General features: G+C 63.3%; 44 protein-coding genes and 3 pseudogenes. 26 read left to right on the top strand and 21 right to left on the bottom strand.

Annotated elements, in window-relative coordinates:
- The 3 genes from AC1PPL_RS16770 to AC1PPL_RS16760 all read right to left on the bottom strand — a co-directional run.
- Positions 1 to 2,155 (bottom strand): heavy metal translocating P-type ATPase (locus AC1PPL_RS16770; protein WP_479973724.1); only part of this gene is annotated, 2,155 nt, incomplete at its 3' end.
- A 724-nt stretch (positions 2,156 to 2,879) separates the two neighbouring features.
- The gene (fliQ, locus tag AC1PPL_RS16765; protein WP_312844647.1) at positions 2,880 to 3,149 is read right to left on the bottom strand and encodes a flagellar biosynthesis protein FliQ; all 270 of its coding nucleotides are present in this window, start codon (positions 3,147 to 3,149) and stop codon (positions 2,880 to 2,882) included.
- 230 nt (positions 3,150 to 3,379) lie between these two features.
- Positions 3,380 to 3,724: a hypothetical protein gene (locus AC1PPL_RS16760; RefSeq protein WP_312844646.1), complete on the bottom strand. Its 345-nt coding sequence runs from the start codon at positions 3,722 to 3,724 to the stop codon at positions 3,380 to 3,382.
- Positions 3,725 to 3,907: 183 nt separating this feature from the next.
- On the opposite strand from AC1PPL_RS16760, the gene AC1PPL_RS16755 reads away from it, so the two are divergent.
- The gene (locus AC1PPL_RS16755; protein ID WP_312844645.1) at positions 3,908 to 4,279 is read left to right on the top strand and encodes a hypothetical protein; all 372 of its coding nucleotides are present in this window, start codon (positions 3,908 to 3,910) and stop codon (positions 4,277 to 4,279) included.
- A 154-nt stretch (positions 4,280 to 4,433) separates the two neighbouring features.
- On the opposite strand, the gene AC1PPL_RS16750 is transcribed toward AC1PPL_RS16755, so the two are convergent.
- Positions 4,434 to 5,408, bottom strand: a complete 975-nt coding sequence (locus AC1PPL_RS16750) for an IS5 family transposase (RefSeq protein ID WP_055392831.1) — start codon at positions 5,406 to 5,408, stop codon at positions 4,434 to 4,436.
- Between the two features lie 71 nt (positions 5,409 to 5,479).
- Between AC1PPL_RS16750 and AC1PPL_RS16745 the strand changes: the two genes are divergently transcribed.
- Positions 5,480 to 6,010: a DUF4148 domain-containing protein gene (locus tag AC1PPL_RS16745; RefSeq protein ID WP_312844644.1), complete on the top strand. Its 531-nt coding sequence runs from the start codon at positions 5,480 to 5,482 to the stop codon at positions 6,008 to 6,010.
- Between the two features lie 61 nt (positions 6,011 to 6,071).
- On the opposite strand, the gene AC1PPL_RS16740 is transcribed toward AC1PPL_RS16745, so the two are convergent.
- Positions 6,072 to 7,754 (bottom strand): phosphoethanolamine transferase, encoded by a 1,683-nt coding sequence (locus AC1PPL_RS16740; RefSeq protein ID WP_312844643.1) that lies wholly within the window; start codon positions 7,752 to 7,754, stop codon positions 6,072 to 6,074.
- 152 nt (positions 7,755 to 7,906) lie between these two features.
- Here AC1PPL_RS16740 and tnpA point away from each other — a divergent pair, with 152 nt between their 5' ends.
- The 3 genes from tnpA (at position 7,907) to tnpC (ending at position 10,373) form a co-directional block, all read left to right on the top strand.
- Positions 7,907 to 8,350, top strand: coding sequence for an IS66-like element accessory protein TnpA (tnpA, locus tag AC1PPL_RS16735; RefSeq protein WP_008903080.1), 444 nt, complete (start codon positions 7,907 to 7,909; stop codon positions 8,348 to 8,350).
- A complete protein-coding gene (gene tnpB / locus AC1PPL_RS16730) occupies positions 8,326 to 8,676 on the top strand; it encodes an IS66 family insertion sequence element accessory protein TnpB (protein WP_008903079.1) in 351 nt (116 codons plus the stop codon). Before tnpA ends, tnpB begins: the two co-directional genes overlap by 25 nt.
- A 101-nt stretch (positions 8,677 to 8,777) precedes the next feature.
- The gene (gene tnpC / locus AC1PPL_RS16725) at positions 8,778 to 10,373 is read left to right on the top strand and encodes an IS66 family transposase (RefSeq protein WP_082437602.1); all 1,596 of its coding nucleotides are present in this window, start codon (positions 8,778 to 8,780) and stop codon (positions 10,371 to 10,373) included.
- A gap of 33 nt (positions 10,374 to 10,406) precedes the next feature.
- On the opposite strand, the gene AC1PPL_RS16720 is transcribed toward tnpC, so the two are convergent.
- Both AC1PPL_RS16720 and AC1PPL_RS16715 read right to left on the bottom strand, forming a co-directional pair.
- Positions 10,407 to 10,499 carry an SEC-C metal-binding domain-containing protein gene (locus AC1PPL_RS16720; RefSeq protein WP_479973725.1) on the bottom strand — a complete coding sequence of 31 codons (93 nt, stop codon included), beginning with the start codon at positions 10,497 to 10,499 and terminating at the stop codon, positions 10,407 to 10,409.
- A 459-nt stretch (positions 10,500 to 10,958) separates the two neighbouring features.
- Positions 10,959 to 11,261: pseudogene (locus AC1PPL_RS16715) on the bottom strand (response regulator); the annotation flags it as partial.
- Between the two features lie 156 nt (positions 11,262 to 11,417).
- On the opposite strand from AC1PPL_RS16715, the gene AC1PPL_RS16710 reads away from it, so the two are divergent.
- The 7 genes from AC1PPL_RS16710 (at position 11,418) to AC1PPL_RS16680 (ending at position 20,288) form a co-directional block, all read left to right on the top strand.
- A complete protein-coding gene (locus AC1PPL_RS16710) occupies positions 11,418 to 11,756 on the top strand; it encodes a DUF4148 domain-containing protein (protein ID WP_312844640.1) in 339 nt (112 codons plus the stop codon).
- Between the two features lie 42 nt (positions 11,757 to 11,798).
- Positions 11,799 to 12,158 carry a cation efflux protein, CzcI family gene (czcI, locus tag AC1PPL_RS16705; protein WP_312844639.1) on the top strand — a complete coding sequence of 120 codons (360 nt, stop codon included), beginning with the start codon at positions 11,799 to 11,801 and terminating at the stop codon, positions 12,156 to 12,158.
- Positions 12,159 to 12,315: 157 nt separating this feature from the next.
- On the top strand, positions 12,316 to 13,671 hold the full coding sequence (locus AC1PPL_RS16700; RefSeq protein ID WP_056419702.1) for a TolC family protein: 1,356 nt from the start codon (positions 12,316 to 12,318) through the stop codon (positions 13,669 to 13,671).
- A 2-nt stretch (positions 13,672 to 13,673) separates the two neighbouring features.
- Complete coding sequence (locus tag AC1PPL_RS16695) at positions 13,674 to 15,284, top strand: efflux RND transporter periplasmic adaptor subunit (RefSeq protein ID WP_312844638.1); 1,611 nt, start codon at positions 13,674 to 13,676, stop codon at positions 15,282 to 15,284.
- A gap of 15 nt (positions 15,285 to 15,299) precedes the next feature.
- A complete protein-coding gene (locus AC1PPL_RS16690) occupies positions 15,300 to 18,485 on the top strand; it encodes a CusA/CzcA family heavy metal efflux RND transporter (protein ID WP_312844637.1) in 3,186 nt (1,061 codons plus the stop codon).
- A 60-nt stretch (positions 18,486 to 18,545) separates the two neighbouring features.
- Positions 18,546 to 18,926 (top strand): hypothetical protein, encoded by a 381-nt coding sequence (locus AC1PPL_RS16685; RefSeq protein WP_056419692.1) that lies wholly within the window; start codon positions 18,546 to 18,548, stop codon positions 18,924 to 18,926.
- 429 nt (positions 18,927 to 19,355) lie between these two features.
- Entirely contained in the window at positions 19,356 to 20,288 is a 933-nt protein-coding gene (locus AC1PPL_RS16680; RefSeq protein ID WP_056419686.1) for a cation diffusion facilitator family transporter, read from the top strand.
- A gap of 534 nt (positions 20,289 to 20,822) precedes the next feature.
- Here AC1PPL_RS16680 and AC1PPL_RS16675 read toward each other — a convergent pair.
- The 8 genes and pseudogenes from AC1PPL_RS16675 to AC1PPL_RS16640 all read right to left on the bottom strand — a co-directional run bounded on the left by AC1PPL_RS16675 (position 20,823) and on the right by AC1PPL_RS16640 (position 28,464).
- Positions 20,823 to 21,350: a DUF4148 domain-containing protein gene (locus tag AC1PPL_RS16675; RefSeq protein ID WP_056419680.1), complete on the bottom strand. Its 528-nt coding sequence runs from the start codon at positions 21,348 to 21,350 to the stop codon at positions 20,823 to 20,825.
- A gap of 413 nt (positions 21,351 to 21,763) precedes the next feature.
- Positions 21,764 to 24,169, bottom strand: a pseudogene (locus AC1PPL_RS16670) (AAA family ATPase); the annotation flags it as partial.
- A gap of 9 nt (positions 24,170 to 24,178) precedes the next feature.
- Positions 24,179 to 24,904 (bottom strand): CBASS effector endonuclease NucC, encoded by a 726-nt coding sequence (gene nucC / locus AC1PPL_RS16665; RefSeq protein ID WP_003050273.1) that lies wholly within the window; start codon positions 24,902 to 24,904, stop codon positions 24,179 to 24,181.
- Between the two features lie 36 nt (positions 24,905 to 24,940).
- Positions 24,941 to 25,843 carry a CBASS oligonucleotide cyclase gene (locus AC1PPL_RS16660; protein ID WP_003050264.1) on the bottom strand — a complete coding sequence of 301 codons (903 nt, stop codon included), beginning with the start codon at positions 25,841 to 25,843 and terminating at the stop codon, positions 24,941 to 24,943.
- A complete protein-coding gene (locus AC1PPL_RS16655; RefSeq protein ID WP_479973723.1) occupies positions 25,843 to 26,493 on the bottom strand; it encodes a hypothetical protein in 651 nt (216 codons plus the stop codon). The genes AC1PPL_RS16660 and AC1PPL_RS16655 overlap by 1 nt, the downstream gene beginning before the upstream one ends.
- The gene (gene cap6 / locus AC1PPL_RS16650; RefSeq protein WP_003050256.1) at positions 26,490 to 27,404 is read right to left on the bottom strand and encodes a CBASS system CD-NTase-associated protein Cap6; all 915 of its coding nucleotides are present in this window, start codon (positions 27,402 to 27,404) and stop codon (positions 26,490 to 26,492) included. The genes AC1PPL_RS16655 and cap6 overlap by 4 nt, the downstream gene beginning before the upstream one ends.
- Before the next feature lie 17 nt (positions 27,405 to 27,421).
- The gene (locus AC1PPL_RS16645; RefSeq protein ID WP_003050248.1) at positions 27,422 to 27,997 is read right to left on the bottom strand and encodes a PIN domain-containing protein; all 576 of its coding nucleotides are present in this window, start codon (positions 27,995 to 27,997) and stop codon (positions 27,422 to 27,424) included.
- Positions 27,994 to 28,464 carry a helix-turn-helix domain-containing protein gene (locus AC1PPL_RS16640; RefSeq protein ID WP_003050245.1) on the bottom strand — a complete coding sequence of 157 codons (471 nt, stop codon included), beginning with the start codon at positions 28,462 to 28,464 and terminating at the stop codon, positions 27,994 to 27,996. Before AC1PPL_RS16640 ends, AC1PPL_RS16645 begins: the two co-directional genes overlap by 4 nt.
- Before the next feature lie 203 nt (positions 28,465 to 28,667).
- Between AC1PPL_RS16640 and AC1PPL_RS16635 the strand changes: the two genes are divergently transcribed.
- The 13 genes and pseudogenes from AC1PPL_RS16635 (at position 28,668) to AC1PPL_RS16575 (ending at position 40,814) form a co-directional block, all read left to right on the top strand.
- Complete coding sequence (locus tag AC1PPL_RS16635; protein ID WP_003050229.1) at positions 28,668 to 29,051, top strand: integrative conjugative element protein, RAQPRD family; 384 nt, start codon at positions 28,668 to 28,670, stop codon at positions 29,049 to 29,051.
- Entirely contained in the window at positions 29,048 to 29,281 is a 234-nt protein-coding gene (locus AC1PPL_RS16630; RefSeq protein ID WP_003050225.1) for a TIGR03758 family integrating conjugative element protein, read from the top strand. Before AC1PPL_RS16635 ends, AC1PPL_RS16630 begins: the two co-directional genes overlap by 4 nt.
- A gap of 16 nt (positions 29,282 to 29,297) precedes the next feature.
- Entirely contained in the window at positions 29,298 to 29,657 is a 360-nt protein-coding gene (locus tag AC1PPL_RS16625; RefSeq protein WP_020307818.1) for a TIGR03745 family integrating conjugative element membrane protein, read from the top strand.
- Between the two features lie 49 nt (positions 29,658 to 29,706).
- A pseudogene (locus AC1PPL_RS16620) lies at positions 29,707 to 30,174 on the top strand (PFL_4703 family integrating conjugative element protein); the annotation flags it as partial.
- Complete coding sequence (locus AC1PPL_RS16615) at positions 30,171 to 31,082, top strand: TIGR03749 family integrating conjugative element protein (RefSeq protein WP_003050114.1); 912 nt, start codon at positions 30,171 to 30,173, stop codon at positions 31,080 to 31,082. The pseudogene AC1PPL_RS16620 and the gene AC1PPL_RS16615, both read left to right, overlap by 4 nt.
- Complete coding sequence (locus AC1PPL_RS16610; RefSeq protein WP_003050111.1) at positions 31,072 to 32,490, top strand: TIGR03752 family integrating conjugative element protein; 1,419 nt, start codon at positions 31,072 to 31,074, stop codon at positions 32,488 to 32,490. Before AC1PPL_RS16615 ends, AC1PPL_RS16610 begins: the two co-directional genes overlap by 11 nt.
- Entirely contained in the window at positions 32,471 to 32,920 is a 450-nt protein-coding gene (locus AC1PPL_RS16605) for a TIGR03751 family conjugal transfer lipoprotein (protein WP_003050109.1), read from the top strand. Before AC1PPL_RS16610 ends, AC1PPL_RS16605 begins: the two co-directional genes overlap by 20 nt.
- A complete protein-coding gene (locus tag AC1PPL_RS16600) occupies positions 32,920 to 35,802 on the top strand; it encodes a conjugative transfer ATPase (protein ID WP_003050106.1) in 2,883 nt (960 codons plus the stop codon). The genes AC1PPL_RS16605 and AC1PPL_RS16600 overlap by 1 nt, the downstream gene beginning before the upstream one ends.
- 333 nt (positions 35,803 to 36,135) lie before the next feature.
- A complete protein-coding gene (locus AC1PPL_RS16595) occupies positions 36,136 to 36,582 on the top strand; it encodes a TIGR03757 family integrating conjugative element protein (protein WP_003050101.1) in 447 nt (148 codons plus the stop codon).
- Complete coding sequence (locus AC1PPL_RS16590) at positions 36,579 to 37,526, top strand: TIGR03756 family integrating conjugative element protein (protein ID WP_003050097.1); 948 nt, start codon at positions 36,579 to 36,581, stop codon at positions 37,524 to 37,526. Before AC1PPL_RS16595 ends, AC1PPL_RS16590 begins: the two co-directional genes overlap by 4 nt.
- A gap of 10 nt (positions 37,527 to 37,536) precedes the next feature.
- Positions 37,537 to 38,931 (top strand): integrating conjugative element protein, encoded by a 1,395-nt coding sequence (locus AC1PPL_RS16585; protein WP_003050095.1) that lies wholly within the window; start codon positions 37,537 to 37,539, stop codon positions 38,929 to 38,931.
- Positions 38,928 to 39,275: a hypothetical protein gene (locus tag AC1PPL_RS16580; RefSeq protein WP_003050094.1), complete on the top strand. Its 348-nt coding sequence runs from the start codon at positions 38,928 to 38,930 to the stop codon at positions 39,273 to 39,275. The genes AC1PPL_RS16585 and AC1PPL_RS16580 overlap by 4 nt, the downstream gene beginning before the upstream one ends.
- A gap of 15 nt (positions 39,276 to 39,290) precedes the next feature.
- Positions 39,291 to 40,814, top strand: a complete 1,524-nt coding sequence (locus tag AC1PPL_RS16575; RefSeq protein WP_003050092.1) for a conjugal transfer protein TraG N-terminal domain-containing protein — start codon at positions 39,291 to 39,293, stop codon at positions 40,812 to 40,814.
- Positions 40,815 to 40,820: 6 nt separating this feature from the next.
- Here AC1PPL_RS16575 and AC1PPL_RS16570 read toward each other — a convergent pair whose 3' ends face one another.
- From AC1PPL_RS16570 to AC1PPL_RS16560, 3 genes are all read right to left on the bottom strand, one after another.
- Positions 40,821 to 41,180 (bottom strand): DUF3742 family protein, encoded by a 360-nt coding sequence (locus AC1PPL_RS16570; RefSeq protein ID WP_003050090.1) that lies wholly within the window; start codon positions 41,178 to 41,180, stop codon positions 40,821 to 40,823.
- Between the two features lie 84 nt (positions 41,181 to 41,264).
- Complete coding sequence (locus AC1PPL_RS16565; RefSeq protein ID WP_003050087.1) at positions 41,265 to 41,897, bottom strand: RES family NAD+ phosphorylase; 633 nt, start codon at positions 41,895 to 41,897, stop codon at positions 41,265 to 41,267.
- Between the two features lie 12 nt (positions 41,898 to 41,909).
- Positions 41,910 to 42,536, bottom strand: coding sequence for a hypothetical protein (locus AC1PPL_RS16560; protein ID WP_003050085.1), 627 nt, complete (start codon positions 42,534 to 42,536; stop codon positions 41,910 to 41,912).
- Between the two features lie 315 nt (positions 42,537 to 42,851).
- Here AC1PPL_RS16560 and mobH point away from each other — a divergent pair, with 315 nt between their 5' ends.
- Positions 42,852 to 44,714 (top strand): MobH family relaxase, encoded by a 1,863-nt coding sequence (mobH, locus tag AC1PPL_RS16555; RefSeq protein ID WP_003050081.1) that lies wholly within the window; start codon positions 42,852 to 42,854, stop codon positions 44,712 to 44,714.
- 50 nt (positions 44,715 to 44,764) lie between these two features.
- Here mobH and AC1PPL_RS16550 read toward each other — a convergent pair whose 3' ends face one another.
- Genes AC1PPL_RS16550 through AC1PPL_RS16540 form a run of 3 tightly spaced genes read right to left on the bottom strand, consistent with a single transcriptional unit; the run spans position 44,765 to position 45,767 of the window.
- Positions 44,765 to 45,247, bottom strand: coding sequence for an AAA family ATPase (locus AC1PPL_RS16550; RefSeq protein WP_051084430.1), 483 nt, complete (start codon positions 45,245 to 45,247; stop codon positions 44,765 to 44,767).
- Positions 45,248 to 45,294: 47 nt separating this feature from the next.
- Positions 45,295 to 45,564: a hypothetical protein gene (locus AC1PPL_RS16545; protein ID WP_003050070.1), complete on the bottom strand. Its 270-nt coding sequence runs from the start codon at positions 45,562 to 45,564 to the stop codon at positions 45,295 to 45,297.
- Positions 45,561 to 45,767, bottom strand: a complete 207-nt coding sequence (locus AC1PPL_RS16540) for an IS66 family transposase (RefSeq protein WP_199917100.1) — start codon at positions 45,765 to 45,767, stop codon at positions 45,561 to 45,563. Before AC1PPL_RS16540 ends, AC1PPL_RS16545 begins: the two co-directional genes overlap by 4 nt.
- Positions 45,768 to 45,783: the final 16 nt, after the last annotated feature.

Below are 45,783 nucleotides of genomic sequence, written 5' to 3'. Positions count from 1 at the left end.
CCTGCTGGTTGTCTCCAGAGATCATGATCAAGCGCTCGATGCCGAGTTCGCGCAACTGAGCCATCACCTTCCCGGCTACAGGCCGGGGCGTGTCCATCACACCAATCACTCCAAGGAACCTCGTCCCCTTGCGCACGACCATCGTGGTGCGGCCCGAGGCCACCAGATCTGCGTTTGCCTTCTCGACATCCGACGGCATTGCAGAGTCCGTTAGCTCCGAGAACAGCACCGGCTTGCCGATGTAGACGGTGTCCCCATCCACCTGCGCTTGCACGCCCCGCCCGGTGATGCTTTTCACCTCGGATGCCGTTAGGCTACTCGCTCCGGCGCTCAGGCGCTCCCGGGCGCCCTTCACGATGGCCGATGCCAATGGGTGATCGCTGTGCTCTTCGACGGCCAGTGCAACAGTCAGCAGTTCGTCGTCAGTCGCACCCTTGGCCGCGACAGCATCGGTCAGCTTGGGCTTGCCTTCGGTCAAGGTACCGGTCTTGTCGAACGCGATGGAGCTGAGGGTGCCTAGGTTTTCTAGCGGGCCACCGCCCTTGACCAATACCCCACCGCGCGCAGCCCGCGCAACCCCACTGAGCACAGCGCTGGGTACCGAGATCGCCAGCGCGCAAGGGCTTGCTGCCACCAGCACAGCCATGGCGCGGTAGAAGCTTGCAGAGAACGGTTCGTCGATGACCAGCCAGGCGAGCATCAGCACGGCGACAAGGGCTAACACCGAGGGGACAAAGATGCGCTCGAAGCGCTCTGTGAACTGCTGTGTGGGCGAACGTTGGGCTTCTGCCTCGGTGACCATCTTAATCACCCGTGCCATCGTTGACTGGTCCGACTTGCGCGCCACCATCACATCAATGGCGCCTGCGCCATTGATCGTGCCGGCAAACACCCTGTGCTCGGCAGCCACCTTGTCGAAGCTTGCGATGGCCGACTTCGCGTCATCCATGGGCCGCTTGTCCACGGGCACACTCTCGCCGGTTACGGGAGCCTGGTTGACGCTGGTGGTTCCAACGACCACCACACCGTCCGCCGGCAGCCGCTCATTGGGCTTGACCACGACAACATCGCCGACCCCCAATTCGGCCAGGGGTACTTCCTTGGTGCTGCCATCGCGCCGAAGCAACGCAGTCTCGGGCGCCAGCTTGGCAAGCGCTTCGATGGCCCTGCGCGCACGCCCCATGGCGTAGTGCTCAAGCGAATGGCCAAAGCTGAACAAAAAGAGCAGCAACGCACCTTCCGCCCACTCCCCGAGTGCTGCGGCACCGGCGGCGGCGACCAGCATCAGTGTGTCGATCTCGAATCGACGTGCACGGAGATTTTCAAACGCCTCCTTCACGGTGAAGTATCCACCGAAGAAATACGCGCCCACATAGAGCGCCGTAGGAACCCATAGCGCGGCGAAATCCCCCTTGCTGATCAGCCACCCAATTAGTAGCAAGGCTCCTGACAACAGCGCGAATATGAGTTCCGTCTTCTCACCGAGAAGACCTTCTTTGTGGTTATGACCTGCGTGACCACTCGCTTCGCCATGACCGTGACCGTGACCGGAGTGATCCTTGTCCCGCTCATTGTGTTCATGCCCCTCGTGAGCTGCATGGTCATGTGCATCCTTCTTCACCTCGTCGACAACCGTGTCATTGGCTGCAGCCGGCAACTCCTGCACTGCTGCAGCAGGCCTCGGTGAGGGCGTGCTCCAGGGAACCACCTCACCGGATATGCCCAGCGATCCGAGGGCTTCGATCAGCTCCTGTTGCGAGACGCTTGAGCGGTCGTACTCGATGCGCAACGAGCCCGAAGCAGCAACGTCTGCCTCAATCACCCCCGGAACGCGCCGCAGTTCATCGGCAATCCGGCGGGCAGTGCGCGCCAGCAGCGAGCCCTTAGCCCGAAACGCCAAGTGGGCATACTGTGAGGAAATCTCGGCGCCGACCGATTTCACCAGCTCACGCACTCGGCCGAGGGTCATGCTATCGGGGTCGTAGTGGACGCACAGCTGTGGCGCCCCACTTTCTATGCCGACGATATGCACTTCGTCGATGCCGTTGCGGCCCTTGAGCGTGTCCGTGAGCCGCAACACGCAGCGGTCATGCGCTTCGCTCACGTCCGGAAGCACGAGAGGAAGATCGAGACGTAGCTTCTTGGAATTGCTCATTGCTTCTGCCTTGAATGATGTTTGATTGCGTGGCGGCCCGCGAGAGAGCCGGCACCAGGAGATGGGCACTGGCGTTGCCTCTCGGGCCAGACCGCCGTGGAGAAGCCGAATCAGCCGATGCCTTGCGGGCTGTCGCAGCGGCTTAGCCAGACCGGTTTCGATGTCTATTGCCCATGGAGGGCATCGCTTGATCAGTCAGCTCAATGCCGTTGCGGACTGGCGTGCGCTCACTGCGTGAGCGTGGCCGAGATCGAACCGACTGGCTATTGGGCTGCGCGCCGCCAATTCGGGCGCTCTATGCGGTGACGCAGGAAGCTGGGATGAGACTGCTCGTCAGCAACAGCCAGTGAACCCGCGTGGCTTCCTGCCATCGGTGGTATCTGATCCAAGACAGCAGAGACGGAGGTGAGGTGGCAGCTCGGGCAATCGGGGTGATCGCCGCCGAGTGATCGGTCAACTTCCGCCGAGTCCTTTGAACGAGTCGGCAGCTTGGCTTGGTGTTCATGGACATGGTGGCCGAAGTGGGTGTCGGCCGTGCGCGTTTCATGCTCGCAATAGCCCGTGGCAGCCCCCCAAACGAATTGGATTGGCAGCAGCACCAGCAAGATGAGGACAACGGCTTTGCGCACGCCAGCGATGGTAGCAGCAGCGATCCCCCGTGCCAATGAAGGCTCCGTGTGCGCGCGTTTCATTGGCCTGCGCGAGGGCTGTTCCGAACGGACAGTCATCCCACCAGACCCGGGATCGAGAGCAGCACCTCTCGCAAGTAGTCCACGTATGTGCTGATGAGCCATGGTCCGATGAAGATCAGCACGATGATGGCGGCTACCAATTTTGGGATGAACGACAGCGTGTTTTCATTAATCTGCGTTACTGCCTGGAGGATGCTAACGATCAGACCTACCAGCAGCACCACGAGCAGGATAGGCGCGGCGGTTATGAGCAAAATGTGCAGTGCCGCCTGTGCGATGGTCAGGACTTGTTGCGAACTCATTGGGAGTCCTTACAGAAGGAGCCATGGGGAAATGGTCGGACGAATGCCGCGGCAAACTGGCGGCGCAGTCGAGCACCTCACTGCGCATCGAATCCCGACAGGGCGTGTAACGGCTTGCCCGCCTGTGCGCGTACAGCCACGCACGGCGCAGTCACGCACAGGGTTGCGCAGAAAGGGCTTCTTGGCTGTCCACCGCACACCGATGGAAGACGCGCGCCGAGGACGCGTGTTCAGGCCAACGCCATCGGAGGACGCAGCAGGCCTTCCAAGGAGGGCGGCGAATAACGTGGTGCCTGGTGCGCAATCAGGTCAGCCCGCGGCACGCTGGGGACTTCGAGTGCCAATGTCAGGATCAGCCCCGCAAGCGTCAGCCCTTCATCCGTATGCAGATGACTGCCCGATGCGCTTTTGTGCTTGAAACGGTCCTCATGAGCTTGCCGCGCCACATGCTGGGTGGAAACTACCAAGTGCTCGAACTGGTCGGCGCGCGTTACGCCTGCAAACGGATTGACCATGCTGATTGCCTGCCACAGAAGGGCAAACACAAGCACGGCCGATTGCAAGCGGTAGGACATGGCGCTGGATTCTAGGCCAGCCGCTCACGAATCGGCACACATTGCATCGTTCTTTCCAAAGCTGTCAAAAACGTAATCTCGCGGTCACTGCCTCGATGGGGCGCAATTTTTAGACTTCTCTCCGTGGTGCAGAAAAAGCATCACCCGGTTGCCAAGAGGTAGCCGGTGCAACAGGAGATCCTCATGAAAGTTCGCAACGCACTCATCATCGTTGGCCTGGCCACCGTCGCTACGACTTCATTCGCCGCGTCGGCCTATCACGCCAGCCCAGTGCAGGAGAAGGGAGCAGTGTTTACTCCCGACCATCTGGGCAACACCGTGAGCCGGGACTCCGTTCGCAACACTGTGCTCGTAGCCCAACAAGATGGCTCGCTCCAATGGATCAGCCGTGGCTATCCCGCTACCTACCCGCTCGTCAAAGCGCCGACCCTCACCAAGAGCCGGGACCAGGTGCTGCAGGAGCTCGAATATGCCAAGCGCAACCCGATCACAGCAGATGGCATGCGCGACATGGGCGGCGAAGCTGGGTGGGTCAACGCCCAACAGCTGCCGTAATCCGCCCTTCACTTGTTCAATCACATTTAGGCTACGCTGAACAAGCCCTCGAAATTTCCCGCGCGAACGCGGAAGACGCCATTTTTTGGATTTTGTGGCCTCTTGCGCCGCCCATTTGGGCCGTTCGCAGGGCCTTGAGGCCCGATTTCCACCCTTACGGGCGCACCTGTCCCTGCAGTCGCCCTCGGGCAAGGAAAATGTTGGCCAGCGCCAAGGCCGTGAATGCGCGTGTGGCGTTCTTCTGCAGCCCGCGGTAGCGCACCTTGGTGAATCCCCACAGGCGCTTGACCACCCCGAACACATGCTCTACCCGAGCGCGGATGCGTGACTTGTTGCGGTTCTTGGCCCGCTGAACTTCGTCCACCTCGCCTGCACGGCGGGTGCGCTGGTTGGTGAAGTCTTTGGCTTGGGGCGCCTTGCCCCGGATCAGAGCCTTCTGGCTGGCGTAGGCCGAGTCGCCGTACACGCGCTGCTCGTTGCCATGCAGCAGATCGGGCAGCGGGTGTTTGTCATGCACGTTGGCCGCCGTCACCACGGCGCTGTGCGCCAGCCCGCTTTGGCTGTCCACGCCAATGTGCAGCTTCATGCCGAAATACCACTGCTGGCCTTTGCGGGTCTGGTGCATATCGGGATCGCGCGCCTTGTCGGCGTTCTTGGTAGAACTGGGCGCGGCGATGATGGTGGCATCCACGATGGTGCCGGTGTTGACCTTGAAGCCGCGCTCCTGCAATTGCTGGCCTACCTTGGCAAACAGGGCTTCACCCAGTTTTTGCTCATTGAGCAGTTTGCGAAACTTCAGCAGCGTGGTGGCGTCGGGCACGCGTTCGCGGCCCAGGTCAATCCCCACAAAGCGGCGCAGACTGGCACTGTCATACAGAGCCTCCTCGCACGCCAGATCGGCCAGGTTGAACCAGTGCTGAAGAAAATGGATGCGCAGCATGCGCTCAAGGCCAATGGGCGGGCGGCCGTTGCCTGCTTTGGGGTAGTGCGGCTCTATCACCTGGCACAGAGCGGCCCATGGCACTATTGTCTCCATGGTCCGCAAGAACTCTTCGCGTCGGGTGGGTTTGCGCGAATGCTCGAATCCGTTGTCTTGATCTGCGGCCATTGCCAAGGTCTGCTGCTTCATCTGCGGATAACGTTTGACCCCTCTCAATGGTGGACCTTAATCAGCGTTGCCTTTACCCAAAGGACCACACCATGAAATTCAAGACCGCACTTCTTCTCGCCGCTCTGGGCGCCGCACCTCTGCTCGCCTCTGCGCAATCGGCTCCACTCACCCGTGAACAGGTTCGTGCTGAACTGTTCCAAGCCATTCGCAGCGGCGACATCATGGGCAGCGGTGAGTCGAGCATGACGCTGCGGCAAATCAACCCTCGCGCTTACCCAGCGCAAGCGGCGAACGGCGCCAAGAAGACGCGTGAGCAGGTGCAGCAGGAGCTGGGCCAAGCGATCAAGTCGGGAGAAATGATGGCCGCTGGCGAATCTGGTGCCAAGTTGAATGAGATCACGCCAGGTAGCTATCCTTCGCAAGCGGTGGCTGCTGTCTCGCCAAAGTCGCGCGATGAAGTCAAGCACGAGCTGGCCGAGGCAATTTTTCACGGCGAGATCATCGCCAACGGTGAAGATGGGCGCATGCTCAAGGACGTATTCCCAGGCATGTACCGTGGCAGCCACGCTGCGGACATAGCGGCGGAACGCGGCTACACGGGTAGCGCCCGAGGACTGTGAAGCTGCGGCTTTGTTCTTCGAGACCCAGTGCTGATGCCCAGGTGCGGCGCACGTGGATCCCTCAACCAATGCGCCTACAGGCCGCCGAGATGTCCAGCTCCTGCTCATAGGCCTGGGTCGAGACGTCCAGCAGTCCGAGCACCGAGTGGAACAGGTTGTCATGCGACAAGGCGTCCGACGACTTCTCTTTCAAGCAATCGCTGTTGATCATGCGACTCTTCATGAAGCCTTCCGACAGCCACCAGACCATGGGCACCTTGGTCTGTTCTTCAGGTGCGATCGCCCTGGGCAACCCGTGAAGGAACAGCCCTTTCTCGCCCAGCGACTCACCGTGGTCGGACACATAGAGCATCGCTGTATCAAAGCGGCTCTCCTGGAGCTTGAGAAAGGCCACGGCCTGGCTTAGGACATGGTCGGTATAGAGAATCGCATTGTCATAGGCATTCACGATGCTCTGGCGATCGCACTTGCGCAGCTCGCCCGTGTCACAGGTGGGTTCAAAGCGCCTGAAAGATGGGGGGTAGCGCTTGAAATAGGCAGGCCCATGGTTGCCGAGCATGTGCAGGACCACTACCGTTGTAGCGCCAGAAGCGTCGACGACTGACTCCAGCCCTTGGAGAAGCACCTCGTCAAGGCACCTACCTTCAGAGCACATTCCTGCGGCAGCAGACGGTTCAACAGGGATCTCATTGAGCCCATCGCAGACGCCCTTGCATCCTGACTGGTTGTCCTTCCAATGCACCGAAACTCCGGCCCGTGAAAGAACGTGTAGTAGAGATTCGGATGAGCGAATCCGAGCTTCATCATAGTTTCGCCTTCCAATCGCAGAGAACATGCACGGAAGTGATGTCTCTGTGTCTGTCCCGCAGGCCGTAACGTTGTCAAAGTTGACTGCGTTCAGCGCCTGTAGGTTCGGGGAAGTCTGCCGCTCATAGCCGTTAAGGCCCCAATTGCCAGCACGAACCGTCTCCCCCACGACGATGAACACCAGTTTTGGCTTCTGGGGCGACATTGGGGCTGCCAGGCGAGCATCCAGGCCTACGTGCTGCCTGACCTTTGGCTTCTCGACATCGGCCGACAAGACGCGAGCTGTTGAGTAGATCACGTTGGCGGGAGTGATGAGGTACCGCAGCTCCTTCTGGTTTCTCATCAGCGCCGAAAAGTCCTGGAAGATGAGGAGCACAGTTGCCACTACTGCCGTCGCGCATGCGGCGGCAAAGACCAGGCGTCGCAGCGCCGTTCGCCAGAAAGAATTCTCGGTGAGGCGAACACGCCATATCGCCCACAAGGGCACGGCAGAGTAAAGCGATACGTGGGCAATTAAGCTCCAGGTGATCAACTCACTGGCTTCCGCAGTGTCTGTCCGCAGCACATTGCGCAGCATGCTGGGATCGTAGTAAACACCATAGCGCTGCATGTAGAAGGTCGCAAACGCGGCAACCAGCACAAATGCAGTCATCAGCGGACGCACACTCCACCTGGCGACGGCAGCGCTGAAGATCAGCCCATGCAGCGCTATCAACGCAACCACAAGTGCACCCGCAAACACCCATGTGTCTAGGGCCGACCAACTGCGACCCGCGGTGCTCGCCTGCAGGAACGCTTTGTTATAGACCAGCGCAACATACACACTGACCCACAGCATCAACCCTTCCGGTGCAATGGAAGGGCGTCGCAGGAGCCATTGCCCCCAACGAGCGGGCAAACGCCCAGGCTCAGCGAAGCCGCGTTGTCTGAAATTCATCTGACCTCGAGAGCATTGATCAGTACGGTGAATCAACCCACAATGGGTCCGCATGTACTGAAGATGAAGTGTAAGCGATCCGCCAACTACGTCTTCCCACAGAGCGTCTGAGAGGGGAAGCTACGTGTCCATGTAGAACAAGGTGGACACGTATGTCAGAGATCGATGCAGAGGTGGTGAGGCGCCTGGTCACGGGGCGCAAGAACGATGGACGTGCCGTGTACGACCCGCAGGCCAAGGCCGAGGTGGTGCGGGCGTGCCTGCAGCCGGATGTGTCGGTGGCGCGCATGGCGCTGCAATGCGGCATCAACGCCAACTTGCTGCGCCGCTGGATCACCCAGAGCATGGGCTCGGACCTGAAGGCAAGTCGTGCCAACCTGCCGACCGTGGCCATGGCCAGCACCAGTGCTTTTGTGCCGTTGCGGCTGGCGGCCCCCGAGGCATCTCCCGTCACCGCCGCTGAGGTCAAGACACGCCTGCACGCCCGACTGCCCAATGGGGTGGAGATCGACCTCAGCGATGCAGACCCGGGTGGGTTGCTGCCCGTCCTTGAACTTCTGGGGCGCCTGCCATGTTCCGGCTCGACGACACGCTGACGGTGTACCTGCACCGCCCGGCCATCGACTTCCGAATGGGCATCAACGGTTTGGCCATCCTGGTGGAGCAAGCCCTGGGCATGAACCCGTTCGCGGCGGCGGTGTATGTGTTCAGCAACCGCCAGCGCAACCGGGTGAAGATCCTGGTCTGGGAGCGCAACGGCTTCTGGTTGTTGATGAAGCGCCTGGAGCAAGACCGCTTCATCTGGCCGGACGAGGCGGTGGTGCCGACGCTGACGGTGGAACAACTGCACTGGTTGCTTGATGGCATTGATCTGGCGGTCACACAGCGACACCCACAGCGGTTCTACGAGCGCGTTGCGTGAGGCTGGTGCTGCCGAAATGAGCAATGCCACTGCTGAGAATATTTGCCGCAAAATCCCCAGCACAAGGAACCGCCTGAGCGACAAGCAGATCGAAGCAGGCGATGGTTCACATGCCCACCGCCGAAGAATTTGCAGCCTTGCAAAAGGCGCTGGCCCAGGCCACCCAGACCAGCGAATCACTCGCTGGTGAGCTGCGCATCACGCGCGCCGAGCGCGACCTGCTCAAGGAGCAGCTCAACAAATTCAAGCGCCAGTTGTTCGCCGCCAAGAGCGAGGCCAGCGCAGGCCACCAGAAGGACATGTTCTTCAACGAGGCCGAGGCGCTCGGCTCGGCAACCCAGCCGGCCCAGGAAGAAACCGAGGCCGACGACAACACTGTCGAGGTTCCCGCTCACAAACGGACCAAGCGCGGGCGCAAGCCGCTGGACCCAGCCCTGCCGCGCGAGGTGGTGCGCCACGAACTGCCCGAATCCGAGCGTGTCTGTCCTCACGACGGTGCCGTGCTGCGGGAGATTGGCGTGGAGGCCAGCGAGCAGCTCGACATCATTCCGCAACAAGTGCGCGTGATCCGCCACGAGCGGGTCAAGTACGCCTGCCCGTGCTGCGATGGCACGCTGCGCCTGGCGGCCAAGCCCGAGCAAGTCATCCCCAAGGGGCTGTTCAGCGAAGGCCTGCTGGCCTGGGTGATCACTTCCAAGTATGTGGACGGCCTGCCGCTGTACCGCCAGGCGGCCTTGCTGGGGCGCTTCGGAGGCCGCGACCTCTCGCGCAACACCATGGCCGCCAGCGTGGTGCGGGTGGGCCAGGCGGTGCAGCCCGTCATCAACCTGCTGCGCGACCGGGTGCTGGACGCCCCGCTGATCTTCGGTGACGAGACCGAGATTCAGGTGCTCAAGGAGGCCGGTCGCAGCGCCCAGTCCAAGAGCTACATGTGGGCGCAGATGACCGATGGTTCAGGCGCCAGCGGCACAGGTCCGCCCATACGCCTGTTCGCCTACTCACCCTCACGCAGCACAGAGGCGGCGCAGCTTCTGTACGTCGGTGCGCGCGAGGGCGGCGTGCTGATGACCGACGGCTACGAGGTCTACAACAAGATCGCCTTGGCGAACAAGCTCGTGCAAATCGGGTGTTGGGCACATTGCCGGCGTTACTTCAATGACGCGCTGCAGGCCTTGCCCAAAGCCAACCGGGGGGCTGAGCAATTGGCGGCCAGGTTCATCGCGCTGATCGGCAAGCTCTACCGCGTGGAGGCCCTGGCCAAAGAGCAAGGGCTGGATGCGAATGCGCTGCTGCATAGCCGCCAAGCCAACAGTGTGCCCGTGCTGCAAGAGATCCAGGCCTTGCTGCTGGCCAACGTTCATGCGGTGCTGCCAGGCAGTTTGCTGGGCAAGGCGCTGCACTACCTGTCCTCGCAGTGGGCCAAGCTGGAGCGCTTCGTCACCAGCGGCAACTACCCGATAGACAACAACGGCTGCGAGAATTCGATCCGCCCGTTTGTCATCGGAAGACGCAACTGGCTCTTCGCCGACACCGTGGCCGGCGCCAACGCGAGCGCCAACCTGTACTCGTTGCTGGAGACCTGCAAGGTCAACGGCGTTGATGGGTACCAGTACCTGCGCTCGCTGCTAGTGGCACTTCCACGGGCCAGGACCGTCGATGACTACGAGGCCTTGCTGCCCTGGCGACTGGCGCGGTGATCCACCGCCTGACAGTTCGAGGCGCGAGATGGCTCAGTGCAAATCGGCCGCAGCACCACAGCACTTCTTGAACTTCGCCCCGCTCCCACAAGGGCACGGATCATTGCGCCCCACCTTGGGCTGCATCGACTTGGCCACCTCCCGCTGATAGACAGCGAGCCGAAGTGGCAGCCAGTGAGCGTGCATGTCCCCATCCCACTCGTACACAACCGGCAATCGGACAGCGTGAGCAGCAGGCAATAGAAGGCCGCTTTGAGAGGTGCAACGATAAAAAACTCGCATCGACCTGTCCTACAAATCCGGCTATTCGTGCCTGACCGCGTTTCTGTCGGATGAAGGCATGCATCAAGCCTTATTTAGTGCTTGACATCAGCGCCACCGATAATAATTTTATTTGCAATCGATTATTTCAAATTGTCGGCCACGCTGTTAACTAGTTGAGTCGGCGCGGACATCCTAATAGGTGTTCTCTAAAAATCTCATTTGAAATTTCGAAGCATTTTTTGGCCGCATCCTTGTCCAACTGTCTTCCGTTTCAATGGCGCTGGAATTTACGGAAAAGCCAGCGTCCACTTTGCTCGGTAAGGGCTTGACCAGATAGTCATCGGCACCCGTCTGAAGTCCGAGCACCCGATCCTCGACACTGACCCTGGCTGTGAGCATCAAGACAGGAGTCTGCCTGGTCTTGCGAAAGGCCGTCAGCAGGCTGAAGCCGTCGATCCCTGGGAGCATCGCGTCCAGCACAAGCAGATCGTGGCCGCCTTCAAGGGCCATGTGCAGGCCGTCCACGCCATTGTGGGCGACGTCCACCACATAGCCGACCTCTCCGAGGCCCTTGCGCAGGTACTCGGCCAGCTTGACTTCGTCTTCGATGAGCAGAATTTTCATGGTGCCATTCTCGAAGAATGCCGCCTGTTCGTAGATTACGAATTTGTCATCTGGCTGTTGGCGCCTTGTCGAGGTCCGATTTTTACAGTACCCCCTGTGTCGAAAGGCATAGCCGCGGTAGATCGCCGCTGGCTCATTCGATTAAGGGACCACACCATGACCGTTCGCAAACCCCTCGCACTCTCCCTGATTGCCCTTGCCATTGCGGCCCCAGGCTTGGCATCTGCTTCGGCGCTCTACCATCCCGCCGGCGGCGAAGTGGGAATGACCACCCATCCCGACCACGTACAAAGCAACGTGTCCCGTGGCGACGTGCTTCAGTCTGTAGAAGCCGCACGCAAGGACGGTACGCTGGCGATCTTGTCTCGCGGTGGTGCACTACCGGTCAAAGCAACGGGTGGCTCCAAGACGCGTGAGCAGGTGCAGCAGGAATACCTGAACATGTCAGCCGCTGAAAAGCAGCGCAACCAGGAACTGTACGGCGCGGGCGGCTGATCCTCTCACGAAGTTTTCCTGACCGCGTGCTAGACTCAAAAAATGCGCCGCCTGATCGTCGTTTTTTTGCTTGCATTGCTCCCGTTCCAGTTCAGCTGGTCCGCGGTGGCTGCTTATTGCATGCATGAGAACTCGACCGACCAGGCCCAGCACCTTGGGCATCACGAACACAAGCACGAAGCCAAAAGCGGGGTCGGCCAAGCCGACAAGACCAGCCAAGGCACCGACATGTCCGATGTCGACTGCTCGGTTTGCCATGGTGCCGGCATCGGGGCCCTCAACTGGTCCAGCGCCAAACATCGCGTCTCCCATGACAGCCGCGTGGACTCACCGTCGGGCGAGCGCCTGGCGGCTGTAACGCCCACACCTCCCGACCGCCCACAGTGGCCCGTCCTCGCCTGATCGGCGGGGGCATCTCTCCTTCTTTCAGTCAGTCGTGACCGCCCCTTGGCGGCTGCAGTTGTGCGTGTCGCGGCTGCACTGACTGACGAGTTGCCAGGCAGCTGCACGGTTGCCACCCCGCCGATTCCCTCGTGTTTTGAAATCACTGGAGAATCGGATGTTCAAGGGTATTTACCTTCAAGGAAAGCCGCACGCATGGGGCGGCCGCACGAAATTCAGGCTCGCAGCAGGTGCCGCGGCCATATTGCTGACCTTCTCGGGCGGGGCCTCTTCTCAGGGCATGTCGCAAGGCACAGTCGGTGGAGTACAGGCGCCCCAGACTGCCGCGGTGTCTCCCGCTGAGCCTCTGTCGCTGGCCAAGGCCATCGAGTTGGCCTTGGACGGGAATCCAGAGGTGGCTGCCGCTACCCGCCAGTTGGAGGCAACAGAAGGGCAGATTCTTCAAGGGCACTCACGCCCCAATCCCGAGCTTGCCTATTCGCTGGAAGACGCACGCTCCAAAACACGTACGCAAAGCTGGCAACTCAACCTCCCCGTGGAATTGGGTGGAAAGCGCGCAGCGCGTACCAAGGCGGCCGAAAAATCACGCGAGCAGGCACAGGCCCAGCTCGCTGAGCTGAAGGCCACCGTGCGAGCCAATGTGGCCGCAGCCTACTTCGACGTCCTGACGGCGCAGGAGCGATTGGCGCTCGCCAAAGACAGCGTGGCATTGGCCAAGTCGTCAACGGATACCGTAGCCAAGCGCGTAGCCGCTGGCAAGGTATCACCTGTGGAAGAGTCCAAGGCCCGCGTTGCGGAAGCCGGCGTTCGCGTCGAGCTCGCACAGGCAGCCAGCGAACAACGCAATGCACTGTCTCGCCTGTTTGCGCTGTTGGGACAGATCAACGCGCCGTTCACCGTCCTCGAGGGCAAAGCCGACCACCTTCCCGCGGTACCGCCCCTCGCCGATCTTCAGCCCTTGATTTCTTCTTCGCCAGGCGTTGTCCTTGCGCGGATCGAGGTGGATCGGCGCCAGGCCCTGACTGCACTGGAGCAAAGCAAGCGCGTGCCCGATGTCACCGTCAGCGTCGGCATGCAGCGCAGCAACGAGACCCAACGCAACGTCCTGCTGTTTGGTGTCTCCGTGCCTCTGCCTGTGTTTGACCGCAACCAGGGCAACCTGCTGGAAGCTCTCAAGCTTGAGGACAAGGCCCGCGACGAGTTGCAAGCGGCCACGGTACGCCTGCACAGCGAAGTGGCGCAGGCGCGCGAACGCCTTTCGACCATCACTGCGGAGATCCAGTCGCTGCAACAGGACGTTCTGCCCGGCGCGAAGTCGGCCTACGACGCGGCCACCATTGGCTTCGAGAACGGAAAGTTCAACTTCCTGGAGGTGCTCGATGCCCAGCGCACCTACTTCACCGCCAAATCCCAGTACCTCAAAGCCCTGGGCGAGGCACACCGCGCGGCGGCGGATGTCGACCGCCTGCTTGGGGCCAGCACGGTTTCCGGATTGATCGCAACGCACAACTGAGCATGACAATGAACATCAGCACATCCTCCATCAGCAAAAAGCATCTCATCGCTATTGCCGTTGTCCTCGCGCTAGGGGTCGGGGCAGGAGCCTTCATCCTACAAGGCGGCGGCAAGCCCACTGCAGTCGCCGCCGAGGGCGATGGCCACGGCCACGGCAGCCATACCGAGGCCAAGGGGCACGGTGATGGAGAACACCACGGCAAAGGCGGTGAAAAAGGCCACGACGACGACAAAGGCCACGCCGATGGCGAGCACCATGAAAAGAGCCAGGCCAAGGGCCCCCACGGTGGCACAGTGTTCAAGGAAGGCGACTTCAGCCTGGAAGCATTGCTGTCCGAAGACGGTGGCGAGCCTCGGCTGCGGATCTGGCTGTCCGACAAGGACAAGCCGCTCCCCCTGAACACGGTAACGGTCACGGCAACAGTGACCCGCCCCACAGACGACAAGCAAAACCTGACGTTTGCCGCGGAAAAGGACAGCCTGGTCAGCCGCGAGATCGTCGCCGAACCCCACGCGTTCGACATCGAGATCATTGCGCAGACGGCCACCGAACCTTTCATGTTCGTGATGAGCAAGGAAGAGGGAAAGATCGAACTGACCGATGCCCAGATCAAGGCCGCCTCCATTACGGTGGACTCTGCGTCGGCAGCCAACATCAAGACGGCGCTGCTTTTGCCCGGCGAGATCCGGCTAAACGAGGACCGGACATCGCACGTGGTTCCCCGTCTGGCGGGTGTGGTGGAGAGTGTCAGCGCCAGCCTGGGCCAGGTCGTCAAAAAGGGGCAGGTTCTGGCCGCCATTGCGAGCCCGACCGCTTCGGAGCAGCGCAGCGAGCTGCAGACGGCGCAAAAGCGCCTGGCGCTGGCCAAGACCACCTACGAGCGGGAAAAGAAGCTGTGGGAGCAGAAGGTCTCCGCCGAACAGGACTACCTGCAGGCCAGGCAGGCGTTGAGCGAAGCGGAGGTCGCTGTTGCCAACGCCAATCAGAAGCTCAGTGCGCTGGGCCTGTCCACCTCGTCCGTGTCCGGACTGAACCGTATCGAACTGCGCGCGCCCTTTGACGGCATCGTCATCGAGAAGCACCTGAGTCTTGGCGAGGCCGTCAAGGAAGATGCGGCGGTGTTCACCATCTCGGACCTTGCCACGGTGTGGGCTGAGATCAATGTTCCTGCAAAGGATCTGCCGTCGGTGCGGGTGGGCGAGAAGGTCACCATCAAGGCCACCGCCTTCGATGCCTCCGCCACGGGTACTGTCGCTTTCGTGGGCGCGTTGATCGGTGAGCAGACCCGTACCGCCAAGGCCCGCGTCGTTCTTGATAACCCCAAGGGCGCCTGGCGCCCCGGCCTGTTCGTCAACGTCGAGGTGGTGTCCGAAGAAACGGCAGCGCCTGTGACCATCTCGGCCGACGCAGTCCAGAACGTCGGAGAAAAGCCCGTGGTCTTCCTCAAGGTCGACGGCGGCTTCATCGCCCAACCTGTGAAGCTGGGCCGAAGCGATGGCAAGCGCATCGAGGTCCTGTCGGGCCTCAAGCCCGGCATGCCCTACGCCTCGACAGGCAGCTTCGTCGTGAAGTCCGAACTCGGCAAGGGATCTGCCGAACACACGCACTGATCCCGGAGCCCATACATGTTTGAAAAACTTATCCGATTCTCGATCGAGCAGCGATGGCTGGTGCTGCTGGCGGCCCTGGGCATGGCGGCGCTGGGCGTCTTCAGCTACCAGAAGCTGCCCATCGACGCGGTCCCCGACATCACCAACGTCCAGGTTCAGATCAACACCCAGGCCGCCGGTTATTCGCCTCTGGAGACCGAGCAGCGGGTCACGTATCCCATCGAGACAGTCATGGCCGGCCTGCCGAACCTGGAGCAGACCAGGTCGCTGTCACGGTACGGACTGTCGCAAGTGACCGTCATCTTCAAAGACGGAACCGACATCTATTTCGCGCGCCAGTTGGTCAATGAGCGCATCCAGGAAGCCAGAGACCGGCTGCCCGCCGGCATCACGCCAGCCCTGGGGCCCATCTCAACCGGTTTGGGCGAGATCTATCTGTGGACCGTCGAAACCAAGGATGGGGCCAAGAAGCCCGATGGCAGTCCCTACACCCCGACCGACCTGCGCGAGATCCAGGACTGGATCATCAAGCCGCAGCTGCGAAACGTTCCTGGCGTGACCGAAATCAACTCCATTGGCGGCTTTGCCAAGGAGTACCAGATCGCCCCCATCCCGGAACGACTGGCCTCGCTGGGCGTGACGCTGCAAGACGTCGTCACGGCACTGGACCGCAACAACGGCAACGTGGGCGCTGGGTATATCGAAAAGCGCGGCGAGCAGTACCTGATTCGCGCCCCTGGACAGGTCAAGTCGCTGGAGGACATCGGCAACGTGATCCTCAGCAGTGCCAACGGTGTTCCTGTGCGCGTGCGCGACGTGGCCGACGTGGGCATTGGCCGGGAGCTGCGAACGGGTGCCGCAACCGACAACGGGCGCGAGGTGGTTCTCGGCACGGTGTTCATGCTGATCGGAGAAAACAGCCGGACCGTCTCGCAGGCAGTGGACAAGAAGATGCTGGAGGTCAACAAGAGCCTCCCAGAGGGCGTGCACGCGGTGACGGTCTATGACCGCACCGTGCTCGTCGACAAGGCCATCAATACCGTCAAGAAGAACTTGCTGGAAGGCGCGGTACTGGTGATCGTGATCCTGTTCCTCTTTCTGGGCAATATCCGGGCCGCAGTCATCACGGCAATGGTCATCCCCTTGTCGATGCTCTTCACGTTCACCGGGATGGTCCACTACAAGGTGAGTGCCAACCTGATGAGCCTGGGGGCCCTGGACTTCGGCATCATCATTGACGGAGCTGTGGTGATCGTGGAGAACTGCGTTCGGCGGCTCGCCCATGCGCAGGCGCACCACGGCCGGCCGTTGACGCGGGCCGAGCGCTTTCATGAAGTGTTCCTGGCATCCCAGGAGTCGCGCCGCCCATTGCTGTTCGGACAGCTCATCATCGTGGTGGTGTACCTGCCCATCTTCGCGCTGACGGGCGTGGAAGGGAAGATGTTCCACCCCATGGCCTTCACGGTGGTTGCCGCTTTGGTGGGCGCGATGATCCTTTCTGTGACCTTCATCCCGGCAGCTGTGGCCCTCTTCATCGGCAATCGGGTCAGCGAGAAGGAGAACTTTTTGCTGGGCCACGCCAAGCGCCTGTACGGCCCCATGCTTGATCGCGTGATGGGCGCCAAAACGCTGGTTCTCACCATTGCCGCGGTTGCCGTGGTCCTGTGCGGACTGATCGCGACCCGCATGGGCAGCGAGTTTGTACCCAACCTCAATGAAGGCGACTTCGCGATCCAGGCACTGCGCATTCCGGGCACCAGCCTTTCCCAGTCGGTGGCGATGCAGCAGCAGATCGAAAAGACGCTGAAAGCGAAGTTCCCCGAAATCGAGCGCATCTTCGCCAGAACCGGTACTGCGGAGATTGCTTCGGACCCCATGCCGCCGAACATTTCGGACGGGTACATCATGCTCAAGCCGATGGATGAATGGCCCGAGCCTCGAAAGACCCGTGATGAGCTGCTCGCGGCGATCCAGGAAGTCATTGGCAAGATCCCCGGCAACAACTACGAGTTCTCCCAGCCCATTCAGCTGCGATTCAACGAGCTGATCTCAGGGGTGCGCAGTGACGTGGCCGTGAAGATTTTCGGTGACGACATGGACGTGTTGAACAAGTCCGCTGAAGAAGTCTCCGCCATGCTGCAAAAGATCCAGGGCTCCTCCGAGGTCAAGGTCGAGCAGACGACGGGCCTTCCGATGCTCACGGTGAACATCGACCGCCAGAAGGCAGCGCGCTACGGGCTGAACGTTGCCGACATCCAGGACACCGTGGCCACGGCCATCGGTGGTCGTGAGGCCGGCACCATGTTCGAGGGGGACCGCCGGTTCGACATCCTGGTTCGCCTGCCTGAGGCGCTTCGCAACGACCTGGAAGGGATGAAGCGGCTACCCATACCGCTGCCGCGCTCTGCCGGTGGGACGGAAGCCAAGACGAACTTCATCCCATTGGGTGAGGTGGCGACGTTCGAGCTTGCACCCGGTCCCAACCAGGTGAGCCGAGAAAACGGCAAGCGCCGTATCGTCGTGAGCACGAACGTGCGCGGACGCGATGTGGGCTCTTTCGTGGCGGAGGCGGAGCAAGGCCTGGCGCAGATCAAGATTCCGACCGGCTACTGGACGAGTTGGGGTGGAACCTTCGAGAACCTGCAGTCAGCCACCAAGCGCCTGCAGATCGTTGTACCGGTCTCCCTGCTGCTGGTCTTCGTGCTGCTGTTCGCGATGTTCGGCAATGCCAAGGACGGTTTGCTGGTCTTCACCGGCATCCCATTCGCATTGACAGGGGGCATACTGGCGCTGTGGCTTCGGGACATTCCGATGTCCATCTCCGCGGCCGTTGGCTTCATCGCGCTCTCTGGGGTGGCAGTGCTCAACGGCCTGGTGATGATTTCCTACATCCGCAGCCTGAGGGAAGGCGGTGTCGGCCTGGACGAAGCGATCAGGGATGGCGCCCTGACCCGCTTGCGCCCGGTGCTGATGACCGCCCTGGTGGCCTCGCTGGGATTCATTCCCATGGCCATCGCCACAGGCACCGGCGCGGAAGTCCAGCGTCCTCTGGCCACCGTGGTGATCGGTGGAATTCTTTCATCCACGCTGCTCACGCTGCTCGTGCTGCCGATTCTTTACCGGCTGGCCCACAGGCCCGATGAAGAAGCCGAGGACGTGTCTGCCGAGCCCTCCCACCCGGACGCACCGAAGCCTGTGTAGTCAAAGGCGGTCCCGCTGATCGCGGGACCTTCCCATTTCTCCAACCCCAAAGGAACTGCCATGAAACTCTCCCACCTCTTTCTCGCCCTCACGGTATCGATCTCTGGCGCAGCCATCGCGGCTGACAACCACGGCCACGACGTCAAGCCGATGCATGGTGGTGCTGTGGCGGAAGCCAAGGACGTCGAGTACGAATTCGTCGCCAGTGCCGACAAGCTGCAGCTCTTCATGCGCGACCACGGAAAACCCGTTGCCGTGGCGGGGATGACCGCCAAGGTCACCCTGCTGGCCGGCAGCGAGAAGCAGGAGGTTCAACTCCAAGCCGGTGAGGGCAAGTTGGAAGCCGCGGGTAGCTTCAAGGTCCCCGCCGGTACCAAAGCCGTGGTCGCCGTCTCGAAGGCCGGCAAGTCGGTCGCCTCGGTCCGCTTCACGCTGAAGTAACACCAACGCCGCCCGAAGCATCGCTCCAGTCCATGCGAACGACACCGCAGTGGCGGGTCCGTACCGCCCCTCGGCGCTGTGCATGTCCTTGCCCTTAGAGGCAAAAAGGAGCGATCCATGTCAATGCAGGCGGCCCAGGGTGGGCTTTTCGCCAAGCTGTTCTGGATCTGGATCAGCTTGTTGGTCTCTGTGTTTGTGTTCTGGCGGCTGCGGCACATGTGGCTCAAGCGCCATCCCCCGATGGACGTTCGAACCAAGTACAGCCGGCGACTGGCCAAGAGACTGAGGGACCGGCAAATAACGCGCTTGAAGTGCCGGACCACGGGTAAGCCTCGGCACCGGCGACGTCACTGAGCGCCAAGGCCGGACGAGGACCGCGGACTGAACGCGGTCGATGACATCACCAGACTGAATCTGAGGAGACAGACCATGGGAAAAGGTTCCGACCACGCTTTGCCAGCGGCAGGAAACGAAAAGGCTTTGCGCTACGCGCTGATGCTCACCGGCGGTTTCATGCTGGCAGAGGTCATTGGCGGCGTCATGCTCAACAGCCTGGCTCTGCTGTCCGATGCCGCACACATGTTCACCGACGTGGCGGCGCTGGCCATTGCGCTGGCGGCCATTCGGGTCGGGCGCCGGGATGTCGACGACCGGCGCACCTTTGGCTACCACCGATTTGAGATCCTGGCCGCCGCGTTCAATGCCTTACTCCTGTTTGGCGTTGCGGCGTACATCCTTTATGAGGCGTGGCAACGCTGGAGCAACCCGCCGGCAGTCCAGACCACTGGGGTGCTGGTGATCGCTGTACTGGGCACGATCGTCAACCTCGTGAGCATGCGCCTTCTGTCCTCAGGCAAGGATTCCAGCCTCAACGTCAAAGGAGCCTACCTTGAAGTCTGGAGCGACCTGCTCGGCTCGATTGGGGTCATCGTGGGGGCGCTGGTCATTCTGTTCACAGGGTGGAACTGGGTCGACACCGTCATTGCCGTGGCCATCGGCTTGTGGGTGCTGCCGCGCACCTGGATCCTCCTGAAAGAGACGCTCAACATCCTGCTCGAAGGCGTCCCCGAAGGCATCGATCTGCCTCAGCTCAAGCGTGCGCTCCTGGACCTGCCAGGGGTGGTGTCCTTGCATGAACTGCATGTCTGGGCGGTCAGCAGCGCCAAGACCAGCCTGAGCGCTCACGTCGTGTACAACCCGCAAGCGGCAGACCCTGGCACCATGCTGGCCGCCGTCAACCAGTTGCTGGCGAAGCAATTCGAGATCACCCACACCACCATTCAGTTGGAAACCCAAGCCTGCGGTACGGCTGCCGCCGGCACTTCGAATGCTGGTGCGGATCACTGGAAAGCACCCGTGTGATTTCCGCGTGGACGACCACCCTCCGTTCCTGCTTTGCACAGCGCTGGGCAAACAGGTGGCGCCTGCCAGCGCTGTGTGTCGTGGCCATGCTCGCCGCCGGCTGCGCCACCCCCGTGTATGAAAACTCCCTACCGTGGGCGGAGGGTTGGCGCGTGGGCAAAGTCAGCAGGGTTGAAGCCACTGCTCAGGACCTGGCGTTCTACAAGCGCCGGTGCAAGGCCGATCAGTTAGATCGTGCGCAAGAGCGGTTCGCCATTGTTCAGTGGAGAGAGGTGGGTCGGTCGCGCTGGACCGTTGCGCGTCTGCCTGCAGATGTAGCCGTGGTTGCTGGAGAGCCGGTCTACGTCAAGGTTTGGGATTGCTCGGCAGCCCTCGTCAAACGTGAGATGAACTAGAGCACAGGCGAGCTCAAGTCGGCCGATTCAGATACCTCACCGGTCGCACCCGGTGTGCACGAGTGAACGGCGCTGGTGCCCACCACCACGGAGCGTGAGGGCGGGCCAGCCCAGCGCGACTGGGCTCTGGATCTGATGTTCAGAGATCGCGGCCATTGGAGTGGCCCGATTGCGCGGCCGTCGAGCCCGCGTGGTGCTGGTGGTATTGGCCAGGGTAGATTTCATTGAGCTTGCGGCCGTCCTCGCCGGCGGCCATCAGGTCCCCGGTGTGGATAGCCTCTGCCAGTTCCTCCTTGACCTGCTCGCGTGTCTTGCCTGCTTGCGCCATCTTGGACGGATACAGGTTGGGCTGCAGTTCATTGAGCCGTGATCCGGATTCCCCGGCGGCAAGCATGTCACCGCTGCGAACAGCCTGCTCCAGTTCCGCGCGCACCTGGTCCCGGGTCTTGCCCAGCACCGGGGTCTTCAACTGGTAGCCACCGGAGTTGAGCTCACTGACTTTGGCGCCGATTTCCCCGCCGGCCATGATGTCGCCGCTGCGCAGGGCTTGCGAGAGCTCGGCTTTGACCTCCTCGCGTGTCTTGGACTGGGCGCCATGGCTGGCATCGAAAGCGAATGCAGGGGCTGCGCTCAGCGCGAGGATGATGAGGGTGGTCTTGAGTTTCATGTTGGTCCTTAAGGTCAATGGTTGGAAGCGAAAATTTGTGCCTTGGATGGGCGGAGTCGATTGCATTGCGTGTGCCAGGCCCGAGGGCCCTCAGCCGGTCACGGCGCCTGGTGGGCTTCGACCCAGCCGATCTCGCCGCCCAGGTCGCGCACGCCATTCGTAGTGGCGGGGCCCTTTTGAGCAGCTTGAAGTTCATCCAGAACCTGTTGCCTGCTCTTGTTTGACACCGGTGCTTTGACCAGTGGATAGGTGGCGGGGTAGCCGCGGCTGATCCAGTGCAACGAACCGTTTTGCTGCGCAACGAGCACGTTTTGCTGGACGTCTTCACGGCTGACGGTGCGGCCCAGGTGAGATGGCACGAAAGTGGCACCTTCTTCCTGGCTAGGACTGGTGTGAAACGCGGTCGAAGCGAAAGACGACCGCAACTTGGTGCATTTATTGTTCAGCTCCCAAGGCGCGCGGGGCCCGCTCAGCTTGATGTCGATCCGGCCGTCCGTCCGCCGACCCAGCCACGTCCACAGGCGGTCCGTCAGACTCTCCAGCGCCGGCCGGGCCTGACGCAGTGCCTCGCGTTTCTCGTCAGCCGCCAACGCCTGCTGGGCCAGAAGAACATAGTTCTTCGCTGGCGGGTCGCTGTCGACCCGCAGTTCGTGCTCTCCCTGATGCGGGAGAAACTTGTAGCGCTTGATGGCGCCAGCGCGCCGGGCGCCCAGCTCCTGCTGGATGCGATGCAGGAATTCCTCGGCGTGCGAGGTGAGGATGACCTGCTTACCGTCGAGCAGGCCATCCTCGAAGAAGGTGCGCCAGATGCCGTCGCGGTGGTCATCGTCGATCGCATTGACGACGTCATCAAAGATGACGACGGGACAACCCTGCGCGATATTTTTGGCGAGTAGTATCGCCAGGCCGAGGCACTTGATGTGCCCCTCGCTGAACACGATTAGCGCGTCGTAACGGACACCCGGCTCCCCAGCGAACTCCACCTCGATCTTGCCGTTCTCGGCCACTGGCAGCCACAGCGCGTGCAGCAGATCGCCGGGCGGATCGGCCCGGTTGAATGCGTTGTAGAGCTGGCGCGCTTGCTCTCCCAGCCCTTGGAGCAGCACACCTGGAAGTGCGGCAAGGTAGGCCTGAATCTCGGGCAAAAAGCCGTCGTAGGCAACCTTGACCCGCTGATGGTGCGCCACCACCGCCACTTCCGCAGCAACGACCTCGATCAGTTCGCGGTTCGCCTCGTCGAACTGGGCGACGGTCTGGCGGGCAGTGGCCAGATCCTGATCGGCCGCCCCCCGCAAGGTGCGCAGTCGTTGGACCTCCAACTGGTGCTGCTGTAGGCCATCTCGCTCCTGTGCCAATGCGCCGCGCTGGGCATGCACTTCCCGCGCCTGCGCGTCGACCCCTTCAATGATCTCGGCGATCCGCAGCAGAGCGTTCCAGGCACGTCGATCTCCATCGACCCAGGCACCAAGCCAATTGCCGGCCGCAGTGGGAGGCAGCAGCGGCAGGCCAGCACCCTGTGATTCGGCCGGACAGGCAACGGCACCCGCCGTTACCACGCGGCGCATCTCCTCCCACAGAACTCGGACCGCCTCGCTCAACTGCGTGCGATGTCCGGTCTCCTGCTGTTGGAGGGCAGCCAGTTGAGCAAGCTGCTCCAGGCCCGCGCGTGCCTTCGCGAACGGATCCTGCGCCACAGCGGCCAGTGCAGTTCCACAGGCGGGGCAAGCCGTCGCCCCGTCCGCCAGCGCCAACACGGCCTCGTAGAGCTTCGCGTATGACACCTCGCCGGCGCGGGCGGCAAGCTGCCCGGAAGACGCCCGCCACAGTCCCTGGATCCGATAAGCCTCTGCCAGCAACGCCTGCAGACGGGCCTGCGTCACTTCATAAATGGCAGGCGGGTTGGCGTCCAGTTGTGCCTGGACGTACGGCAGCCGCCCTTGTTGCTGCGGTGTGCCGAGCAGCCAGTCGACGCAGGCCTGGTAGGTCGCGCCAGGCCACATGCGCTGCGCCAAGGCCTGCTCTAGGGCCTCGACCGCAGCAATCTTCTGCGGATAGGCGGCGATCGTCTGCTCGGAGTTCGCCAACTGTACGCGGCGTTGTGCCAGCTGCGCAGCTTGGACACCGGTGAGCATCAGGTCCTGATCAAGCAAAGGGTTGAAGCCCCGCACGAATTCGCTGAACTGGTCCACGCCGAACAGGGTTGCGATCAGTTGCCGCTGGTCGCCCGGCGTCCGCGCGGCGATGCGGGCGAAGTCGTCAAGGCGGTTCTTCTCGATGAAGCAGAAGCGGTATTCGGCTTCATCTGGCTGGACGGCCTGGGGCTGGTCTTCCGCCCGGGACGATAGGACAGGCGCGACATGACGGCGCAGGCGAGCGTTGTTGCAGTACGTCCGCTGGTCGACCCGCTTGGCCTGCGCTTCGCTGATCGAACCGAGCATCGCCACTTCCAAGGCTTCGCAGAAGCTGCTCTTGCCGGTGCCGTTGGCACCGTAGACCAAGGTGATGTCATGGCTGAGGTCGAACGTCTCCTGCCGCATGAATCCTCGAAACGGCCCGACTTCGAGCTGGTGCAGTCGCCCGAGCGCCGGCCCGTTTTCGGGGCCGCGCGCGTCCCCGTTGTAGGCGACAGGCATCTGCGCCAGATGCGCGATGGCCAGCGGCGCCAAGCGCGTGGAGCGCCCCCGGCGTGCAGCACCGACCTCGGCCAGTGGCTGCAGGTGATCGAGCACCAGGTGCGCCAGCCGGCGCACGTCGTCGTGCACGTGCCGCTGCGCCAAGTGCGCTAGGAACCGGTGGTACTCCGAACGTATGCTTGCCACAGCGACCCCTCACTTGGTCAACCACTGACCGTAAGCCTCCACATCGATCATGGGGACCGTTCCACTGAACTGAAGCTGCGCGATCAGCTTGAAAAGAAACGCGGTCGCCGGCTTGTTTTCGTTGGTGTAGCTGTACGCGCCGCTGGCTTGGTCATAGAAAAAGTGCCCGTGGGCGGCAACGCATCCGATGTCCAGACGCCCCTCGGTGAGGTTTGCGTTCAGCGCCTTGTCCATGGATGGGCCCAATGCTGGACTCCATTCGCTCTCGAAGGTGAGCAAGCCACCCAGAATCGGAATCAACGGCTTCGCTGGGTAGGTCCCGCCAGCGTGCGGGATCGGCAGGCTCGTGCGGTGCAGCCTGCGCACACTGGCGACCTTCTCCTGGGCATAGGCCACAAGCCCCGCGTCAGCCGTCTGCTTGGCCTCGAACACGGCGTACACGCTTTCGGCTGGGATGATCGTCTCGTTCTCGTAGGTGAAGATAAAAGGCGAATATTGCCGATCAAACACCACCACATCGATCTGCTGGCTGAAGTTCCCCAGGCTGTCCACCACATGCGCCTTGGCCGCCTGGTACCGTTTGGGCAGATAGGTATCCAGCATGTCGATCCAGACGTTCTCGCTCGCATCCCCCTTCGTGCCCGGGTGACCGAAGGTCTTGCGTACTACGGACAGGCGCTGCTGGATGTCCTCGTGCAAGGACGACAAGAGTTGGGAAAGCGACCACTGGGACATGTTGTACCTCGATTGGACGTATGGCAGCCGACGGGGTCAGGAAAGCGGGAACTTGGGGCCAAACAGCGCACGCCAGGCTCGAAGCGCTTCGAGATTGCGACCGCGACGCGCGTGGTCGATGGCGACACTTGCGTCCTGGCTCGCTTGCGACAGCAGTTGCTGCGCGCGCTGCTTGCGCGCAGCGTCCATGTCGTTGCTGATCGCCGGCCCGAGGCCGGCCGGGTCAGGCCACTCGTCATGGACACGATCAGCGAGCGTGGCAAAGAATGACTGGATCTCGCGATCGAACGATCCACCCCAGCCGCCGTAGAGACATTCCAGTGCCATCACCTCGATAAGGAATGAGGGCTTCACCGGCTTCTGATCGCCGTGCTTGGGATTGTTGTTCCAGTACTTCACCATGCGCACGAGACCTTTCCACTCATTGCCATAGGCTTGGTGCGCTGCGGTCGCCTTGTCCTTATGGATCTCCGGGTCCGTCTTGATCCACTTTCCGGACGCCGAATCGGGGATCTCATACTGGTCGCCGGTGTCGAATGCGGGCACCGCATCCACGCTGACCACCCGGTAGTCCGTGTTGTCCTCCGCGTCGATGTGAACACCGAAATCCACGTTGATCGAGCGCGCCTGTTTGCGCACGGCTGCCGAACCGTATTTCTCCACCAATGCAGAGTGGAAATCATCCAGCACTACCGATGCGGCCTTGCCGTGGTAATGCTTCTCCGAGTCCTTCAGCACGAAGAAGATGTCGATATCCTTGAGCGGCTTCGTCTTCGTGTATCGAGCATAGGAGCCGGTCAGGAAGCTGCGCGCAATACCGAATTTCGTCTGCAGGTAGTCTCGCACTTCGTTCTGGCGCTGCGAGGCATTCTTCTGCTCGCGCTCGTTGAGTTCCAGGCGCGACTTGAACTTGCGAAAAGCTTCATCGATCGACAGCATCAGCGTTGCCTCCAATATCCAGCCTGACCCGCCAGGCCGCTGTGTTCCACAGTCGAGCCCAGGCTCTGCTTGACCATCCCATCCGTCGAGCGATAGCTTCCTTTGCTCCACCCATCCACGTCAGGCCGCCCGGGCTTTGTATCAAGCATGACTTTGTACTTAGCCTGCGATGGCAACAGCCCAGCCTTCTTGATCGCGTATTTCAACTGCTCGGTATCTGTCCAGAAGCTGCCGTCGCCATCGGACCACCCATACACGATGTCGATATCCCATCGGGTCACAAGCTTGTCGGTTGCCGGGTTGTAGATCTCCAGAATCACCTTGCGCAGATCACCGGTCCCGAGCCACGTCTTGATGGCTCGGGTATTGCTCTCCCAGCGATCCGCAAAGTGCTCATCATCACCATCGATCGCGTCTTCGTCGAAGAGGCAGTAGATCCTGGTCCGTGGTCCATCGCATGTCGCAACGATGGGCGCGCTCTTGGGTGCCTGGTCGGCGATCAAGCTGGCGGCCACGCCCGCCACGGCCCTGAGTTCAGAGCGAGCCGTGCCGTCCTTGCCCTGAGTGAGCAGTTCGACAATGGCATCCCACGTCTGCAACGCATCGCGGTGCGGCGAACTGCGAAACGTCCGGCTGACAACGGTGGTCATTTTTGCTTCCCTCCTTGAAGGCGCATTTGCTTTGCCTGTCGTATCGCACTGCGCAGGTGCTCTACGGAAAGCTTGTTCGGATCGATAGCCACTTGCGGGTCGGCCGCGAGGGCGTTGGCTACGACCTTGCGAATGGCCCGACCATCCAATCCGACGCACTCGCCAGCACACGCGTCGAACTGGTGAGCCGAGGAAAGCTTGCCAATCCCCGGAAATGTCTTTGCCAGGCCATTCAGGCAGTCCACCAGGATCTGCTTGCAGGCATCCTTGCCGGGCAGTGGCACCTCCATCACCATGTCGCAACGAGACAGGAAGGCACTGTCGACGGCCTGTGGGAAGTTGCTGGTGGCCACGAACAGCAGATGCGGGTTGCGTTCGGCCAACATGTCCAACTGCACCAACACCGCATCGGTGGCCCGGTGCACATCAACCGGGTTGGCTTCCAGGCTGAGCTTGGCTCGATCAGCCGCAAGCGTTTCGACCTCGTCCAGAAGGACGATCGTCGGGCCCGCCGCTGCGGATTCTGCGATCGATTGCGAGAACAGGTCTGCCACGGCGCGTTGAGTCTTTCCCATTGCAGAGCTCGTCAGCGTGTGAGGCTCCACTTCCAGCAATCGAAACTTCGCAGAAGAAAAAGATTCGGCCACACGATGCGCCAAGCCCCGTGCCAAGGAGGTCTTCCCAGTCCCCGGTGGGCCGACCAACAAGATCACGCCGTGCAGGGGGAGTACCGTGCGCTCCACCTTGGGGCGCACCGTGAAGTTGACGATCGCTTGTGACAGCAACTGTTTTTTGATGGCTTCGTCCATCACGATCGAATCCCACAAGTCACCCAGCGACTTGTCCGGCAGCTTCCAGCTTCGATGGATGCCTTTCGGCAAAGTGGCGTCTGATGAAGGATTCTTGGTCATCCGTGGCTCTCGGCGGGTCAGAGAATGGTGCGATAGGTCGCCAGCACCTTGGTCGTTTGCACAAGGCCTTGGCGCAGCAGGATTTCGAGATAGCGGTCCACATCGATCGGCGGATGCTTGAGTTGGGCACGCTGGCGCTGCGCAGCCGACACTACGGCGGCCGCATCCAGATCCAGCAGGTTGTCCACAAACTCATCGGGGTGCTGCGATTCGATGCCGTACGGAGCCAGCAGATCGTTCGGGAAATCCCGTTCGTTGAACGTCACAATCACGCTCGCACCGCAGCGAATCGCCGCAGCCAGGACGTGCCGATCGTCCGGATCGGGCAATGTCAGGCCTGCCACGAGCGCTTCGTAGCCCTCCACCAAGCCGTCCGGAATGGCCCTGTCCATGAGATCCGACGTCCTGTCGACCTGAACCCGGGTGAGATCGGGGCGGTTGATCAACAGGTTGCGTTTCCACTCCTCATGAATGGCTTGGCTCCACCGCGCCCGGAAGCGGCCAGACAGGCCGAGCCACATCAGGAAATCCCGCAGTGGCGCGGGATATAGAACGCACGCGTCGTAGACGGCGGTGAATGGGGAATGCCTCATTCGTATCCCATTCCCAACTCTTGCGACTGCTGAGCGAGTTCGGCCATCGCCTGCTCACTGGCGCGCTCGCGCGCTTCCTTGTACTGCATCAGATCGGCGAACCTCACCCTGCGGTGCTTGCCGGTGCGATGAAATGCCAACACCCCATCTTCTAGCAGCTTGACGAAATGGGGACGGGACACGTTGAGCAAGTCCGCCGCCTCTTGGGTCGTCAGCTCTGCATGGACGGGCACCACCTTTACTGCATTGCCATCGGCCAACTCGGCCAGGATGTCGACCAGCAGGCGCAACGCCGAGGTAGGCAGTTCCACCTGATGAGCCTGTTTGTGGTCATCAAAGATCTGGATGTGCTGCGTCTCGAACTGGGTTGCGAGGTAAGCCGCCAAGGCACGTTGACCCTGGACGGCTGCCTTAACCTCTCCCGCGGCGGGAAGGGTCATCTTGGATTGGGCAGTGGCGGTGGTCATGGGTAGCTCCTAAGCGAAAACGGTTGCAGAGCCGATCATATTCGAAACACTCGAAAAACGCAATAATCGAAACGCGACCCGGGCTTTTGTAGGTTCGCTCGCGGCATGCCCAATCCGGTCGTCCGCCAGTTCCTATTGTTTGCGGCCTAAAACAGCCCTGATCTCCACGATCACCCCATTGCTGATCACACAGGAATGGCGCGATGGTGGCTTCGATCTGGCTGCGCGCCGCGCATCGCGGCGTACCCACTCTTCTCGTGACGGCCCTCCTGCTGGGTCAGTCCCCGATGGCCTTGGCCGAGTCCCCTGCGCAGCGCCAGGAGCTGGTCGCCGCACTGCGCCAGCTCGACGCGCTGGAGCGCACCGTCGCGGACAGCGCCGCGCATGCCCCCATCCAGCCGGGCGAGCGCTACCACTTCGACTACCCGCGGCTGCTGGCTGACCTGGCGCGTGTTCGCGCCGGCATCCAGTTCCATCTGACGCCATCGCGCGCCCAGCCGCGCGACCCCTCCGAACTGGCCGGCGACTACCGCACCGAGCGGGCGACCGAGCCGCTGCCGGCGACGACTGCGGAGGGCAAGCCATGAACGGCGCCCAGGTCTCAGCATTTCAAGCCAACAGCGGCATCGCGCCTTCCGCGATGGCGACCGTCCTGGTCGGCGTCGTGTTCGCGGTCCTGCTCGTGTGGGGCGTCTGGGCCATCCGAACGGCCTACGTGGGGTGGTCCGAGAGCCGCCTCAACCAGCGCCAGTTCCTCGGCGTCTGCATCCGCTTCGTCGCGATGTACCTCGTCCTGAGTTTCTTCCTCCTGTCCTGACCTGAAAGGCCCGACCATGCACAACCGCATCTTCACTTCCCGTTTTGCCCAGCGCGCCGCCGTGGCCCTGGGCGCCGCCGCGCTGCCCGCGCTGTCGTTCGCGCAAGGCTTGCCGCAGTTGGAGAACCCGACGCGCGGCACCGGCAACGGCATCATGGAGACGATCCGCAACTACGGCTACGACATCATCATGCTCGTGGCCCTGTTGGTGGTGGCGTCGATGTTCATCGGCGTGTGCTACCACGCCTACGGCACCTACGCGGAAATCCACACCGGCCGCAAGACCTGGGGCCAGTTCGGCCTCACGGTCGCCATCGGCGCCGTGCTGCTCGTGATCGGCATCTGGCTGCTCACCGAAGCCACCGGCATCCTGTAAGCGAGGCCGGTATGTCCGAGCAGCAGCACGTCCGTGCGGACGGAACGGTCAGACGCTGAACCGCTGGCCGACCAATGGCGAAGAAGACTACTCGCGCAACCTCCACACGCTCTCGCCGTACCTCACCCCGTCCTGCCAGGCCTTCCTGCGGGCGGACTATGACTACCGCCGCTCCACGGGCGAGCTGCGTCAGCGCGTGCGCGGCATCTACGAGATTCCCGGCCGCGGCTATGGCGACGACCCCACGGCGCGCGTGCGCACCGTATCCGATCGCGACTGGGTGGTGACGCTGGACATCACGGCGGACGAGTACTACGGCGCCGAGCAGGTTAAACGCGCCCTGGTGCGCTATCCGATCAAGGTCACGCGGGTGGACGTCGATCCCGCCCGCAACCCGTTCGGCCTGGCGCTGGACTGCTATGAGGGCGCGCCCCAGCGCATCAGTGCACCGGAGCCGGCGCGCCCGGCGCCGAGTGGCCTTTCTCCGCAAGCGCCTCAAGGAGGAAACACCCCATGAAGCATCCTGTACTCGCGCTGCTGGGGCTACTGGCCGTGGCCGCGGCACCCGTCGCCCAGGCGGTGGAGATCCTGCGTTGGGAACGCATGCCACTGGCAGTGCCGCTGAAGGTCGGTCAGGAACGCATCGTGTTCATCAACCGGAACGTGCGCGTGGGCGTGCCCGCGGGCGTGGGCGAACGCCTGCGCGTGCAGAGTGCGGGCGGCGCGGTGTACCTGCGCGCCAGCGAGCCGATCGAGCCCACGCGGTTGCAACTGCAGGACGCCGACACGGGCGCGCTGATCCTGCTGGACATCGCAGCTGAACTGCCCAAGGACGGGGAAGCCGAGCTGGAGCCGGTGCGCATCGTCGAGGGTGACAGCGCACCGGGACGCTATGGCGAGCAAGCCGACAGTGCCGAGGCCCCGGCACGCGCCCAGGGCCAGGCAGGTGCGCGGACCGCGCGGCGCGAAACTCCGGTCCCTGTCGTGCTGACGCGCTTCGCCGCGCAGAACCTCTACGCACCGCTGCGCACCGTCGAGCCGCTTCCGGGCGTCATGCGGGCCAACCTGCCCCGCGACCTCGACCTGGACACACTGATGCCAACGCTGCCGGTGCGCGCGGTCGCGCTCGCGTCGTGGCGCCTGGAAGACCAATGGGTGACTGCCGTGCGCCTCACCAACACCGGCGCCGACTGGGTCGCGCTCGACCCGCGCGTGCTGCAAGGCGATTTCCTCACCGCCACCTTCCAGCACGAGGCGCTGGGTCCGCGCGGCACGCCCGAGGACACGACCGTCCTCTACCTGGTCACGCGCGGCCGCGGCCTCGCGCAGTCGCTGCTGCCGGCGATTCACCGCTTCGACCCTGCCGTGCATCTGCCGCAGCCGGACGGCGACGAGAACGTCGAGGAGGCCCGCCATGCGCAGTAACGGCCTGCTCAAGTGGCTGATGATCCCTGTCGCCATCCTGGTGCTGTTCGTCGGTATCCGGCTGTTCTCGGGTGGCGGCAGCACGGCGCCACCCGCGGCGGACAACGGCGCCCAGCTCACGCCCGAGGAAATGAAGGCGCTGGGCATCGAAGGCGACACCCCGCGCGACACCGTGGCGACGCTCGTTGCCCAAGTGAAGCAGTTGCGCACCGAGCTTCAGACCGCGCTCTCGGACAACAAGTCGCAGCGTGAAGAGAACCAGCGGCTGCGCCAGCGCGAGAACTCCATCGACCAGCGCATCAACTCGGCGCTCGAATCCGAGCGGTCCAACCTGCGCCGCGACCAGGAGCAGGCGGCCAGCGCGCGCCAGCAGACCGAAGGGCTGCTCGCCGACCTGCAGCGGCGCCTGGACAGCATCGGCGGGCGCGGCGGCGGCCATGCGGACCTGCCCGTGGGCCTGGGGCTGCAGGGCGGCGACGAGGCCGGCATGGAGGGCGGCGTGCGGTGGGTCGAGCCGGACGACGCAAAGCCCGCCGAGGGGCGCAACGCCGGTCGTGGCGCGAGCGGCGGAATGAGCTTCCCCACGAGCTTCGGCCCGGCGCAGAGCACGCTCGAAACCACCGCGGAAACCGTGGCGAACGCGGGCGCGCAAGTCGCGGGCGTCAAGACCGCGAAGCCCGTCTATACCGTGCCGACCAACTCCACGCTCATGGGCTCGGTCGCGATGACGGCGCTGATCGGCCGTGTGCCGATCGACGGCACGGTGAACGATCCCTATCCGTTCAAAGTCCTGGTCGGGCCGGACAACCTGACGGCGAATGGCATCGACATTCCCGATGTGGCCGGCGCCGTGTTCAGCGGCACCGCCTCGGGCGACTGGACGCTTTCGTGCGTGCGCGGCCAGGTGCGCAGCATCACGTTCGTGTTCAACGACGGCACGATCCGCACGATCCCCGAAGACCGCGAGGGCAACCAGCAGAATAACCAGCAACGCGACGGCTTGGGATGGATCAGCGACCCGCACGGCATCCCCTGCGTCAGCGGCGAGCGGCGCAGCAACGCCCAGCAGTACTTGGGCTCGCAGGCCCTGATCACGGCGGCCGGTGCCGGCGTGGCCTCGCTCATCGAGAGCGACAGCGGCCGCATGTCGTATGTCGGCTCGGACGGCTCCATCGGCACCGTGGGCATCAGCGGCCAGGAGGCGGTCGGCCAGATTCTGGCGGGCGGCGTGCGGGACATGTCGGCCTGGGTCAACAAGCTCTACGGCCAAGCGTTCGCCGCCGTCTATGTCCAGCCCGGCGCGAAGGTCGCCGTCCACCTCGAAAAGCCGCTCGCCATCGACTTCGATCCCGAAGGCCGCAAGGTCGATCACCGCACAGGAGAAAGCCATGCTCTCGAACTTGAATAGCTTGGCCCGTGGCCTGGCGCTGGTCCTCGCCGTCGCGGCGCTCGCCGGCTGCGCCACCAGCAAGGAAAAGCTGCTGACCCACGGTGACCGCACGATGATGGACATCTGGCAGCAGGAGGCCGGGGACGGCGGTGGCGCAGCCGGACGGAACGCCGGCGGCCAACTGCTCGATGCGCGCCAGAGCCTGCGTCGGCCGCTGACCGACGCCGATATGCAGGCCGCACCTGCCGAGCAGATGCGCTACACGCGCACCGCGCGCAACGAGGTCCATCGCCAGTTCCAGCGCCTGCCCAATCCCGATCTCGTGATGTACGTGTACCCGCACCTGGCCGGCACCGATCCCGTGCCGGTGCCCGGCTACACGACCGTCTTCCCGCTGTACCAGCGCATTCAGTACGCGATGCCGGGTGAGCGCGTGGAGGACTACTGATGCGCTGGAAACTTCCCTGGCCTAAGCCGGCCGCGCTGAAGCTGGCCGCATCCGGCGCTGGTGATGACGAGCAGCCGGACGGCTGGCAGCGCCACATTGAGGCCTTGCGCCAAGCCGGCATCCCCGAACCCGGCTCGGCAGTCCGGGGCCGCAAACCGGCGACGGAGGCCGACGAGCAGGCGCTGTACGAGGTCGCACCGTCCTTCGTGGAACTGCTGCCCTGGGTCGAGTTCTTGCCCGAGTCAAGGTCCATGTTGCTGGAGGACGGCCAATCGGTGGCGGCCTTCTTCGAGCTGGTGCCGCTGGGGACCGAGGGCCGGGAACCGGGCTGGCTTGCCCACGCCCGCGACGCCTTGGAGAACGCGCTGCAGGACAGCTTCGATGAGCTGGACGAGAACCCCTGGGTGCTCCAGCTCTATGCCCAGGACGAGCCGAGTTTCGACCAGTACATGCAGACCCTGCGTGACTACGTGCAGCCACGTGCCCGCGGGACAGCGTTCACCGAGTTCTACCTGCGCTTCTTCGGCCACCATCTGCGTGCGGTGGCCAAGCCCGGCGGCCTGTTCGAGGACACGGTGGTCACGCGGCTGCGCTGGCGCGGGCAGACGCGGCGCGTGCGCATGGTGGTCTATCGACGTGCCACCGGGCAGGCAAGCCGCCGCGGCCAGACGCCCGAGCAGATGCTGAACATCGTCTGCGACCGCCTGTGTGGCGGGCTGGCGAACGCCGGCATCCAGGCACGGCGCATGGTCGCAGCCGACGTCCACGACTGGCTGCTGCGGTGGCTCAATCCGCGCCCCGCGATGCTCGGGCCCAGTACAGAGGACCGGGAGCGCTTCTACGCACTGGCGCGCTACCCGGACGAGACTGAGGCCGGCGAGATCGAACTGGCGAGCGGGCGGGATTTCAGCCAGCGGCTGTTCTTCGGCCAGCCACGCTCCGACGTGGAGCACGGCACCTGGTACTTCGACGGCATGCCGCACCGTGTGCTGATCACCGACCGGCTGCGCATGCCGCCCGGCACGGGACATCTAACCGGCGAGACCCGCAAGGGCGATGCGATCAACACGCTGTTCGACCAGATGCCGGAAGACACCTTGCTTTGTCTCACGATGGTTGCCACGCCCCAGGATGTCCTGGAATCGGATCTGAACCACCTGGCGAAGAAGGCCGTGGGCGAGACGCTGGCGTCGGAGCAGACGCTCAAGGACGTGCATGAAGCCCGCTCGCTGATCGGCAGCGCGCACAAGCTCTACCGGGGCACGCTGGCGTTCTACCTGCGCGGGCGCGACGAGGCGGAACTGGATCGGCGCGGCCTGGACCTGGCGAACGTGATGCTCAACGCTGGTTTGCAGCCGGTGCGAGAGGATGATGAGGTGGCGCCGCTCAACAGCTACCTGCGCTGGCTGCCGTGCTGCTACAACCCCGGCAAGGATCGGCGCCGGTGGTACACGCAACTGATGTTCGCCCAGCACGCGGCAAACCTGTCGCCGGTGTGGGGCCGTGCCCAGGGTACGGGGCATCCAGGCATCACGATGTTCAACCGCGGCGGCGGGCCGATCACCTTCGATCCGCTCAATCGCCTGGACCGGCAGATGAACGCCCACCTGTTCCTGTTCGGCCCGACGGGTTCCGGCAAATCGGCCACGCTCAACAATCTGCTGAACCAGGTCACGGCCATTTATCGGCCGCGCCTCTTCATCGTGGAAGCCGGCAATAGCTTCGGCTTGTTCAGCGACTTCGCCAGGCGCCTGGGCCTGACCGTGAATCGGGTCAAGCTGGCCCCCGGATCGGGCATCAGCCTAGCGCCGTTCGCCGACGCGCGCCGGCTGATCGAAACGCCCAGCGATGTGCAAACGCTCGATGCCGATGCGCTGGACGAAGACCTGCCACCCGATGCCTCAGCCATGGAGGCGGACGAACAGCGCGACGTGCTGGGCGAACTGGAGATCACGGCGCGGCTGATGATCACTGGCGGCGAGGACAAGGAGGAAGCCAGGATGACGCGCGCCGACCGCTCGCTGATCCGCCAGTGCATCCTCGACGCCGCCGAGCACTGCGTGGCCGAGAAGCGCACGGTGCTCACGCGCGACGTGCGCAATGCGCTGCGCACCCGCGGCCAGGACCCGACGTTGCCCGAGATGCGGCGCGTGCGGCTGCTGGAGATGGCGGACGCGATGGACATGTTCTGCCAAGGCACGGACGGCGAGATGTTCGACCGCGACGGCACGCCGTGGCCCGAGGCCGACATCACGCTGGTGGATCTCGCGACCTATGCCCGTGAGGGCTACAACGCGCAGCTCTCGATCGCGTACATCAGCCTCATCAGCACGGTGAACAACATCGCGGAGCGTGACCAGTATCTCGGCCGCCCGATCATCAACGTGACCGACGAAGGCCACATCATCACGAAGAACCCGCTGCTCGCGCCGTATGTCGTGAAAATTACAAAAATGTGGCGCAAGTTGGGCGCCTGGTTCTGGCTGGCGACGCAAAACATCGACGATCTGCCGCGCGCCGCAGAGCCCATGCTCAACATGATCGAGTGGTGGATCTGCCTGTCGATGCCGCCGGACGAGGTGGAGAAGATCGCACGATTCCGCGAACTCTCGCCGGCGCAGAAGGCGCTGATGCTTTCGGCACGCAAGGAAGCGGGCAAGTTCACCGAGGGCGTCATCCTCTCCAAAAGCATGGAGGTGCTCTTCCGCGCCGTGCCGCCGAGCCTGTATCTCGCGCTCGCGCAGACCGAACCCGAAGAGAAGGCCGAGCGCTACCAGCTCATGCAGCAGCACGGCGTCAGCGAGTTGGATGCCGCCTTCAAGGTGGCCGAGAAGATCGACCGGGCACGCGGCATCGAGTCGCCGGCCCTGGCCCTGCCCTGAATCTGCCGTGCACCGGAGAACGCCATGGAACAGAAACGCTCATCCATTCCGATGCAGGTCCAGGCGTTCCGCCGTCGGCGCTGGCGGGCCCGCTGGCCATGGGCGTTAGGCGCAGTGCTGGTTGCGCTGCTGCTGATCTGGCTCGTGTCCCGTTCGCCAGGCGAGTCCACGCCCCAAACCTCGGCGCCTGTCAGCGAGACGCAGGTGGCCGGGCCTCCTTGGCAGATGGGCAACCCGGCAGGTCGTTTCACGCTGACGCTCTACGCGGACCTCGAATGCCCGTTCTGCCGGTCCTATTTCCCTGTCCTCAAGCGTTGGGTGGGGGCGCTCGACATGCCAGCATCTTCATCCAGGTTCGCATCGGGCTGGCGAACCCTTGGCCTGGCCGTTGCGCTGCCGGCTTCCCTGGCCGTGTTCAGCCCGGCCAGCTTCGCCGCCGATGTGGTGATCATCACCGACAGCCGTCACCCGGTCAGGACCATGGGTGGCGAGCAGCTGATCGAGCTGGATGAAGCGCCCCGGATCGAAGCGGAGCTTTCTGCGGCGCTGCCCGCCGATCCCGGACAGGCAACAGCCATCGTGAAGCGCCGGCTGAGCCAGGGGGGCGCTGACCTCCAGCGTCGCATCGCCACCGAATACCAGGGCGTTGCCGACGCATGGAGCCTGGGCATCACCACCATTCCGGCTGTCGTGGTGGATCAGCGCTACGTGGTCTATGGCGAGCCTGACGTGGCCCGCGCCATCGCGCGCATCGAACAGCACCGGAGGGCCGAACCGTGATCCGCTCATTCGACCTTCTGCGCCGCATGCGGGCTGCCGTCACCTCCGTGCTGCTGCTCAGCGCCACGGGCAGCTACGCCCTGAACACGGCGACCATCGTGGGTTCAGTGGCTTCGCCCGATTGCCTGGAGTACCGGGTGGTGGGTATCTGCTACTGGCTCTACTGCACCTGGACCGGCTGCACGGTGCGCACGTCCGTCAAGGTCAGGCACTACATCCCCGATGCGGTGGTTTCGTCCTACTCGAACACCGGCGAGAACCCCTGGGTCGAAGTGCGCGCCATGAGCACGCCCAACCCTTCGGCCCAGGCCGGCGGGGACGGCACCACCAATGAAGATCACGAAAACAATCTCGCGAAGTTCAAGAACGCGGACGTCATCGGCCACCCCGGCGTCGAGGTGTTCAACCAGTTCGTCTCGTCCTCGGGCTATTTCTGCGAGGGCGCAGGCACGGCCTTCATGCCGTACCTGCTCAGTACGCTGGACACGCCGGCCTGGCGCTACAACGTACCGGAGATGGTGTACCCGGAGGCATTGATCCCGGGCATGCGCGAGGTCGGCGCGCGCTCGACCCTGAACCTCTGGGGCAACGTCTATCCGCGCGGCGGCTTCCTGCACCAGACGGACGACCACAAGGCCGGTGCCGTGGTGGCCCAACGGGCCGGCGATGTGGTCACGCGCCGCGGGCAGATCCACGTCTATCAGCCGCTGCTCGCCAACTCCCGCGATGGCTACTGGCCGGCCGGCGCGCTGATGGAGGGCGATGCCTCGACCGGCAAGTGGCAGGAACTCACGCCCGTCCTGTCCTCGTCCTGCACGGTCTTCCCGCGCAACGGCTTCCTGACACAGGCCCAACAAGGCGACTACGCCTGGGCGTTGTGGCGGCCCTATGCGTGCTGCGAACGCCGGGGCCAGGTGTTCCTCGGCAGCGTCGATTTCTATTGAGGGTACGGCGATGAAGCGTCCTGAACTGATGAACCCATCCGCCAAGGTTCGCCGCCCGCTGCGCCCCACGGCGCTAGCCGGCGCGCTCGCCCTGGTCTGTGGCCTCGCGTGGGCGCAGGCCGGCTTCCAGACCAGCGGCCCCGTCATCGGCGATGAGGTCATGTACTCGATCGGCGGTGGCAGTGCGGTGTCCATGGGCCGCGCCGCTGGCATGCGTTCGATCGGGGTCGGCCTGGGTTGGAACAGCAACCTCATCTGCGGCGACATGAGCATCCAGACCACGCTGCGCAATCAGCTCAATGGGATCACGAATGGGTTCCAGCAGATCATGAGCAACGTGATCCAGAGCGCGACCAGTGCCGTGGCATCGCTGCCGGCGCTGATCATCCAGCGTGCCGATCCGGGGCTGTACAACCTGCTGACCAATGGTGTGCTGCAGGCGAGGCTGGATTTCGACCGCTCCAAGCTGACGTGTCGCGCGATGGCCGAGAAGATGGCCGAGACGGCGGGCGGCCAGCTCGGATGGAGCCAGATGGCGGAAGGCATGGCGCTGCGCGATGCGGTGTCGAGCACGGATGCCGTATCGGCGATCGAGCAGGCCGAGACGCGCCGCGGCAACGACGGCGTGCCCTGGGTGGGCGGCAGCAATGCCGGCGGCGCGGGCCAGTCGGCCATCCGGGTGGTCGGTGACGTGACGCGGGCGGGCTACAACCTGGTCAACGGGCGCAGCGTGACTGACACGTCCTCCATCGCGCCCGCCAGTTGCGCGAGCCTGTCCTGCCAGACCTGGACGTCGCCGCAGCAGGCGACCGAATGGGCGACGCGGGTTCTCGGGGAACAGGTACAGCGCACGTGTGATTCCTGCACCAAGACCGAGACCGTGCCTGGCGTCGGGCTGACGCCGCTGATCCAGGAGGAGTACGAGACCAAGCTGGAGGCCTTGCAGGAACTGGTCTCTGGGACGCGCAACACGACGTTCGAGAACCTGCATGCAGCCGGCAGCACCTCGCTGCCCATTACACGCGGCGTCATCGAGGCGCTGCGCGACGAGCCAGACCAAGACCTGCTGGCGCGACGTCTCGCGTCCGAGGTCGCGTTGTCGTCCGTGCTGGAGAAGGCATTGCTGCTCCAGCGGACCCTGCTGACCGGCAAGAAGGAACCCAACGTGGCGGCCAACCAGTTGGCGGTCGAGGCCGTGAACCACGAGAGCGACACGCTCGATCAGGAGATCCGCAACCTCAAGACCGAACTTGAACTGCGGCGCGAACTGGCGAACAACTCGCCCATGGCCATCATCCAGCGCCACGGGACGCGCGCGGCCGGCTCGCGCGGCATCTACGAAGGCGACCCGGTGCCCGACCGCCTCGATCGGTTGCAGCGGGGCAACCCGGGAGGCACGCCATGAACGCGGCCTGGCTGCGCCCGCGCTGGCTTTTCAGCCGGCGCGCGGCAAAGGCGCTGCTCCTGGCGGTGGTCATCATCGCCGCGGCCGTGGGCGCCAATCTCGTCGGCATCTACCTCGTCGGCAGCGTTGCCGGCTGGGAGCGGTGGCTGGCTGCCAGCGCGGGCTACTTCCTGGTGTGGCGGCTGTGCCTGTACGGCGCGACGGTCTATGGCTGGGTCTGGATGCGCCGCCGGCTGCTGGCCCGCGAGGAAGACGCGCAAGCGCGGCGACGCCTGGTGCGCAGCGAGATCGCCGGCGTCGTCGCCATCGTGGCGCTGGAAGCCAGCCTGCTGATGCAGAGCTGAAGAGGGAGCCGCGCCATGACGCTTTTTACGACCGACTACCTGGAGTACTACCTGACGCTGGTGTCCTGGATCGTCAACAACGGCATCTGGGCGGTGCTGGTGTCGAGCGGAGTATTCGCGCTGCCGTTCGTCGCCATCATCGTGCAGGAGTGGTTGAAGGCCCGTGCGGAAGGTGCCGACGAAGGCAACAAGGGCGTGCTCTCGGCTGCGCGCATCGAGAACCGGGTCTTCGTCGCCATCGTGGTGGTGATGTTCGCTGGCATCCCGTTCATCGACGTGGACCTCAACACCATCCAGTACGACAGCTCGCGCTCGGCCCAGTGCCAGGTCAGCGTGCCGCAGCCCACGGATACCGGCTGGTCGCAGTCCTTCAGCACCATCAACAACCAGTCGGCGAAGGTGCCGGTCTGGTGGGCTTTCATGCACGCGCTCTCGCGCGCCGTCACGAGCGCCTCGGTGGCGGCGATCCCATGCGGCACGGACCTGCGGCAGATGCGCATGGAGATCGACGCGACCCGCATTGACGACCCGGTACTGGCTCAGGAAGTAGCGGATTTCTCGCGGGATTGCTATGGGCCTGCGCGGGCCAAATTGTTCATGCAGCGCCCTCAGCTTGATGAGCAGCAGATGCACGACGTGACCTGGATAGGGTCGAGGTTTTTCACGGACACGGGCGGCTACTACGACACCTACCGCTCAAGCACGCCGCGCGACGACTGGCCCTACGACAGCACCCGCGATGCGGGGCTTGCACAGGTGGGCAGCGGTGGCGGCTACCCGACCTGCAGGCAGTGGTGGGCCGATGGCGGCAATGGCCTGCGGGCACGCCTGCTGGGACAGGTGGACCCGAACCTGTTGAATCGCCTGGCAGGCTGGGCCGGGTTCCTGAGCAGGGCCGAGGTGGACGACTCGGTGATCCGCGCCATCGCGTCACCGCGGCAACAGAAATTGAACCAGGGTAGCGTCTATACGGACTATGGCGGCCAGATCGACAAGACCTTGCCGAACATCGTGACGCGGGCCACGGGAGACGTTGGGATGGCCGTCGGCGCGATTGCCGCGTTTCCCGCCATGGACGTCGTGAGACAGTCTCTGCCCATGGTCCTCGCCTTGCTCAAGATGGCGCTGGTCATCTGCATCCCGCTTGTGCTGGTCGTAGGCACCTACGATCTGAAGACGGTCGTTACCGTCAGCGTCGTGCAGTTCGCGCTCTTCTTCACGGACTTCTGGTTTCAGCTTGCGCGCTGGATCGATTCGACGATCCTGGATGCGCTCTATGGCTGGGGGTTCGGCTGGAATCGGCCGCACACCAACTTCGACCCGCTGGTGGGGCTGAACAACGCCTTCGGAGACATGCTCCTGATGTTTGTCACGGGCACGATGTTCATCGTACTGCCTACGTTCTGGATCATGGCCTTGGCTTGGGCGGGCGTTCGTGCCGGCAACGTGTTGCAAGGCCTCGCAGGAGCCACCGGAGATGCCAAGGCTGCTGGCGGAAGGGGAGGAAGCATTGCGATCAATGCAGTGTCGAAGAAGTGATCGCTGCTAGTCGTCCTCGACATGAGGATCAATGCGGAAACCGTCGTAGGTGTATAGGCCGAATCCTGCTGGTCCGTTTCGCCACTCTGGCTCGGGCAACTCCTCGCCCAAGTCGGTGTTGCGGGCCATCCAGGCAACCACCATGACGCACACCATCACCAGGGCCAGCCAGAAGGTGGTGTACAGCAGCACCCCGAGCGCAGCCAGCTTAACCATCCACACGAGCGCGGTGGCTCCAGCCGTCGGCATGCCCTTGGAAACCAACCAGTTCGACGCCCGCCGTTCACAGCGCGCGTAGGCACGCCATCCGCGGCCAAAGGCGCGGCCGAGGCGTTCTGCGGTGCTGGTGCGAGTCGTGGTGTTCATGGTCGTCTCCTACTGCTGAGGGATGCCTATTTCAGTTTGGTCCATTTCATTCTGTTTAGGGCTTCAATGTGTTCTCTTGCTGCTTCAGGACGCTTCGTCATCCGGTTCCAACGGGCCAGGGTCGGGCTCCACGCCGATGCGGTATGTAGCAACGAAACGCGGCCAGTCCACATGGTCAACGAGATCGATGTCCTCGATGACACTGACCTTCGCGCTGGCACGCTCGAACAGCGCGATGCTCTTGGCGGGATAGTTGTTGCGCGACGGATAGAGCACCCCGTCGAACAGCACCTGGCCGTCATCTCCAAGCATCGCATGCACCTGGGCCGACACCTGCTGCGTGTGCGTGTAGTCGCGGCTGGCCAACTGCTCCAGGTTCAGGCCGAAGTAGCCCGCCATGACGCCCGGCGCCGTGAGGTCGGCCAGAAGCACGTCGTCCATCACGCCCACTGCGCGCACCATCCGGCTCTGGACTTCTTTCAGCGCGATCGAGCGCTTCGTGTCCGCAAGCCACTGGTGCTTATGAAACACCGACTCCATCAGCGCCGTGGGCAGGTCGCGCCCCAGGTAGAGCACCCCGTAGGCCTGGGCCGGGTCATCGTAGCGATTGGTGCTGCTGCGGCCATAGTACAGCGGGCTGCCCCGATAGACGACGCGGCTCACATGCTGGAGCAGCTCACCGGCATCGATCAGGAACGAAGGCAGCTCGTGGCTCATGGCGATCTCGCTTCAATGCACCTGAACGCCCAGCACGTTGAACACGGCCTCGGCCACGTCGTCGATCGTGCCATGCGTCACCGCATCCACTGGCGAGCGGCCGCCCAAGCCTTCGAGCGGTTCGGACAGTGCGCGGTAGATCGTCCAAGGGTCGATGCCCTCGACCTCCTGAAGCACGGTTTGGGTCAACTGCTGCTTCACCGGGTCGAGCTGCCAGTCGGGCAGTTTCTGGCCTCGCGGCCCCACGTTCAGCGCCAGCAGCCGACGGGCGAGGATGTCCTTGTAGATCTGCTGGCGCGACTTGTCCGCCAGCTTGGCGTACTCCGCGGGCGGCAGGTTGTGCGGCTGGTTGAAGGTTTCCAGCAGCACGGCGCGGCCTCGCTGGACGTCGGTTTCAGTCGGCGCCCAGCGCGTCTCAGCGCGCAGCGCAGCCGTCTTACGCTTCAAGGCGTGCTCCACCGTTTCACCTTCGAGGTTGGCTGGCAGCTTTACCGCCTCCACGCGCTCGTGAATGAACGCCTGCAACTCGGCCGCGAAAGCCGGCGCATCCCGGATTTCGACGGTATCCGCGAAGCGGCGCACATCCTCCACGGTGACACGCGGCAGACGGTCGGCAATGAATTCAATGGCGGTGGGCATGGTCATCTCCCAGGTAGGTTTGAGACAGGACTTACTCTAGTCTCCTTTGTCGCATTTGTCAACTTTGACGCCTAGAGAGCAACCTACCTGGCGAAAACAGCGTCTCCGCAGCATAGGCCGAGGCCAGCGGCTGGTCGCCGCGCAATCCATTCGTGCGGGTTCCACATTGACGCTGGAACCGCAACCCAGGCCCCGCTATACCGAAACGGTTAAAGGCCAAAGGGCCGAAACGGCAAGGGAATGGGGTGCAAGGGGAAAGGCCCTACCTCGAAAAGGCAAAAAGGCCTCCCGGTCGGCCCGCCACAGGACACCCGCATGCTCTCCCTGTTCCAGCGAAAACGGCCCCCGGTCGCCGGCGCGCCACCGCCAGCACCCGCCACCGTCCTCCCGAAAGGGTTGATGCGGCCCGAGTCGGCCGCATCGCTGCTGGCCACCCCGCGCCGGCAGAAGCTGCTGGAGCACATTTGGCAGCGCACCTCGCTGTCGCGCAGGCAATTCGCCACGCTGTACCGAGCGCCCCTGGAACGCTACGCCGAGCTGGTCCAGGCCTTCCCGGCCTCCGAGGCGCATCACCATGCCTATCTGGGCGGCATGCTCGACCACGGCCTCGAAATCGTCGCCTACAGTCTGAAACTGCGGCAGTCCCATCTGCTGCCCATCGGCGCCAGCCCCGAAGACCAAGCGGCACAGTCCGAAGCCTGGACCGCCGCCGTCGCCTACGCCGCGCTGCTGCACGACATCGGCAAGATCGCCGTCGATCTGCACGTCGAGCTGGCCGACGGCAGCATCTGGCACCCTTGGCACGGCCCGCTGCGCCAGCCATACCGATTCCGCTACCGCGACGATCGCGAGTACCGCCTGCACAGCGCCGCGACAGGTTTGCTCTACCACCAACTGCTCGACCGTGAGGCCCTGGACTGGCTCAGCGGCTATCCGTCCCTGTGGGCACCACTGCTCTACGTCCTGGCCGGGCAGTACGAGCACGCCGGCGTACTGGGCGAACTTGTCGTGCAGGCAGACCGGGCCTCGGTGGCCCAGGAGCTGGGCGGCGATCCGGCCCGCGCCATGGCTGCGCCCAAGCACGCGCTGCAGCGCAAGCTGCTCGACGGGTTGCGCTACCTGCTCAAGGAACAGTTGAAACTGAACCAGCCGGAAGCCTCCGATGGCTGGCTCACCGACGATGCCCTGTGGCTGGTGAGCAAAACGGTCTCGGACAAACTGCGTGCGCACCTGCTGTCCCAAGGCGTCGATGGCATCCCTGCGAACAACACCGCGGTGTTCAACGTCCTCCAGGATCACGGCATGTTGCAGCCGGCGCCCGACGGCAAGGCTATTTGGCGCGCGACCATAACCAGTTCCACCGGCTGGTCCCACTCGTTCACCCTGTTGCGCCTCGCTCCTGCGCTGATCTGGGAATCTGGCGAGCGACCGACGCCTTTTGCAGGCACGGTAGCGATCGACGCGGCAGTCGCCGAAAACGACGCCGAGGCGCCGAAAATGCCGCCTGCGGCCATGGCGAAGGCAGCCCCGAACGGTCAGAAACTTCCATCTTGGGAAGGCAGTAGTACCGTCACCGCCTCACCGCCTAAGGCCCAGCCCGTGTCCGATGTCATGGAGGACATGCTGGCAATGGTGAGCACGAGCGGCTCGCCTGGTGCCGAGCAGGATGTGGAGCCGGTCGCACAGAGAAGCTACCCCGCAGACCCCAGCACTCCTATGCCAGCGACTGCCGCAGTGCTTCCTTCGCCACCACCATCTACTGCTAAACCACCCCTAACAGCAGCGCCCCCGTCAGGCGAACATTTCATGATGTGGCTGAAACAGGGAATTGCTTCGCGCCGGCTCATCATCAACGACGCAAAAGCGCTCGTGCATTCCGTGAATGACACGGCCTACTTGGTCAGCCCAGGTGTGTTCCAGCGCTACGTCCAGGAGCACCCTCATGTCGGCACGCTGGCACGGCAGGACAAGATGCCGGATTGGCAGTGGGTGCAGAAGCGCTTTGAGAAACTGGGGTTGCATCGAAAGCACGACAGCGGCTTGAACATCTGGATCTGTGAAGTCACCGGGCCGCGCAAGTCCCGGAAGCTGCATGGGTATTTGCTGATCGATGCGAATTGGTTGTTCGATGCAGTACCACCCAACAATCCTTATCTCAGAGTTACGCAAGAGATTTGAGCATGGAGTCCTACGTGGCGGTGAGATACGGTAGAGTTCGCCTTGGTAGGTTAGCGGCTAGCCAAGGTGTCCAGCACAAAGTCAGCGCGTTGCGCCACTCTGATCTTGGGCAACCGCGATACCGCATAGCCCAGCGCTGGATAGGTGCGCTGAAGCCGCTCGAATTCAGCCCGCGCTTCATCCATGCTGTGACGGCGTTCTTCGTCCTGCACATAGATTTCAGGCCACGGCGTGGCCAGAAAGATGCGCGAGTGGTAGCGATGCGACTGGGCAATCGTGTCCAGAATAGTAGTGCCGTCCAGTGCCTGGGGTGCTGCCGCCGCGTCGATCAGGCCACGGTCGAAGAACACCCATTGCGTATTGCTGCGTGGCGCATTGGCATGGTTGTCTAGCGCAAGGTCGATGGCCCCGCGCAGGAAGGCCGTCATGTCGAGCCACGGCAGGGCCTGGCCGCCCGTGCGTGTTTGTTCCTGAACAATACGCCGTCCAGGCTCCTCAATTACGGCATCCCTGGATTTCCATTCAACCCCCACAAACGAGAACGACGATCAACTATCTCCTGAAAGGCCATCAGCATCCATCAAGGCCAGCATGCCAACAATGAGTGCGTGCATGCCCTGTTGAGTTCGGCCTCCATCTCGGCTTCCTCCGTCGCACGGTCTGCATCCACGACGGGTTCCCGTTCGGCGACCGAGTACACCGTGTCGGCCACGGCAAGGCAGTGGAACGCCACGGTGGTCAACAGCCAGCGCGCATGCTCCATCGATATGCCGTAGGCCTGAGCGATGTGGCGTTGGTGGCCGACGATCTTGTCGAGCATGGGCTGGGTCGCCGCCAGACGGCGGATCACGTTGGGTACGCCTTGCCGTCGCCAAGATGCTTGGGCTTGAGCATCGGCGTCTCGTGGGCGTGCAGCACCACGTGGCGACGCAGTTCGTCATCCAGCGCCTTTACCATCGGCTGCAGTTGCGCGCCGCACGCACCGACCCACTGTGCCAGCGTCGAGCGGGCAACAGTAAGTCTGATGCTCTTTGCGCATTCAGATGAATGCATTACGCCCATACGAAAT

The sequence above is a fragment of the Diaphorobacter sp. B2A2W2 genome (assembly GCF_056730635.1).
Note: the sequence above shows the minus strand (reverse complement) of the source record. Positions and strands in the feature narration are given on the sequence as shown.

Coding starts and splice junctions, on each gene's coding strand:
- fliQ (WP_312844647.1), bottom strand. CDS start 3,149: ATGAGTTCGCAACAAGTCCTGACCATCGCACAGGCGGCACTGCACATT.
- AC1PPL_RS16760 (WP_312844646.1), bottom strand. CDS start 3,724: ATGTCCTACCGCTTGCAATCGGCCGTGCTTGTGTTTGCCCTTCTGTGG.
- AC1PPL_RS16755 (WP_312844645.1), top strand. CDS start 3,908: ATGAAAGTTCGCAACGCACTCATCATCGTTGGCCTGGCCACCGTCGCT.
- AC1PPL_RS16750 (WP_055392831.1), bottom strand. CDS start 5,408: ATGAAGCAGCAGACCTTGGCAATGGCCGCAGATCAAGACAACGGATTC.
- AC1PPL_RS16745 (WP_312844644.1), top strand. CDS start 5,480: ATGAAATTCAAGACCGCACTTCTTCTCGCCGCTCTGGGCGCCGCACCT.
- AC1PPL_RS16740 (WP_312844643.1), bottom strand. CDS start 7,754: ATGAATTTCAGACAACGCGGCTTCGCTGAGCCTGGGCGTTTGCCCGCT.
- tnpA (WP_008903080.1), top strand. CDS start 7,907: ATGTCAGAGATCGATGCAGAGGTGGTGAGGCGCCTGGTCACGGGGCGC.
- tnpB (WP_008903079.1), top strand. CDS start 8,326: ATGTTCCGGCTCGACGACACGCTGACGGTGTACCTGCACCGCCCGGCC.
- tnpC (WP_082437602.1), top strand. CDS start 8,778: ATGGTTCACATGCCCACCGCCGAAGAATTTGCAGCCTTGCAAAAGGCG.
- AC1PPL_RS16720 (WP_479973725.1), bottom strand. CDS start 10,499: ATGCAGCCCAAGGTGGGGCGCAATGATCCGTGCCCTTGTGGGAGCGGG.
- AC1PPL_RS16710 (WP_312844640.1), top strand. CDS start 11,418: ATGACCGTTCGCAAACCCCTCGCACTCTCCCTGATTGCCCTTGCCATT.
- czcI (WP_312844639.1), top strand. CDS start 11,799: ATGCGCCGCCTGATCGTCGTTTTTTTGCTTGCATTGCTCCCGTTCCAG.
- AC1PPL_RS16700 (WP_056419702.1), top strand. CDS start 12,316: ATGTTCAAGGGTATTTACCTTCAAGGAAAGCCGCACGCATGGGGCGGC.
- AC1PPL_RS16695 (WP_312844638.1), top strand. CDS start 13,674: ATGACAATGAACATCAGCACATCCTCCATCAGCAAAAAGCATCTCATC.
- AC1PPL_RS16690 (WP_312844637.1), top strand. CDS start 15,300: ATGTTTGAAAAACTTATCCGATTCTCGATCGAGCAGCGATGGCTGGTG.
- AC1PPL_RS16685 (WP_056419692.1), top strand. CDS start 18,546: ATGAAACTCTCCCACCTCTTTCTCGCCCTCACGGTATCGATCTCTGGC.
- AC1PPL_RS16680 (WP_056419686.1), top strand. CDS start 19,356: ATGGGAAAAGGTTCCGACCACGCTTTGCCAGCGGCAGGAAACGAAAAG.
- AC1PPL_RS16675 (WP_056419680.1), bottom strand. CDS start 21,350: ATGAAACTCAAGACCACCCTCATCATCCTCGCGCTGAGCGCAGCCCCT.
- nucC (WP_003050273.1), bottom strand. CDS start 24,904: ATGTCCCAGTGGTCGCTTTCCCAACTCTTGTCGTCCTTGCACGAGGAC.
- AC1PPL_RS16660 (WP_003050264.1), bottom strand. CDS start 25,843: ATGCTGTCGATCGATGAAGCTTTTCGCAAGTTCAAGTCGCGCCTGGAA.
- AC1PPL_RS16655 (WP_479973723.1), bottom strand. CDS start 26,493: ATGACCACCGTTGTCAGCCGGACGTTTCGCAGTTCGCCGCACCGCGAT.
- cap6 (WP_003050256.1), bottom strand. CDS start 27,404: ATGACCAAGAATCCTTCATCAGACGCCACTTTGCCGAAAGGCATCCAT.
- AC1PPL_RS16645 (WP_003050248.1), bottom strand. CDS start 27,997: ATGAGGCATTCCCCATTCACCGCCGTCTACGACGCGTGCGTTCTATAT.
- AC1PPL_RS16640 (WP_003050245.1), bottom strand. CDS start 28,464: ATGACCACCGCCACTGCCCAATCCAAGATGACCCTTCCCGCCGCGGGA.
- AC1PPL_RS16635 (WP_003050229.1), top strand. CDS start 28,668: ATGGTGGCTTCGATCTGGCTGCGCGCCGCGCATCGCGGCGTACCCACT.
- AC1PPL_RS16630 (WP_003050225.1), top strand. CDS start 29,048: ATGAACGGCGCCCAGGTCTCAGCATTTCAAGCCAACAGCGGCATCGCG.
- AC1PPL_RS16625 (WP_020307818.1), top strand. CDS start 29,298: ATGCACAACCGCATCTTCACTTCCCGTTTTGCCCAGCGCGCCGCCGTG.
- AC1PPL_RS16615 (WP_003050114.1), top strand. CDS start 30,171: ATGAAGCATCCTGTACTCGCGCTGCTGGGGCTACTGGCCGTGGCCGCG.
- AC1PPL_RS16610 (WP_003050111.1), top strand. CDS start 31,072: ATGCGCAGTAACGGCCTGCTCAAGTGGCTGATGATCCCTGTCGCCATC.
- AC1PPL_RS16605 (WP_003050109.1), top strand. CDS start 32,471: ATGCTCTCGAACTTGAATAGCTTGGCCCGTGGCCTGGCGCTGGTCCTC.
- AC1PPL_RS16600 (WP_003050106.1), top strand. CDS start 32,920: ATGCGCTGGAAACTTCCCTGGCCTAAGCCGGCCGCGCTGAAGCTGGCC.
- AC1PPL_RS16595 (WP_003050101.1), top strand. CDS start 36,136: ATGCCAGCATCTTCATCCAGGTTCGCATCGGGCTGGCGAACCCTTGGC.
- AC1PPL_RS16585 (WP_003050095.1), top strand. CDS start 37,537: ATGAAGCGTCCTGAACTGATGAACCCATCCGCCAAGGTTCGCCGCCCG.
- AC1PPL_RS16580 (WP_003050094.1), top strand. CDS start 38,928: ATGAACGCGGCCTGGCTGCGCCCGCGCTGGCTTTTCAGCCGGCGCGCG.
- AC1PPL_RS16575 (WP_003050092.1), top strand. CDS start 39,291: ATGACGCTTTTTACGACCGACTACCTGGAGTACTACCTGACGCTGGTG.
- AC1PPL_RS16570 (WP_003050090.1), bottom strand. CDS start 41,180: ATGAACACCACGACTCGCACCAGCACCGCAGAACGCCTCGGCCGCGCC.
- AC1PPL_RS16565 (WP_003050087.1), bottom strand. CDS start 41,897: ATGAGCCACGAGCTGCCTTCGTTCCTGATCGATGCCGGTGAGCTGCTC.
- AC1PPL_RS16560 (WP_003050085.1), bottom strand. CDS start 42,536: ATGCCCACCGCCATTGAATTCATTGCCGACCGTCTGCCGCGTGTCACC.
- mobH (WP_003050081.1), top strand. CDS start 42,852: ATGCTCTCCCTGTTCCAGCGAAAACGGCCCCCGGTCGCCGGCGCGCCA.
- AC1PPL_RS16540 (WP_199917100.1), bottom strand. CDS start 45,767: ATGCATTCATCTGAATGCGCAAAGAGCATCAGACTTACTGTTGCCCGC.